Source organism: Streptococcus oralis (assembly GCF_021497945.1).
Lineage (GTDB): Bacteria > Bacillota > Bacilli > Lactobacillales > Streptococcaceae > Streptococcus > Streptococcus oralis_BR.
Window position 1 is genome coordinate 1,503,261 of record NZ_CP046524.1, and the last position, 56,720, is coordinate 1,559,980.

The 56,720-nt window shown below is 42.9% G+C and carries 62 protein-coding genes, 2 pseudogenes and 1 riboswitch (2 of these 65 cut by a window edge); of the genes and pseudogenes, 17 read left to right on the plus strand and 47 right to left on the minus strand.

The annotated features are described in order from the left end of the window. The 22 genes from GOM47_RS07610 to GOM47_RS07715 all read right to left on the minus strand — a co-directional run. Positions 1-360: the beginning of a threonine/serine exporter family protein gene (locus GOM47_RS07610; protein WP_000344542.1), read on the minus strand. It extends 399 nt beyond the left edge of the window; 360 of the gene's 759 nt are visible here — the first part of the coding sequence; its start codon is at positions 358-360; its stop codon lies off the left edge, out of view. Positions 361-447: 87 nt separating this feature from the next. Then, positions 448-2,331: a Stk1 family PASTA domain-containing Ser/Thr kinase gene (pknB, locus tag GOM47_RS07615; RefSeq protein ID WP_235080409.1), complete on the minus strand. Its 1,884-nt coding sequence runs from the start codon at positions 2,329-2,331 to the stop codon at positions 448-450. Further along, the gene (locus GOM47_RS07620) at positions 2,328-3,068 is read right to left on the minus strand and encodes a Stp1/IreP family PP2C-type Ser/Thr phosphatase (protein WP_235080410.1); all 741 of its coding nucleotides are present in this window, start codon (positions 3,066-3,068) and stop codon (positions 2,328-2,330) included. The genes pknB and GOM47_RS07620 overlap by 4 nt, the downstream gene beginning before the upstream one ends. A gap of 15 nt (positions 3,069-3,083) precedes the next feature. Continuing rightward, entirely contained in the window at positions 3,084-4,397 is a 1,314-nt protein-coding gene (gene rsmB, locus GOM47_RS07625; RefSeq protein WP_235080411.1) for a 16S rRNA (cytosine(967)-C(5))-methyltransferase RsmB, read from the minus strand. After that, positions 4,390-5,325, minus strand: a complete 936-nt coding sequence (gene fmt / locus GOM47_RS07630) for a methionyl-tRNA formyltransferase (RefSeq protein ID WP_000163667.1) — start codon at positions 5,323-5,325, stop codon at positions 4,390-4,392. Before fmt ends, rsmB begins: the two co-directional genes overlap by 8 nt. Before the next feature lie 12 nt (positions 5,326-5,337). Next, on the minus strand, positions 5,338-7,734 hold the full coding sequence (locus GOM47_RS07635) for a primosomal protein N' (protein ID WP_235080412.1): 2,397 nt from the start codon (positions 7,732-7,734) through the stop codon (positions 5,338-5,340). Positions 7,735-7,799: 65 nt separating this feature from the next. Then, positions 7,800-8,114 carry a DNA-directed RNA polymerase subunit omega gene (rpoZ, locus tag GOM47_RS07640; RefSeq protein WP_002874282.1) on the minus strand — a complete coding sequence of 105 codons (315 nt, stop codon included), beginning with the start codon at positions 8,112-8,114 and terminating at the stop codon, positions 7,800-7,802. 24 nt (positions 8,115-8,138) lie between these two features. Further along, positions 8,139-8,765: a guanylate kinase gene (gmk, locus tag GOM47_RS07645; RefSeq protein ID WP_000775041.1), complete on the minus strand. Its 627-nt coding sequence runs from the start codon at positions 8,763-8,765 to the stop codon at positions 8,139-8,141. Between the two features lie 134 nt (positions 8,766-8,899). Beyond that, the gene (locus GOM47_RS07650) at positions 8,900-10,513 is read right to left on the minus strand and encodes a ribonuclease Y (protein ID WP_235080413.1); all 1,614 of its coding nucleotides are present in this window, start codon (positions 10,511-10,513) and stop codon (positions 8,900-8,902) included. Between the two features lie 126 nt (positions 10,514-10,639). Beyond that, the gene (locus GOM47_RS07655; protein ID WP_235080414.1) at positions 10,640-12,307 is read right to left on the minus strand and encodes a P-loop NTPase fold protein; all 1,668 of its coding nucleotides are present in this window, start codon (positions 12,305-12,307) and stop codon (positions 10,640-10,642) included. A gap of 201 nt (positions 12,308-12,508) precedes the next feature. Next, positions 12,509-12,763 carry a Txe/YoeB family addiction module toxin gene (locus GOM47_RS07660; RefSeq protein WP_070535801.1) on the minus strand — a complete coding sequence of 85 codons (255 nt, stop codon included), beginning with the start codon at positions 12,761-12,763 and terminating at the stop codon, positions 12,509-12,511. A 3-nt stretch (positions 12,764-12,766) separates the two neighbouring features. Beyond that, complete coding sequence (locus tag GOM47_RS07665) at positions 12,767-13,021, minus strand: type II toxin-antitoxin system Phd/YefM family antitoxin (RefSeq protein ID WP_193432073.1); 255 nt, start codon at positions 13,019-13,021, stop codon at positions 12,767-12,769. 131 nt (positions 13,022-13,152) lie between these two features. After that, entirely contained in the window at positions 13,153-14,250 is a 1,098-nt protein-coding gene (locus GOM47_RS07670) for a nucleotidyltransferase (RefSeq protein ID WP_235080415.1), read from the minus strand. Between the two features lie 9 nt (positions 14,251-14,259). Next, positions 14,260-15,000, minus strand: a complete 741-nt coding sequence (locus GOM47_RS07675; protein WP_282185391.1) for a class I SAM-dependent DNA methyltransferase — start codon at positions 14,998-15,000, stop codon at positions 14,260-14,262. Positions 15,001-15,321: 321 nt separating this feature from the next. Continuing rightward, a complete protein-coding gene (gene rsfS / locus GOM47_RS07680; RefSeq protein WP_049479124.1) occupies positions 15,322-15,675 on the minus strand; it encodes a ribosome silencing factor in 354 nt (117 codons plus the stop codon). Beyond that, the gene (gene yqeK / locus GOM47_RS07685) at positions 15,676-16,269 is read right to left on the minus strand and encodes a bis(5'-nucleosyl)-tetraphosphatase (symmetrical) YqeK (RefSeq protein ID WP_000331220.1); all 594 of its coding nucleotides are present in this window, start codon (positions 16,267-16,269) and stop codon (positions 15,676-15,678) included. After that, on the minus strand, positions 16,269-16,898 hold the full coding sequence (locus tag GOM47_RS07690) for a nicotinate-nucleotide adenylyltransferase (RefSeq protein WP_000963714.1): 630 nt from the start codon (positions 16,896-16,898) through the stop codon (positions 16,269-16,271). The genes yqeK and GOM47_RS07690 overlap by 1 nt, the downstream gene beginning before the upstream one ends. 51 nt (positions 16,899-16,949) lie before the next feature. Further along, positions 16,950-17,261 (minus strand): ribosome assembly RNA-binding protein YhbY, encoded by a 312-nt coding sequence (yhbY, locus tag GOM47_RS07695; RefSeq protein WP_049519347.1) that lies wholly within the window; start codon positions 17,259-17,261, stop codon positions 16,950-16,952. A 213-nt stretch (positions 17,262-17,474) separates the two neighbouring features. After that, positions 17,475-18,581, minus strand: coding sequence for a ribosome biogenesis GTPase YqeH (gene yqeH / locus GOM47_RS07700; protein ID WP_235080416.1), 1,107 nt, complete (start codon positions 18,579-18,581; stop codon positions 17,475-17,477). A gap of 2 nt (positions 18,582-18,583) precedes the next feature. After that, positions 18,584-19,111, minus strand: a complete 528-nt coding sequence (locus GOM47_RS07705; RefSeq protein WP_000963744.1) for a YqeG family HAD IIIA-type phosphatase — start codon at positions 19,109-19,111, stop codon at positions 18,584-18,586. 17 nt (positions 19,112-19,128) lie between these two features. Then, on the minus strand, positions 19,129-20,037 hold the full coding sequence (locus tag GOM47_RS07710; RefSeq protein WP_235080417.1) for a magnesium transporter CorA family protein: 909 nt from the start codon (positions 20,035-20,037) through the stop codon (positions 19,129-19,131). Between the two features lie 57 nt (positions 20,038-20,094). Next, on the minus strand, positions 20,095-20,655 hold the full coding sequence (locus GOM47_RS07715; RefSeq protein WP_235080418.1) for a mechanosensitive ion channel family protein: 561 nt from the start codon (positions 20,653-20,655) through the stop codon (positions 20,095-20,097). A gap of 149 nt (positions 20,656-20,804) precedes the next feature. Between GOM47_RS07715 and sstT the strand changes: the two genes are divergently transcribed. Together sstT and GOM47_RS07725 are read left to right on the plus strand one after the other, a co-directional pair. Continuing rightward, positions 20,805-22,016, plus strand: coding sequence for a serine/threonine transporter SstT (gene sstT / locus GOM47_RS07720; RefSeq protein ID WP_235080419.1), 1,212 nt, complete (start codon positions 20,805-20,807; stop codon positions 22,014-22,016). 49 nt (positions 22,017-22,065) lie between these two features. Then, positions 22,066-23,019, plus strand: a complete 954-nt coding sequence (locus GOM47_RS07725) for an aromatic acid exporter family protein (protein ID WP_125440863.1) — start codon at positions 22,066-22,068, stop codon at positions 23,017-23,019. A 324-nt stretch (positions 23,020-23,343) separates the two neighbouring features. Here the strand turns inward: GOM47_RS07725 and GOM47_RS07730 are convergent, their stop codons facing one another. After that, positions 23,344-24,888 carry a peptide chain release factor 3 gene (locus GOM47_RS07730; protein WP_235080420.1) on the minus strand — a complete coding sequence of 515 codons (1,545 nt, stop codon included), beginning with the start codon at positions 24,886-24,888 and terminating at the stop codon, positions 23,344-23,346. A 145-nt stretch (positions 24,889-25,033) separates the two neighbouring features. Then, positions 25,034-25,720 (minus strand): TIGR02206 family membrane protein, encoded by a 687-nt coding sequence (locus tag GOM47_RS07735; protein WP_235080421.1) that lies wholly within the window; start codon positions 25,718-25,720, stop codon positions 25,034-25,036. A 165-nt stretch (positions 25,721-25,885) separates the two neighbouring features. On the opposite strand from GOM47_RS07735, the gene gatC reads away from it, so the two are divergent. The 9 genes and pseudogenes from gatC to nusB all read left to right on the plus strand — a co-directional run bounded on the left by gatC (position 25,886) and on the right by nusB (position 31,342). Continuing rightward, positions 25,886-26,188: an Asp-tRNA(Asn)/Glu-tRNA(Gln) amidotransferase subunit GatC gene (gene gatC / locus GOM47_RS07740; protein WP_000705420.1), complete on the plus strand. Its 303-nt coding sequence runs from the start codon at positions 25,886-25,888 to the stop codon at positions 26,186-26,188. Continuing rightward, positions 26,188-27,654, plus strand: coding sequence for an Asp-tRNA(Asn)/Glu-tRNA(Gln) amidotransferase subunit GatA (gene gatA, locus GOM47_RS07745; protein WP_235080422.1), 1,467 nt, complete (start codon positions 26,188-26,190; stop codon positions 27,652-27,654). The genes gatC and gatA overlap by 1 nt, the downstream gene beginning before the upstream one ends. Then, positions 27,654-29,099, plus strand: a complete 1,446-nt coding sequence (gene gatB, locus GOM47_RS07750; RefSeq protein WP_001008649.1) for an Asp-tRNA(Asn)/Glu-tRNA(Gln) amidotransferase subunit GatB — start codon at positions 27,654-27,656, stop codon at positions 29,097-29,099. Before gatA ends, gatB begins: the two co-directional genes overlap by 1 nt. 57 nt (positions 29,100-29,156) lie before the next feature. Further along, positions 29,157-29,555 carry a hypothetical protein gene (locus GOM47_RS07755; protein ID WP_235080423.1) on the plus strand — a complete coding sequence of 133 codons (399 nt, stop codon included), beginning with the start codon at positions 29,157-29,159 and terminating at the stop codon, positions 29,553-29,555. A gap of 64 nt (positions 29,556-29,619) precedes the next feature. Beyond that, a pseudogene (locus tag GOM47_RS09690) lies at positions 29,620-29,751 on the plus strand (SPFH domain-containing protein); the annotation flags it as partial. Beyond that, a pseudogene (locus tag GOM47_RS07760) lies at positions 29,726-29,809 on the plus strand (glutamyl-tRNA amidotransferase); the annotation flags it as partial. The pseudogenes GOM47_RS09690 and GOM47_RS07760, both read left to right, overlap by 26 nt. Positions 29,810-29,955: 146 nt before the next feature. Next, entirely contained in the window at positions 29,956-30,516 is a 561-nt protein-coding gene (gene efp, locus GOM47_RS07765; protein ID WP_000568640.1) for an elongation factor P, read from the plus strand. A gap of 21 nt (positions 30,517-30,537) precedes the next feature. Then, positions 30,538-30,927, plus strand: a complete 390-nt coding sequence (locus GOM47_RS07770) for an Asp23/Gls24 family envelope stress response protein (RefSeq protein ID WP_235080424.1) — start codon at positions 30,538-30,540, stop codon at positions 30,925-30,927. Then, positions 30,920-31,342, plus strand: a complete 423-nt coding sequence (nusB, locus tag GOM47_RS07775) for a transcription antitermination factor NusB (RefSeq protein ID WP_235080425.1) — start codon at positions 30,920-30,922, stop codon at positions 31,340-31,342. Before GOM47_RS07770 ends, nusB begins: the two co-directional genes overlap by 8 nt. Before the next feature lie 49 nt (positions 31,343-31,391). Here nusB and GOM47_RS07780 read toward each other — a convergent pair whose 3' ends face one another. The 17 genes from GOM47_RS07780 to GOM47_RS07860 form a co-directional block, all read right to left on the minus strand. Further along, a complete protein-coding gene (locus tag GOM47_RS07780; RefSeq protein ID WP_235080426.1) occupies positions 31,392-32,114 on the minus strand; it encodes a CPBP family intramembrane glutamic endopeptidase in 723 nt (240 codons plus the stop codon). Between the two features lie 18 nt (positions 32,115-32,132). Beyond that, on the minus strand, positions 32,133-32,318 hold the full coding sequence (gene briC / locus GOM47_RS07785) for a biofilm-regulating peptide BriC (RefSeq protein ID WP_235080427.1): 186 nt from the start codon (positions 32,316-32,318) through the stop codon (positions 32,133-32,135). A gap of 218 nt (positions 32,319-32,536) precedes the next feature. Next, a complete protein-coding gene (locus GOM47_RS07790) occupies positions 32,537-33,262 on the minus strand; it encodes a CPBP family intramembrane glutamic endopeptidase (RefSeq protein WP_235080428.1) in 726 nt (241 codons plus the stop codon). An 18-nt stretch (positions 33,263-33,280) separates the two neighbouring features. Further along, the gene (locus GOM47_RS07795; protein ID WP_049536703.1) at positions 33,281-33,463 is read right to left on the minus strand and encodes a hypothetical protein; all 183 of its coding nucleotides are present in this window, start codon (positions 33,461-33,463) and stop codon (positions 33,281-33,283) included. 155 nt (positions 33,464-33,618) lie between these two features. After that, entirely contained in the window at positions 33,619-34,386 is a 768-nt protein-coding gene (locus GOM47_RS07800; protein WP_235080429.1) for an acetyl-CoA carboxylase carboxyl transferase subunit alpha, read from the minus strand. Continuing rightward, the gene (accD, locus tag GOM47_RS07805) at positions 34,383-35,249 is read right to left on the minus strand and encodes an acetyl-CoA carboxylase, carboxyltransferase subunit beta (protein ID WP_235080430.1); all 867 of its coding nucleotides are present in this window, start codon (positions 35,247-35,249) and stop codon (positions 34,383-34,385) included. Before accD ends, GOM47_RS07800 begins: the two co-directional genes overlap by 4 nt. 35 nt (positions 35,250-35,284) lie before the next feature. Next, entirely contained in the window at positions 35,285-36,652 is a 1,368-nt protein-coding gene (gene accC / locus GOM47_RS07810) for an acetyl-CoA carboxylase biotin carboxylase subunit (protein WP_235080431.1), read from the minus strand. An 11-nt stretch (positions 36,653-36,663) separates the two neighbouring features. Further along, entirely contained in the window at positions 36,664-37,086 is a 423-nt protein-coding gene (gene fabZ, locus GOM47_RS07815) for a 3-hydroxyacyl-ACP dehydratase FabZ (RefSeq protein ID WP_000565515.1), read from the minus strand. Beyond that, positions 37,083-37,571: an acetyl-CoA carboxylase biotin carboxyl carrier protein gene (accB, locus tag GOM47_RS07820; protein WP_235080432.1), complete on the minus strand. Its 489-nt coding sequence runs from the start codon at positions 37,569-37,571 to the stop codon at positions 37,083-37,085. The genes fabZ and accB overlap by 4 nt, the downstream gene beginning before the upstream one ends. A 2-nt stretch (positions 37,572-37,573) precedes the next feature. Next, complete coding sequence (gene fabF / locus GOM47_RS07825) at positions 37,574-38,809, minus strand: beta-ketoacyl-ACP synthase II (RefSeq protein ID WP_235080433.1); 1,236 nt, start codon at positions 38,807-38,809, stop codon at positions 37,574-37,576. Positions 38,810-38,837: 28 nt separating this feature from the next. Next, entirely contained in the window at positions 38,838-39,569 is a 732-nt protein-coding gene (fabG, locus tag GOM47_RS07830) for a 3-oxoacyl-[acyl-carrier-protein] reductase (RefSeq protein WP_235080434.1), read from the minus strand. A gap of 45 nt (positions 39,570-39,614) precedes the next feature. After that, the gene (gene fabD / locus GOM47_RS07835; RefSeq protein ID WP_235080435.1) at positions 39,615-40,535 is read right to left on the minus strand and encodes an ACP S-malonyltransferase; all 921 of its coding nucleotides are present in this window, start codon (positions 40,533-40,535) and stop codon (positions 39,615-39,617) included. Continuing rightward, the gene (gene fabK / locus GOM47_RS07840; RefSeq protein ID WP_000857452.1) at positions 40,528-41,502 is read right to left on the minus strand and encodes an enoyl-[acyl-carrier-protein] reductase FabK; all 975 of its coding nucleotides are present in this window, start codon (positions 41,500-41,502) and stop codon (positions 40,528-40,530) included. The genes fabD and fabK overlap by 8 nt, the downstream gene beginning before the upstream one ends. Positions 41,503-41,619: 117 nt before the next feature. Continuing rightward, positions 41,620-41,844: an acyl carrier protein gene (locus tag GOM47_RS07845; RefSeq protein ID WP_000257840.1), complete on the minus strand. Its 225-nt coding sequence runs from the start codon at positions 41,842-41,844 to the stop codon at positions 41,620-41,622. Positions 41,845-41,901: 57 nt separating this feature from the next. Beyond that, the gene (locus tag GOM47_RS07850) at positions 41,902-42,876 is read right to left on the minus strand and encodes a beta-ketoacyl-ACP synthase III (RefSeq protein ID WP_235080436.1); all 975 of its coding nucleotides are present in this window, start codon (positions 42,874-42,876) and stop codon (positions 41,902-41,904) included. Further along, positions 42,876-43,310: a MarR family winged helix-turn-helix transcriptional regulator gene (locus GOM47_RS07855; RefSeq protein ID WP_235080437.1), complete on the minus strand. Its 435-nt coding sequence runs from the start codon at positions 43,308-43,310 to the stop codon at positions 42,876-42,878. The genes GOM47_RS07850 and GOM47_RS07855 overlap by 1 nt, the downstream gene beginning before the upstream one ends. A gap of 90 nt (positions 43,311-43,400) precedes the next feature. Further along, positions 43,401-44,186, minus strand: coding sequence for an enoyl-CoA hydratase (locus GOM47_RS07860; protein ID WP_084872548.1), 786 nt, complete (start codon positions 44,184-44,186; stop codon positions 43,401-43,403). Positions 44,187-44,468: 282 nt separating this feature from the next. Between GOM47_RS07860 and GOM47_RS07865 the strand changes: the two genes are divergently transcribed. The 3 genes from GOM47_RS07865 (at position 44,469) to serS (ending at position 47,695) form a co-directional block, all read left to right on the plus strand. After that, positions 44,469-45,833: an aspartate kinase gene (locus tag GOM47_RS07865; RefSeq protein WP_235080438.1), complete on the plus strand. Its 1,365-nt coding sequence runs from the start codon at positions 44,469-44,471 to the stop codon at positions 45,831-45,833. Positions 45,834-45,835: 2 nt separating this feature from the next. After that, positions 45,836-46,207: a DUF956 family protein gene (locus tag GOM47_RS07870; RefSeq protein WP_000079371.1), complete on the plus strand. Its 372-nt coding sequence runs from the start codon at positions 45,836-45,838 to the stop codon at positions 46,205-46,207. Positions 46,208-46,420: 213 nt separating this feature from the next. Then, complete coding sequence (gene serS / locus GOM47_RS07875) at positions 46,421-47,695, plus strand: serine--tRNA ligase (protein ID WP_235080439.1); 1,275 nt, start codon at positions 46,421-46,423, stop codon at positions 47,693-47,695. Positions 47,696-47,720: 25 nt separating this feature from the next. On the opposite strand, the gene GOM47_RS07880 is transcribed toward serS, so the two are convergent. The 6 genes from GOM47_RS07880 to zapA form a co-directional block, all read right to left on the minus strand. Further along, positions 47,721-48,620, minus strand: coding sequence for a TDT family transporter (locus GOM47_RS07880; protein ID WP_235080440.1), 900 nt, complete (start codon positions 48,618-48,620; stop codon positions 47,721-47,723). Positions 48,621-48,731: 111 nt separating this feature from the next. Next, the gene (locus tag GOM47_RS07885; protein ID WP_000206774.1) at positions 48,732-49,280 is read right to left on the minus strand and encodes a carboxymuconolactone decarboxylase family protein; all 549 of its coding nucleotides are present in this window, start codon (positions 49,278-49,280) and stop codon (positions 48,732-48,734) included. Positions 49,281-49,411: 131 nt separating this feature from the next. After that, positions 49,412-50,734, minus strand: a complete 1,323-nt coding sequence (locus GOM47_RS07890) for an alanine/glycine:cation symporter family protein (RefSeq protein ID WP_235080441.1) — start codon at positions 50,732-50,734, stop codon at positions 49,412-49,414. Between the two features lie 89 nt (positions 50,735-50,823). Beyond that, positions 50,824-50,912, minus strand: a riboswitch (glycine riboswitch). A 168-nt stretch (positions 50,913-51,080) separates the two neighbouring features. Further along, positions 51,081-53,417, minus strand: coding sequence for an endonuclease MutS2 (locus GOM47_RS07895; protein ID WP_235080442.1), 2,337 nt, complete (start codon positions 53,415-53,417; stop codon positions 51,081-51,083). Positions 53,418-53,517: 100 nt separating this feature from the next. Continuing rightward, on the minus strand, positions 53,518-54,066 hold the full coding sequence (locus GOM47_RS07900) for a CvpA family protein (RefSeq protein ID WP_235080443.1): 549 nt from the start codon (positions 54,064-54,066) through the stop codon (positions 53,518-53,520). Beyond that, a complete protein-coding gene (gene zapA, locus GOM47_RS07905; protein ID WP_000002028.1) occupies positions 54,063-54,365 on the minus strand; it encodes a cell division protein ZapA in 303 nt (100 codons plus the stop codon). The genes GOM47_RS07900 and zapA overlap by 4 nt, the downstream gene beginning before the upstream one ends. 86 nt (positions 54,366-54,451) lie before the next feature. Here zapA and rnhC point away from each other — a divergent pair, with 86 nt between their 5' ends. From rnhC to GOM47_RS07920, 3 genes are all read left to right on the plus strand, one after another. Beyond that, the gene (gene rnhC / locus GOM47_RS07910; protein WP_235080444.1) at positions 54,452-55,333 is read left to right on the plus strand and encodes a ribonuclease HIII; all 882 of its coding nucleotides are present in this window, start codon (positions 54,452-54,454) and stop codon (positions 55,331-55,333) included. Positions 55,334-55,336: 3 nt separating this feature from the next. Continuing rightward, positions 55,337-55,951, plus strand: a complete 615-nt coding sequence (gene lepB / locus GOM47_RS07915) for a signal peptidase I (protein ID WP_235080445.1) — start codon at positions 55,337-55,339, stop codon at positions 55,949-55,951. Positions 55,952-56,079: 128 nt separating this feature from the next. Beyond that, a protein-coding gene (locus GOM47_RS07920) for an ATP-dependent RecD-like DNA helicase (RefSeq protein ID WP_235080446.1) crosses the window boundary here: on the plus strand, positions 56,080-56,720 show its start. Its footprint extends 1,729 nt past the window's final position; only the first 641 of its 2,370 coding nucleotides appear in the window; its start codon is at positions 56,080-56,082; its stop codon lies off the right edge, out of view.

Here is a 56,720-nt window from a genome sequence, read left to right on the forward strand (position 1 = left end):
CACTTGGAACTTGGTATAAGGAAGGGCTTGATTGCCAATTTCTTTCAGCTTTTTAAAGGCTGTCGAGAGATCAATCTGCCCTCCGACAAGCTCCCGTGATACTTGGTTGACATCGCAAACTTTTTCAATGTTATAAGAGGATGAGGTCACTCGTTTCATCCGAGAAATATTGGTGTTTTCAATAGAAAAGAAAATAGCTGCGGGCATGGCAAGAACATTGCAATCCATTATTCCTTGCGAATGGGCAATACGGATCATAGTATCCTCAACCCGATGAATCTCTGAGCCACTTTTCAGGAGAATGGTTCCTGCTAGCATAATCACATCAATGACGGCATTCAACTCTCTCGATTCGTCCATTTTCTCCTCCTTTTTTCTACTCCCTATATTTTATCACAAAATCTTGTGAAAAAAAATCTTTGTCATGAAATCATGACAAAGATTGGGTTAATTTCGTTCATTGCTTGACGTTCTACTGCCATCTGAAGAATCCGTTGTAGGGTTGCTACCTTGATTGTTACTCTGTGAAGGCGTCGTGTCTGTTCCTGAATTTCCGTGTTGAGACGAACTTGATGAAGAAGGAAGTGGTTTTGGTTTATAAATAGAAATCTTAACACGTGTTTTATTGAGATCTACCTTTTCTCCAGCTTTTGGTGTTTGATCTACAACCGTGCCCTCTGCTGTTCCTTCAGGAGCTGTCGATACTTCAACAACCTCAATATTAGCCTCTTTTACACCAACAATCTGAGTCAAGTTATTCTTTGTAAACTCGAGACTTGAACCAATGTAACTTGGCATCGAAACGCTGGTCACCTTCTTAGCAACTGTCAATACAATACTTGTTGCCTTTGTTAGGTCGTAAGTACTTCCTGCAGCTGGGGTTTGCCTAATGACTGTTCCTGGATCGCTTTCGCTAGATTCCTCTTCCTCGATCTTGATAAGATTTTCTGGAACCTTTTTCTCTTTGAGCTCTGCGACAACATCCGAGGACTTACGTCCTACATAGTTACTTAGTTGGAAGGATTGCTTACCTGATGAAACGATTAGATTTACTTTGCTTCCTTCTTTTCGACTGCTTCCAGCTTCTGGGTCTGTTCGAATAATGCGACCTTCAGCTACTGTGTCGCTGGCCTCTGTCTTTTCTTCACCTACTTCAAAATTGGCTTTTTTAAGGGCTTCTTTAGCTTCAGCAACTGTCTGTCCCGATACATTTGGAATAGCAATATTCGCTGGAGTTCGGGAGAAGATCCAAATCAAAGAGGCTGCAACTAGCAAGGCACTGGCCAGTAAAATCATGTAGCGAGCTTTAAACTTCCGTTTTTTCGCTGGTTTTGGTACTGGTGCTTCATCTACCACCTGCTGAGTCTGCTGTTTTGATTGAGGTCGCTCTAATTGTGGCTTAGCCTTCGGAATAGAGGTTAGAGTGCTTTGTGGAACTTTAGGCAAGGTCTTGGTATCAACCTTGCTTGCCTCATCAAAGACTAGCTTTGGTTCTCTCCTACGATTGTGAGACAAACAACTTGACAAGTCCACATACATTTCTGATACAGACTGATAGCGATCTGTCAATTTCTTGGCCGTTGCCTTGATAACGACATTTTCCAAAGCTTGTGGTACTGCTGGATTCTCAGCAATAACAGATGGAAGTGGTTTTTGGAAATGCTGGAGGGCAATAGTCACTGCACTATCCCCATCATAAGGGATATGTCCAGTCAACATTTCATAGAAAATAATCCCCATAGCATAGATGTCACTCTGCACAGTTGCCTTGGAACCACGGGCCTGCTCAGGTGAGAGATAGTGGACTGAACCGAGCATGGAGTTGGTCTGTGTCAGACTGGTCTCTGCAAAAGCCACGGCAATCCCAAAGTCTGTAACTTTGGCAGTTCCATCTGGTGTCAATAGGATATTTTGAGGTTTCAAATCTCGGTGGATAATCCCTCTCGTATGCGCCAGACGCATCGCCAAGAGAATCTGTCCCATAATACGGACGGCTTCTTCATTTGAGAGAGGGGAGTGTTCTTTGATATAACGTTTGAGGTCAAGCCCTGCCACATACTCCATAGCTAGATACTGCTGACCGTCTTCCTCACCGATATCTGTTATCCGAACGATATGGGGATGATCCAGATCCGCCATGGCTCTCGCTTCACGTTGAAAACGTGCCACAGCAATCGGATCTGTCTGATAGTTAGTCCTCAGAACCTTAACCGCCACTTCTTCCCCGTCTAGGATCAAATCCTTGGCCAAGTAAACATCCGCCATGCCTCCTCGACCAATCTGTTTGACAATCCGATATCGTCCGGCAAAAATCTTGCCGATCTGGATCATTCTTCTTCCTCCTCATTCATGTGAACAAGGGCAACCGTGATATTGTCTAAACCACCTGCATTGTTGGCAAAACGAATCAAAGTTGCCGCCTTGTCTGCCAAGGAAATATCACTTGTTACAATATCGTAGATATCGCTTCCTGAGATCATATTGGTCAAGCCGTCACTGTTGAGCAAGAGGTAATCTCCTGACTCTAGGCTAACCATGCCAAAATCTGGTTGAATTTCATCTTTTTGCCCAATGGATTGGGTAATGATATTTTTCTGCGGATGAATTTCTGCCTCCTCTGGAGTTAGCTGGCCAGCCTTTAGCAGAGCATTAACCAAAGAATGATCACTTGTGAGCTGGCGATAATCTTCACCACGGATCAAACCAATACGAGAATCACCAATATGGGCATAAATAGCTTGATTTCCAATAATGGCTACTGCTTCAAGTGTTGTTCCCATCCCCTTATAGGCTTCGTCTTTCCCCATCTGATGAATTTTTTGATTTTCAAGTTCCAGATAGTGGGCAAACCATTCACGGACCTCATTGACGGTGTCGATTTGGGTATCAACCCAAGCCACGCCCAGGTCTGTTACCGCCATCTCACTAGCGATATTGCCTGCACGGTGTCCTCCCATCCCATCAGCCAAGAGGATCATGGTGCGCCCTGCTCGGTTGACAAAGTGATTGACATAGTCTTGGTTATTTGTTCGTTTCTGACCAACATCTGTTAATAATGCTATTTCCATTGTGTCAGTTCCTTCCTAATCAGACATCTTGCGGAATTGGCTTATAAAGAATCCGTCACTTCCGTACAATTCAGGAGTGATCAAGATACAGCCGTCCTTCAAAATATCCTTGCATTCGTGTTCTAGTTTAACCTGCTCAAACTCGGGGTGACTTTCTAAAAATGCCTCAACGACGTGAAAGTTCTCCTCTGAGACGATAGTGCAGGTACTATACGTTATTATACCACCTTTTCGTAAGGTTTGACAAACACTACCTAGTATTTCCAGCTGAATTTGCTGTAATGATGCGAAATCCGCCGTTTCTTTATTGTATTTGATATCTGGTTTGCGGCGCAAAAGACCAATTCCAGAACAAGGAGCATCTACTAAAATCTTATCAAACGAATCCTTCCCAAAAAACTCATGTACTTTTCTGGCATCCAATTTTTGTGTTTGAACCCGATCTGCCACACCCAGACGCTGGGCATTTTCTTGGATTAAGTCCAACTTATGGTCATACAAGTCCAAAGCTGTCACCTTACCAGATGTGAGGTAAGAGGCCATATGGGCTGTTTTACCGCCCGGAGCCGCACAGGCATCCAGGACCTGTTCATCACCTTGTAAATCAAGAGTCGGAGCAACCAATTGACTGGACTCGTCTTGGATGGTTATAGCCCCTTCTGTAAACAAATCATGTCCTACAAAGTAGCCTTGCTCCTTGACCAGACCAGTGGCCGTCAAAGGGGAATCAGCCGCCTCTAACAAAGCTTTGATTTCCTCTTTTCGGCTCAAGTCGGTCACCCGAATACTGGCCTTGTTTCGCACCAAGAGACTTTCAAAGATGGCTTGTGCTCGCTCTTCACCGTATTCTTCCTTGAGCTTAGACACTAGCCAAACTGGGAGAGAATAGGCAATGGAATCACGCTTATTTTTGCGTTTGATGCTGTCAACATCCGGCCAACCTTCTCGCAAAATACGACGAAGGACTGCGTTGACCAATTTTTCACTGCCTTTTTTACGCGCTTTGGCTAGTTCTACCGCTTCATTGACTACAGCGTGATTAGGAATCTTATCCAGATACCGAAGTTGGTAGGCGCTAAGAAGGAGCAGGATATAGAGCCAGTTATCTAGCTTATCCCGGTCTTCGATAAAGTGGGACAGGTACCATCCCAGAGTCAGTTTACGGGCTACCGTTCCATAGACAATCTCTGTCACCAAGCCCTTGTCTGCTGCTGAGAGTTGACTCCCCTTGAGGTGTTTGTTTAAAGCAATATTGGAATATGCTTGGTTCATCAAAACATCCTCTAGCACTGCTAGAGCTAGACTTCTAGCCGATTCTACTTTAGTCACCAAATCGTTCTCCTACAGTCAAAGTACGACCAACTCCGTTGAGGAAGGAAGCGATGTCCATCTTAGGCTTGCCTGCTGGCTGCACTTGTTTGAGAGATAGAGCTCCTTCAGCCGTTGCGACGATCAATTCCTTTTTACCAATTGAGAGGATCTCACCTGGAGCTCCCTGACCTTTTACTGGCAGGGCTTCATAAATCTTAAAGCGGTCGCCCTTAAGGAAAGTATGAGCAACAGGCCACGGATTCATCCCACGGATTTGGTTGAAAAGTTGGCGATTGGTTTTAGTCCAATCCAGTTTCTCTTCTTCTGGCTTGATATTTGGCGAGAAAGTGACTTGACTAGGATCCTGTGGTTCAGGTTGGATTTCTCCTGTTAGGTAGCCAGGTAGCGTATCCAAAAGCAAATCACGACCAACAATCGCCAATTTTTCAAACAAGGTACCAACATTGTCCTCATCTGTGATGGGAATACTGCGACGGGAAATCATATCTCCTGCATCCATTTCTTTAACCATTTCCATAATGGTCACACCAGCTTCCTCATCTCCTTGAATCAAGGCATAATGAATGGGAGCGCCACCACGGTGTTTGGGAAGAAGGGAAGCGTGAACGTTAACCGCAAAGTCCATGCTATCAAGAAGTTTACTTGGGAGAAACTGCCCAAAAGCAGCGGTCACAATCCCATCTGCTCCTAAATTCATAATAGCTTCCAGCTCTGGGCTTCCAGATAATTTTTCTGGTTGGTAGATAGGAAGGCCTGCTTCTTTAGCAGCCTGCTTGACTGGGGTTTCTTGGACCACTTTTTTACGGCCGACAGCGCGGTCTGGCTGGGTCACAACAGCTAGAATCTCGTAACGATCATCTGATAACAAACCCTTCAAAACTGTCGCTGAAAAATCAGGTGTTCCCATAAAGATTAGTTTTGTCATTTCTTCTCCTTCTTATAAAAACTGCTGCGGTTCGTGGTCAATGCTGAGACGAAGCTCGCTATTTTCACGTTCTTGAGTCAAGGCCAAGACCTGATTGAGGGTTGGACCCAGCTCATCTTCTAAACGGTATTTAATCAAAATCTGGTAATGATAAAGGTTGTGGGTACGGGCAATGGGTTTTGGTGTCGGTCCAAGGATTTTACTAGTTTCCGATAAACCTGATCGCAAAATTCCCATAACTTCATAGGCACGTTTGACAACCTCTTCTTCTTTCTTGTGAGAGAGGGTAATCCCAATAGTGAAATAATAAGGCGGATAGCCGAGTTGGCGCCTAATACTCATTTCATAGGCATAAAAACCTTCGTAATCCTGATCTTTTGCAAAACGAATGGCATAGTGTTCTGGATTGTAAGACTGGATCAAGACCTGCCCAGCCTTTTCCGCTCGACCTGCACGACCAGCCACCTGGGTCAAGAGTTGGAAGGTTCTCTCAGAAGAACGGAAATCAGGCAGATTCAAGGCCGTATCCGCATTGAGCACTCCGACCAAGGTCACATTTGGAAAATCCAAGCCCTTGGCAATCATCTGAGTTCCCAACAAGATATCTGCTTCCCCTCGGCCAAACTGGTCAAGAAGAGCTTGGTGACTGCCTTTCTTACGGGTCGTATCCACATCCATCCGCAGAATGCGTGCCTGAGGAAAGAGCTCTGCTAGCTCATCATAGGCTTTCTGAGTCCCCGTCCCGTAGTAACGAATACTGCGACTCTGACAGTTGGGACAGGCATGAGGAATTCCCTTAGAAAAGCCACAGTAATGGCAGTTCATAGTCTTGGTATCCATATGCAGGGTGAGAGAAATGTCACAGTTGGGACAAGTATCCACCGTCCCACAATCCCTACACATAACAAAGCTAGAATAACCCCGACGATTGAGCATGAGGACTACCTGCTCTTTTTTATCTAGGCGATCTTGAATGGCCTCTAGCAAAGGGGGCGTAAAGTTTGATGTCTCATTCTGCCCGATATAGTCCCGAAAGTCAATCACTTGAACCTCAGGAATAGTGGCTAAAGGATTGGCCCGTTGGGTTAGATGTAAGTGGTGATAGACACCTTTTCCAGCCCTCGCACGGCTTTCTAAGCTCGGTGTCGCCGAACCAAGGACCAGAGCCGCTTGATTGTACTGGGCCCGTAAAATGGCGACCTCTCTAGCATGGTAACGTGGATTGCTGTCTTGCTTGTAGCTGGCTTCATGCTCTTCATCGATAATGATAACACCTAGATTTTTTATAGGTGCAAAGATGGCCGATCTGGCTCCAACCACAACTTGAGCATCTCCACGCTCGACCTTGCGCCATTCATCGTACTTTTCACCATTAGACAGGCCTGAGTGAAGAATAGCTACTTTCTCGCCGAAACGAGCAATGAAACGCTCCGTCACTTGTGGCGTCAGAGAAATCTCAGGTACCAGCAAAATGGCCGTCTTACCATTATCCAAGGCCCCTTGTATAATCTGTAAGTAAACCTCTGTTTTCCCACTTCCTGTAATCCCTTGAAGGAGGAAAGGAGGCTGTTGACTGCCAATAGCACTGATAACAGCATCGCGAGCTTGTCTTTGCTCTGGGTTCAGCTCCAAAGGTCTACTTACTTCAATGCCTTCGAAATAAGCAGCTGAACGTTGCACTTCCTTTTGTACTAGGGTTAGAGCTCCTTGCTCCACAAAAAAGTTGACTTGCTCGCGTGAGTAGGATTCTAACAAGCTAGCCAGAGGAGCACTTCCAGGATGAGATAGCAAATAGTCTCTCAGCTCTGCCTTTTTCTTAGCACGCGCAGAAATCTCAATCTGCTCTAGTCGAGTAGCATCAACCTCATACCAAGACTGGGTCTTGACCTTCTTCTGATCGACAGCCTGGTACTCTAAGCGGAGCAGACCTTTTCTGGTCAAGCGCATCATTTCTGCCTGCTTGGCCAAATCTAGAGAAGAAAAGGCTAGCGAATCTTCTGAACCAAACAAGCGCTCTTTGTCTGCCTGACTTAGGCCTTCTAGAGGATAGAGAATTTTATCATAACTGGAGTTTAAAAATCCTGGTAACATGGCTTTTAGAATGGAGATTTTGTAAGAAAAGACGGACTTGCGTAGCTCCTCAGCTAGCCAGAGTTGCTCCTGAGTCAAGACTGGAGAAAAGTCCAGCACTTCTGCAATCTCTTTCAAGTCCTGATTTGCCACTTCTTCATCCGACTGGGACTCCAAGCCCAACACAATTCCTTGGATCAAACGATTGCCCTTGCCGAAGGGGACATGGACCCGCATACCGGCTTCCAGCATCTCTACAAATTCCTCAGGGACCTTGTAGCTGTAGGGCTGGTCCGTCTGCATCAGGGGAACATCCACGATAATCTTTGCGATAGCCATCTTCTCACCTCCTTCTTGTTAGCAAATTCTTGCAATAGAAAAAATAAGATTGAGTCCCCCCAACCTTAAATTTTTTCACCATCTTCTTTTTCTTTAGCGATTTGCTCTTTGATTTTCTTTTCTTCTTCTTCTTTGCGGCGTTTTTCTTCTTCGATACGGAGACGAACCGCTTCACGTTTTCCTTCTGGATCTGGGTGAATGGTTACATTTCCTGACTCGATTTCTTCCAAAGCACGAAGAGTTGATTTTTCAGACTTAAACTCTTGAGTTGCTGGCGCGCCTGCTTCTAGTTCGTGGGCACGCTTTGCTTCCAAGATTACGAGTGAATATTTTGATGGTACCTTGTCAAGTAAGGTATCAATAGAGGGTTTTAACATCATTTGCTTGTACCTGTTTCCTATAGTTTATCGAGTAGTTGGAGATTTTGGTAACATCTCCTGGTAGTGACCAATAACACGGTCCACACGGAAGTGTTCTGCTTCGATCACACGCTTGACACGTTCAGCAGCGAGGGGCACCTGATCGTTGACAATGGCATAATCATACTCACGCATGAGGGCAATTTCTTCCTTGGCTTTTTCGATTCGTTGGGCAATCACTTCAGCGCTATCTGTTCCACGACCTACCAAACGATCTTGCAATTCATCCAAATCTGGTGGCGTTAAAAAGATAAAAACAGCATCTGGAACCTTTTTCTTAACCTGAAGAGCTCCTTGGACTTCAATCTCAAGAAAGACATCGATTCCCTTATCTAGGGTTTCGTTGACATAGGTCAGAGGAGTTCCATAGTAGTTACCGACATATTCTGCATATTCCAACATCTGACCTTGACGGATTAGCTCTTCAAACTCTTCACGAGTACGGAAGAAATAGTCCACTCCGTCCACTTCACCAGGACGTTGCGCACGCGTCGTCATCGATACAGAGTATTGAAATTGATTCTCAGAACTCTCAAAAATCTCTCTTCTAACCGTTCCTTTCCCAACTCCTGAAGGACCAGAAAAAACGATTAGCAAGCCTCGGTCTGCCATTATGTCTCCTTTAGTTAGTCTGTGAAATAAAGTAAAATTTCTCTCGGATACTGATGATAGCGTCAGTTATCCTTCTACAGTCTTTCTATCTAGTGTAACAAAAAAGCAGTAATATTTCAACTGCTCTTTCTTATTTATTTAGCATAATCTACTGCACGAAGTTCGCGGATCACGGTTACCTTGATATTTCCTGGGTAATCGAGATTGTTTTCAATTTTCTCACGAACTTTGTGAGCCAAGATTGTGACTTTGTCGTCTTTGATTTGTCCTGGATTAACCATGATACGGATTTCACGTCCTGCTTGAAGAGCAAAGCTATTTTGCACTCCTTCAAAGCCATTTGCGATTTCTTCCAAATCATGGAGACGCTTGATGTAGCTTTCAAGAGATTCACTACGAGCACCTGGACGCGCTGCACTCAAGGCATCTGCTGCAGCAACGATCACCGCAATGACGCTTTCGGCTTCGACATCACCGTGGTGGCTAGCAATAGTATTCACTACAACTGGGTGTTCCTTGTACTTACGAGCCAACTCCGTACCAATCTCAACGTGGCTACCTTCAACCTCGCGATCAATAGCTTTCCCGATGTCATGAAGGAACCCAGCACGACGGGCAAGAGCTGCATTTTCACCAAGTTCACTGGCGATGATACCAGACAACTTAGCGACTTCAATCGAATGACGCAAGACATTTTGTCCATAAGAAGTACGGAACTGCAAGCGTCCCACAATCTTCATCAAGTCTGGATGAAGGTTTGGCGCACCAATCTCATAGGCAGCAGCCTCACCGTATTCACGGATCTTATTGTCAATCTCTTGACGGTTTTTCTCCACCAACTCCTCGATACGAGCTGGGTGGATGCGGCCATCCTTGAGCAACATTTCCATAGTCATACGAGCAATCTCACGTCGAATCGGATCAAATCCTGACAAGGTTACCACTTCTGGCGTGTCGTCGATGATGACATCTACCCCTGTCAAACTTTCAAAGGTACGAATATTGCGACCTTCACGACCGATAATGCGCCCCTTCATGGTATCATCTGGTAGGTGAACTGTCGAGTTTGTTGACTCTGCTACATAGTCACCAGCGATACGCTGCATAGCCTGAACCAAGATATCTTTGGCAATCTTGTCTGAACGTTCCTTCACCTCTTGCTCAGCCTCACGAATGCGACTAGCAATTTCCTTGGTCAAGTTTTCCTCTGTTTGAGCCAAGATAATATCTCGAGCCTCAGTTTGGGAAAGGGAACTGATACGTTCAAGTTCAGCTTCTTTTTGTCTTTCGACTTCCTCTAATTGCTCTTCACGTGCATCAAGGTTTTTTGCTCTATCAGAAATACTTTGTTCTTTTTGTTCAAGTGTTTTTTCTTTGTTCGTCAAATTGTCGTCTTTGCGGTCAAGGCTCGCAGCTCTCTCCGTCAAACGACTTTCAATTTGCTTGAGCTCCTGACGTTCTGACTTAAATTCAGCGTCCACTTCTTCACGGTATTTTCTGGCTTCCTCTTTGGCCTCCAATAGTGCTTCTTTTTTAAGAGACTTGCTTTCGCTCTTGGCTTCATTTAGCAATAAATCCGCTTCGCGCTCAGCTTGTCCTCGTAAATTAGTTGCTTCTTGTTCAGCATTTAGAAGCATCAACTCTGCAGCCTCTTGAGATGATTTCATCTTAGCTGAGATGCTGACATATCCAATGACTAAACCAATGATGACGGCAAAAACAGCAATCGCAAGTGTCATGATTTCCATGTTTTTACCTCATTAAATTTGTTTATCGAATGACATACATTCTTTAATATTCTATCATAAAAAAACAATTTTCACAAACCCAAATTGAAGAGTTTTTTGTGAATTTTAGAAGAGAAGATTTCTAGTTCAGCTATCACTTAATACTAATTTATCTATTGGAATTTGATTAATTGTAATTTGCCCTTTTGATTCCAAAGGTAGATATTTTTTTATAAAGTTCTGATATTCTGGATCTTCTAATCTCTCTATGTTATTAATTCGATAATCATCTTTTATATTCTTGTCTAAAACATCATAGTATATTTCAACTAGACGCTCCTCTATTTCATAACTAGAATGATTATAGTTACTATAAAATACCTTCTTAGTTTTTTTTGATAAAAATAAATTTCTTAGCCCTATCTTCCATAAACACGATAAAAGTTGAGAAAGATAGGCCTTTTTCTTATTACATAATTTTCCATCTACGTTCGAAAAACCATATGAAATTGCTATTAGATCCTCAATATTAAAATCTACAATCTTTGCTAACATTTCAAAATGAAAATATCCGTCAAACTCAAATAACTTGTCATACTTATCTATCCCATTAAGATACATATAACATTCAAAAAAGAATACTAGAATACTATCAGTTTCTTCCCAACCATTCATCCAATTGATAATGTAGTCTGCTTTCTTCTTATTATCAGTTATATTTGAAAGTTCTTCTAATGACTTCTGGAACTCTCTTAAACTTGGTTTTTTTATTCCTGAATTATTATTTTTATCTTGTACAACTCTTTCATCTATATCTACATAATAAATTTTAAAAATGAATGATAGAATAAGCCCGAGGTAATCATTCTTCAACTTACTTTTTTCCAAAATGTTATTTATGACCACTTCTGTAGATACCATTTGATATTGATTTAGCTTAAATTTATTATCAATTAGATTTTTCTTTGTTGATTTTATTTCCTCACTATTTAAAATTACAATAATTTTAAATCTTTTATTCTCAGAAAGATAGTCAATATAACCCAATAAATCATTATAATCTGAAGGGTTATCTGATGTTTCTGCATACGAAACCCGTTCAAAATCATCAAAAATAATGATAGAATCTCGCTTCATCAAATCCGTTCCAACTGTTTTAAAGAACCATTTAAAAACTCCTCCAACAAGTGGAATAAAGTCCAAATTTCCAAGTATGGATTGTTTTTCTATTTCATTGATCAATATTTTCTCGGCTTGCTCTCTTGTTTTTATCCCAAAGCAGGAAATATAGTAGATTTCTTTCTTCTTGTAAATTTGATTTTCAAAAAACGTCTTTATAAAAAATGTCTTCCCACTTCCCCAAGAACCATCCAACCAGAAGACATTATGAATAGAATCAGGACTATTTAAAAACTCCACCAGATGAGTTTGAAAAGGATGGTCATCCAAGTCATATTCTGGAAATAACTCTGGGTCTAGTTTCTTATAATTAACTTTTTTTAAAATTATGTCTAAAAACCAGAATAGTATTGTTGGTATAGTCAGTGCTAACAATATTATTACACGATTCACATACAAAATTGAAATAATATCTTTTAAAAAATTATAATTAGATACAAATTTATAAATAGGTAAAGCAAAGCGTTTAAATTGTTCAATCTCAAGTGCAAGATATAGTACCCATATACTGGCTATAAATATTTTGTACCACTCAACAATTCTAACATTACTACTCCATGATGGCCTTTTCAATAAATATTTCAATGGTTTGAAATTCAGAAAAAAATTAAGAATCCTCGTCATTATATTTTTCATATATACCCCTTTTAATCTATATTATCATGATTATACCACAAAATAAGAGTTATAAAGCGGATTCAAGGGACAAGAATCTAATTATTATACTAATTATTTTTCACTGATTTCTTAACTTAGGAAATCTATCATTTTCCAAAAACTTTATCTTCAATTGACTATCTAAAATTTCTAAAATAAAAAGCCTACCTTTCAGTAGACTTAGTAGTGATCTTTGAAGGACAAGAAAGCGATGCTATCTCCATCCATCATATAAATCAAGCGATTTTCTGCATCAATGCGTCGTGACCAAGCTCCTTGATAATCATACTTGAGCGGTTCTGGTTTCCCCATTCCTACAAAAGGATCGCGTTGAATATCCTTGATTAATTTATTGATTCTTTTTAATGTCTTCTTATCTTGGTTTTGCCAATAGCAATAATCCGCCCAGGCATCTTCTGTAAACTTGAGCAGCATTCCTCACTCCTCAATCATATGTACCTGAGTGCTTCCAGCACGAACTTGAGCCATTCCTCGCAAGACCTTGTCAGAAAGCTCCTTGTTCTGAACGATTCTCAGGGTTTCCTGAATACTGTCCCACTCGCTCTTTGAAAGGACTACGATATCCTCATCTGGATTTTTATTGACCACCGTTAAAGGCTCAAATTCATCGTTTACCTTTTTCATGTAGTCTTTTAAATGATTTCGGAATGTTGAATAAAGAACTGCTTCCATAACCATACCTCGTTTTACCTCTTTTCCACTATTATACACAAAAAGAAAGAAATTGTCAGGAACTTGTACAAGATTTTTCTTTTCTATCTATTTATTCGAAAAAATCTCAAAAAGCCTACTTTTCAGTAGACTTAGTTTGTTTCTATTCTAATCGGCGCTCTTCCGAAATTCTGCTCTACGATGCTTGGGTGTCCTAGTTGGTAAATCTGGTCTGCCTTTTGAGTCATAGCATCCCAAGGTTCTTTCCCAATTCGGCTGACTAGATGGACCTGCTCTTTCAGAGACTTGAGATGTTGTCTGCCTTTTTCGGTAAAGCCAAGGACATGGATGGCTTCTGGCAAGTCGCTTTCTCTGGCCTGCACCAAAATATAGGTCAAGAGGCGTCTGACACGCGCCTTGGTATAACGCTTGGTCGCAACCGCCTCGACCAATTCTTCCACAGACTGGGCTGTTTTGATAGCTTCCTTGATGCGCACCGCCATTTCTTGATTGACCTGATAGATGGTCGTTAGGTCTGGATTTGACAAAATTTGATAGCGGAGAAATGGAAAATAGTCATCCCAGCTTACCTTACTGGCCTGCTCAAAGAGGGCAAGAGAAGGCATAAAGCATTCTAAGAAATCTTGGTCTGATTGATGCTGACGGAGGGCTGTTGCCGAGGCAAAGTCCACATCCTTGTCCACAGAATGATAACCAGCCCCCTGACGCTGAATCGGATGGAGTTTGATTCTACGTCCCGCAACCGCCTTGGCATAGGCCAAAGCTAGAACATGATTAGGGGTATTGCCTGAAAAATCAAGACCAGCAAATTCCTTCCACATGGCTTGGGTTTTCTGGGGATAAGAGAGGGAATCAGGCAGATTATCTACAAATTTCTGCATGTCAGCACCTTGCTCGGTGTATAGGTCAGATATTTTTTGGTAATCCAGAACTTCCTCCGTCCCAAAAGCGAGGCTATCAATGCCCAAGCGAGCCAAGATATCCACAGCTCCTTGACCGAAGAAATCAGCTGCCTGAACACTGACTAAAAAGGGCAATTCCACGACCAAGTCTGCGCCATTTTCCAGCGCCATCTGGGTCCGTGTCCACTTGTCCACGATAGCCGGCTCTCCTCGTTGCATGAAATTTCCAGACATGGCAACGATTTTCAGTCCCTCCGCCTGCTCCAGCAGGTATTTATGCCCATTATGAAAAGGATTAAACTCCGCGATAATACCTGTGATGGTCATAATGTTCTCCTACTTCTGCGCGACAAAAAACCAACGGGTGCTGGTTTCTGTCGGCTCCTTGTCCTCAAAGTCCGCATAGAGTTTGAAAGACTTGAAACCAGCCTGTTCCAGCAAAATATCATAGGTCAAAACCTCATAAGTCCGCTCCTCATGCACTTCATCGTGGCGACTAAAGGAACCGTCAGCCTCCTTGACAAAGAAGGTCAACTCATGCACGATGGAGTGAGGAGCTTCGTCCTCATAGGTGTCCCAAAGCATGGCAAAATCTTCCGCATTTTCATGGTAGGAATAGCCTGGAAAAACCTCATCCGTCTGGTAGGTCGAATGCACGTCAAAGATGAATACTCCGTCTTCGTTGAGGACATTATACACTTCCTTAAAAACGTCTCCTACCTCGACCTCATCCTGCATGTAGCAGATAGAGTCAGAGTAACACGTGACAAAATCATATTGACCTGCCTTGGACAAATCCAGCATATTGCCTTCAATAAAATCAATCTTTTGCTTGGCTAAAGTAGCTCTCTTCTCCGCAATCTTCAACATATCCGCGCTCAAGTCAAGTCCTGTCACATCAAAGCCAGCCTGAGAAAAGCGGACAGACTGGATACCTGTCCCACAAGCCAATTCCAAGAGTTTCTTTCTCTCCTTGGTCTTAGGCAAATGACGCAGAGAAAAATCCGTCCATTTATCATATAAACTATCATCCATCACAGCATCGTAAACAGCCGCAAAGGTTTCATAAGTTGCCATAATCATGATACCAAGTCCGCCCGTAATCGGAATGAAAATTAGGAGCTTGACGATGGAGCCGAGCTCCAAGGAAGGCTATCTATTTTCCGAGAATTACAGGACGGGTTCAAATCCTTTCTAAGATACAAAGAGCGTTAAAAGCAAGGAGAAAATAGGAAACTTTCTGCTGTATCATCAGATACAAAGGAAGTTACTCTTTTTCTAGCAGCTTTTAGCTCGTGTTCAGTTTCGAGATGAACAAAACACGACGCCCTCACCTTTCTATCCATTTTTTCTAAAATAAGCAAATAAAACCCAGTTGACTACAACTGAGTTCATCTACTAGGCCAAGGCTTCTGAAATATCTACAGACTCTGCCTCATGCCATAGCTTCTCTAAGTTATAGTGGGCACGCATTTCTTCTGAGAAGATGTGCACAACGACACCGCCGAGGTCCAGCAAAACCCAGCCTCCAGCTGCATCACCTTCGACATGACTGCCTTTAAAGCCTGCTTGAGCCACTTTTTCACGGATATTGTCAGCGATAGCGTCCAACTGACGGCTATTCATCGAGCTAGTGATAACAAAGTAGTCTGTCACGCTGGTCAAATTCTGTACATCAAGTGCAAGGATATCCTCCGCACGTTTTTCATCAGCCGCTTTCACGACTAGTTCTAGTAATTCTTTTTCGTTCATTTAGTCCTCTTTCAAATAGTGCACAAAGGCGTTATAGGTTTCCAGGGTTTGGGGATAGATGGGGAATCCCTGATGAGCTAGATGCTCCACGGTACGAGCTGTTTCGTAGGCCACTGCCTTATTGAGCGATAGCACAGCAATCTCACGTGCCTCGTCCACTCCAGGAAAGGCACGATTGTGCTCGATATAATCTGCGACGTAGATGACTTTGTCTAGATCGGTCATCTGACCAGCTCCGACTGTATGGATTTCAATAGCTCGCAGGATTTCTGGATCATGCAAATCCAAATCTTCCTGAATCTTGTAGATGCCAACCATGCCATGCCAGACATTATTACCCCAATTTTTGAGGTCAGGATCTAGCCGGTAACGGTCAATCAAGTCTAGAAATTCCTGATCTGACAGCTTTTTAGCATAATCATGAAGAAGGCCTGCTAGACCCGCTTTCTCGGTATCGACTCCAAATCTCTCCGCTAACTCTATGGCTGCACGCTCCACCCCCAAACAATGGGTTAACCGTTTTTCAGGTAGAAGCTCTGCCATTTTTTCCAACAAAGCCTCTCGGGAGCAGTTGATATAGTCTTGGTAGGCCATCAGTAGAGCCCCTCCTTCTCGATGTAGTCTAACACTGGCTGAGGTAGGAGAAAGTTAGGTTTCCGACCTTGGGCAAGGAAATCACGCACCATGCTGGACGAGATGTCCATGAGAGGCACATCCACCCAGATAACTGGATAGGAAGTCCCTGCCTTGTAGCGTGGGCGCTGAACTCCAACAAACTGAACCATGTCGACCAGCTCATCAATTCGGTACCATTTAGGCAGATAGTCCACCATATCAGCCCCGATAATGAAGTAATAATCCGTATCTGGATGTTGCTCTGTCAAAATCTTCATAGTGTCGTAGGTGTAAGAAATGCCCTTGCGCTCCAGCTCAATAGTTTCAATGGCTAAGCCTTCAATCCCCTCAATCGCCAATTCAAGCATCTTGAGCCGATGGTGCTCGGGGATGGTTTCCTTTTTATCCACATGAGGTGGTTGGTATTCGGGCATAAGCAGGACCTGGTCCAGTCCTAACTGTTGTCGTACTTGGTCCGCCACAACAAGATGGGCATTGTGAACAGGGTTAAAATTCCCCCCTAAAATCCCGACTTGTTTGCGTTTTTTCTCCTTGATTTCTGGCTCCAACTCTACCTTGGTAAAGGGAGTCAATAATTCGATTGCCATAGGCTCGTCTTCCTTTAATTCTCTGTAAAAACAGTTGTTTGGAGTAGGTGTTTAGATTTCTCTGACTTTTTTGGAAATCTTGCGATTTTCTTTCTTGCTGGATTGTTTATACAAAATCAAGATGCGTCCGATTTTTTGGACCGTATCCACACCGATTTCTTCTTCCAAGATTTCAGCTACTTCGTGGATGTTTTCATCTGTGTTTTGCAAGAGCGTAACTTTAATCAATTCGCGGGCGTCAAGGGCTTGACGGACGCTGGTTTTGATTTGGTCGTTGAGTCCATTTTTCCCGATTTGGATGATGGGTTTGAGGGTATGTGCCTGGCTGTTGAGGAAGGCACGTTGTTTTGATGTTAATGACATAATTTCTTTAAAAGAGTTTCTTTTTATACTTTTCTGAAGTGGTTACGGACGTCAGCAAAGTCCTTCGGACTTTCATGACTAAAATTTGAGCCTAAGGTCTCAAATTTTCCGCAGTTGGTACAATCACTTGTACCAACTGACACCACGGAGAAAAGTATACGTTATGGACTCGCCATGCTCGCCTTTATAAAGACAACCCTTTCCTTTCTGTATTTAAATAATGGCTTTTCGTGTGACAACTGCGACGCCTTCTGGTCCCCAGACGGCGACTTTGGCGGTGCCCGTTACACGGATCCAGCCTAGTCCTGAAATGACTAGGTCAGTCTTATCCTTGATGGTAAAGACATGCTGGACCAATTTTGGAAAATCTTCTTTTTCCTTACTATTTGGTGGTGTGAGGAGAGTTCCCAGGTGCTTGTCGTAGAAAGCACTAGCTCCTTCAAGCTTGGTACGATGGAGGTTGAGTTCATTGTCAAAGAAAGCTGTGAAGCCTTGTTTTTCTCCTGAAATGAAGTCAAATCGTCCCAAACCACCTAAAAATAGAGTTTGCTCAGGGTTTAGCTGATAGGTTTTAGGCTTGATTTCCTTTTTAGGGCTGACATACTTGAGGTTTTTAGCCGTCAAGTAGTGGGCCATCTGGTGGCGGTGGATAATCCCTGGTGTATCGTAAATATAAGATCCGTCGTCAAGCGGAATCTCAATCTTGTCCAAGGTTGTCCCTGGAAAGCGTGAAGTCGTGATGACATCTTGGTCACCCGTAATTTCTTGGATAATAGCGTTGATAAGGGTTGACTTTCCAACGTTGGTCACCCCAACTACGTAGACATCACGGCCCTTGCGGTAGTGTTCAATCTTATCAATGACTTCCTTGATGGCATGCTTGTTTTGGGCTGAAGTCAGGACGACATCAACAGGACGAAGCCCTTCTTCGTGGGCACGCTCCATGAGCCACTGGCTAATCTTCCCAGCCTTTACGGACTTAGGTAGAATATCCTTTTTATTTCCAACCAAGAGGACATCGTTACCCGATACGAAACGTGGCAATCCTGGGATAACAGAGCCATTAAAGTCAAAGATATCAATGATATTAACCACCAAGGCATCACTGTCTCCCACCTCGTGCAAGAGCTTGAGGAAATCATCGTCCGTCAACTGGACATCCGTGATTTCATTGTAATGACGGAGACGGAAACAGCGTTGGCAATAGACCTCGCCAGTCTCCAAACCTTTTTCAAGTGCCGACTGGGGAGTAAAACCAAGACCAGTCTTGTCTGTCGTCTGAATGGTTGCTCCACAACCAATACAGAGAATTTCTTCCATAGTTAAATTCCTTTTTTATATGTAATTGGTCCGTACTTTTCTGTGATTTTTCGCATGACACGGCGCTCACGAGCCCGGTTAATCTGCGTTTTGATCGAGTCATGTTGGACCAAGGGTTTGACCAAGATTGAGCGAATACCCGCACGATGGGCTGCGCGAATATCCGTCATGAGTTGGTCGCCGACCATGACCACTTCATTTTTCTCGTAGTGAAATTCCTTCATGGCACGATCAATCCCAAAAGTGAAAGGCTTCAAGGCCCAATAAACGTAATCAATCCCAAATTTCTCAACTGCGCGTTGGACCCGTTTTTTGGTGTTATTTGAGACCACGATGATGCGAATGCCCGCGTCACGGAGATCATGTAGCCATTGCTTCATCTCTGGCGTTCCATCAGGGTTGTTCCAAGCAATGAGGGTATTATCCAGATCGACCAAAACAGCCTTGATCCCCTGCGCCTGCAGGCTTGGGACTGTCAGATCATAAACTGCTTCCACAGCAAAATCTGGCATATAGTTTTCAATTGCCATTCTGGCTCCTTTTCTTTTTAATTTCTAGCAATTTTCTTTAAACATTGGGCTAAGACTGCCCATAAAATTAGACTAGCTAATAAAATATAAATCCAAGCATTTGGTTCATCTGCAAACGGTAAAGGAACATTCATTCCGAAGAATCCTGTAATAACCGCAAGGATAGCTAGCAAGACTGAGATAATTGTCAAAGTTGTCAAATTATCATTCAGATTATTATTTAGGATGTTGTTGTAAGAGGCTGAGAGTTGTTGCAAGACTTGAGATATTAAGTCTGTCATTGAAACCAACTGATGGGCTTCAATCATAGCATCGTCAAACTGCTCTCTTTCTACCTCATTAAGATTGCGATAAAGAGCATGCCCTTGAATGTGTTCCAAGAGGAGACGATTTTGTTTAGCAGCAGCTGTCAGGTAAACCATACCAGTTTCCAAGTCAGAGAGGGCAAAAAGATTCTTTTTAGTTGTTTTTTGACGAAGAAGTGCACTGATTTCATCCTTACTTTTATCCATCTCTTCAATCACTGGATAGTAAGCATTGCTAATAATCTCTAAACTGGCAAAAAGAAATTTGTAGATTGAAATAATTTCATGGCTTTCAAGGTAGGTCGCCATGCGTTTAATCACATAAGTATTCTTGTGATTGCTGATAGTGATTAATCGTTGTTTTTCAACGATAAAGGTCATCGGAATCGCTTCATAATATTCTTTGTCTTTTTCTAAATCAAGAACATTATAAATGAAGGTTACCGTCCCCGTTTCACGGTTATAATCCATGTGGGCTCGTTCATTTCTATCTAGAGCATACTCGATGGTTTCCTTGTCCAATCCATAGACATCCGAAAGGTCTTCCATGTTTTTAATCTTGTCCACATCAAGGTCTATCCATGTACAATCGTGACCTAATTTTTTCTCTACAAATAGCATACTCTCTCCTTTACCAAACTCCTTCTATTGTACCACAAATCTGCTAAAATAGCCGGCCTATTCAGTACGAGATAGATTGCTGACGACGGTGATATTACGATTGGGAACAAAGTGAAGGGCTTGATCGTCACCTCGCAGTTGCGTTGTACGGATCCCTACGCTAACGACCTTTCCAGAAACGGTAATCGGTCCATTTGTGAGAACCACTTCATCACCCACATCAAGCTGGCGTTCAAAAAGAATGAAGAAGCCATTGATGACATCGGACAGAAAACCTTGTGCACCCATCCCAATGGCAACCCCAGCAATTCCTGCCCCAGCAAGGAGGCTAGAAACTGGCAAGCCCAAAATAGACAAGATACAGTAAATCAAAAAGAAATAAAGTGTGTAGTTAAAGATATTCTCAAGCAAACGTGAGATAGTCTTTTGTCTACCTGCATCCCGATTTGAAAATTTAAGCGAGGGCTTGACAATCTTTCGTACAGTCGCATGAAGCATCTTTTTAGCTATATAAAATAGCAGAAACAAAATCAAAAGAGAAATCACCTTGGTCAAGAGATTCTCTAACATGGTTGTTAAGTCAAGTCTATCAAAATAGCGTTGAAAAAAATCTTGCATATAAAACTCCTTTTCCCTATTATACCATAAAATCGTCCTTCTCTTTTCTTTCATAATTATTCAATTATCGTTCCTGTTTTCAAAATATCACTTGCCTCTATAGCATATTTATACTATAATTATAAACAATACATTTGAAGGAGACTGCTATGAAACGAATCATTAGAGCCTGGACCAAGGCAAGCCTCATCAAACGAATCCTTATTGGAATGATCTTGGGAGCGATATTAGGGATACTCTTCCCAAACTTTACAGAAATTGGCCTGCTTGGAGACCTCTTTGTAGGCGGACTGAAAGCCATCGCTCCTATCTTGGTCTTCACCCTCGTCGCAAATGCCCTCTCACAACATCAAAAAGGGCAAGATACCAATATGAAGACCGTTATTTTTCTCTATCTACTCGGTACCTTTGCAGCTGCCTTGATTGCTGTACTGGCTAGTTTTCTCTTCCCAGTCCAGATTACTCTCAGCAGTGCGAGCACAGAGATTGCCCCACCAGACGGCATCGGTCAAGTTCTCAGCAACCTCCTGCTGAATCTCGTGGACAATCCCCTCAACGCCGTCGTCAAAGCCAACTATATTGGAATTCTATCATGGGCTGTTGTCTTTGGACTTGCTATGAGAGAAGCTAGCAAAAACAGCAAGGAATTGCTCAAAACCATGGCTGGAGTAACTTCCAAGATTGTGGAGTGGATTATCAATTTGGCACCTTTCGGAATTATGGGCTTGGTCTTCAAGATCATCTCTGATAAAGGAATTACCAGCCTTGCTAACTACGGAATTTTGCTAGGACTCTTGATTGCAACTATGGCTTTTGTGGCCCTTGTCATCAATCCCCTCATTGCCTTTCTCTTTATGAGAAAAAATCCCTATCCCCTTGTTTTGAAATGTCTACGTGTCAGTGGTATTACAGCCTTTTTCACTCGTAGCTCTGCTGCCAATATCCCTGTCAATATGAAACTCTGTCAAGACTTGGGACTGAATCCTGACACCTACTCTGTCTCCATCCCGCTTGGTTCGACCATCAACATGGCTGGCGCTGCTGTTACCATTAACATCCTGACCCTAGCTGCCGTCAACACACTCGGAATCTCGGTAGACTTTGGGACAGCATTTGTACTCAGTATAGTGGCTGCCATTTCTGCCTGCGGAGCTTCCGGGATTGCTGGGGGATCCCTTCTCCTCATTCCTGTCGCTTGTAGCCTCTTTGGGATTTCCAACGACTTGGCTATGCAGGTTGTCGGAGTCGGTTTTGTGATTGGAGTCGTGCAAGACTCCTGCGAAACAGCCCTGAACTCTTCAACAGATGTCCTCTTTACAGCGGTTGCCGAGTATGCTACAAACCGAAAACTTCGCCCCTAGTCTCTGACTCCTCGTTAAACACTTGACTCTATTAGTTTAGGAAATTTTCATGTCCCTCACTCAACGTACGACAAAACTGATCTTAGCGACTTGTCTCGCTTGTTTTCTCGCTTATTTTTTAGATTTGTCATCAGCAGTTTCAGCTGGAATTATCGCTCTCTTAAGCCTCTCCGACACGCGCAGAAGCACGCTGAAATTAGCACGTAACCGCCTCTTTTCCATGCTCCTAGCGCTCGCTATCGGTGTTCTAGCCTTTCAGCTGACGGGCTTTCACATCTGGAGTCTGGGCCTCTATCTAGCTCTCTATGTCCCTTTAGCCTATAAAATGGGTTGGGAAATCGGCATCACCCCTAGCAGTGTCTTGGTCAGTCATCTCTTGGTACAGGAGTCTACTTCCCCAGAGCTCTTGCTTAATGAAGTACTCCTCTTTCTCATCGGGACAAGCTTTGCTCTATTGGTCAACCTTTATATGCCCTCTCGTGAGAAAGCCATCCAAAGCTACCACCTTCAGGTCGAAGAAAAGTTAAAAGACATCCTGCTTCGCTTTAAATACTATCTATCAAGAGGAGACGGACGCAATCAAGCCCAACTCGTTGACCAATTAGACAACCTCCTCGATGAAGCTCTCAAACTGGTCTACCTGGATCACTCGGACCACCTCTTTCACCAGACAGACTACCACATCCACTACTTTGAGATGAGACAGCGACAAAGTCGCATCCTGCGAAATATGGCCCAGCAGATTAATACCTGTCACCTGGCCGCCAGTGAGAGTTTGATTTTGGCCCAGCTCTTTTCTAAGATTGCTGCCCAGCTAAGTCAGACCAATCCTGCTCATGACCTACTTGATGACATCGAACGCTATCTGCAAGTCTTCCGCAATCGGAGTCTCCCTAAAACACGTGAGGAGTTTGAAACCCGTGCCACCCTCCTGCAGCTACTACGCGAAGCCGAAACCTTTATCCAGGTTAAGGTCGATTTTTATCAGAAATATGGAAACTAGAAAAACCTCAGAAGAATTCACGTACCATGATTTCTCTGGGGTTTTTAATTTACCTTTGACTTCAATTACCTTTACTATATGAAAAAATCCACGAATCGATATTATTCGTGGATTTTTCCTAGTGAAGCGCCTAGCCAAGTTCCATAGAAACTTGGCGTTAGTTACTTAGATTGTTACACAAACAAATAAATTTCCTGAACTACGACACTGAGTTTTACAAATCGATTTCATTTGTAAAACTTAGTTAGTGAGGCAGTTAGGTAAGTCAAATAGGACTTGCCGTAGTCTACTTAGATTGCTATGCAATCAAGTAGACTTACTGAATCACATCTTCTCTTCCAACTCAACATCCGGATACTTGTCCGCAAACCAGCGGAGGGCAAAGTCATTTTCAAAGAGGAAGACTGGTTGGTTGAAACGGTCCTTGGCCAAGATATTGCGGCTTGAGGACATCCGTTCATCCAAGTCCTCAGGCTTGATCCAACGAACGGTCTTTTTACCCATCGGAGTCATGACAACTTCAGCGTTGTACTCACCTTCCATGCGGTGTTTAAAGACTTCAAACTGGAGTTGTCCCACAGCGCCTAGCATATACTCACCTGTTTGGTAATTCTTATAAAGCTGGATGGCTCCTTCTTGTACCAACTGCTCCATTCCCTTGTGGAAGGATTTTTGCTTCATGACGTTTTTAGGCGAAACCTTCATGAAAATCTCTGGAGTAAAGGTTGGCAGTGGTTCAAATTCAAACTTGTTTTTTCCAACCGTCAAAGTGTCTCCAACCTGATAAGTACCGGTATCGTAAACCCCGATGATATCTCCTGCTACGGCGTTGGTCACATTCTCACGACTTTCCGCCATAAACTGGGTGACATTAGAAAGCTTGGCAGTCTTACCGGTACGAGGCAAATTGACACTCATCCCACGCTCAAATTCACCCGATACGATACGCACAAATGCAATACGGTCACGGTGACGAGGGTCCATGTTGGCTTGGATTTTAAAGACGAATCCTGAGAAATCCTTGTCGTAAGGATCCACAATTTCCCCGTCTGTTTTCTTGTGTCCATGAGGTTCTGGAGCAAACTTGAGGAAAGTTTCAAGGAAGGTCTGCACCCCAAAGTTAGTCAGGGCTGAACCGAAGAAGACAGGCGTCAATTCTCCAGCAAGAATGGCTTCCTCTGAAAACTCATTCCCTGCTTCATTCAGGAGTTCGATATCCTCTTTCACTTGTTCGTAGAAGGGGTTGCTGGCAAAGAGCTTGTCCCCGTCTTCTAGGCTTGCAAAGCGTTCATCCCCTTTATAAAGTTCTAAACGTTGATTATAGAGGTCATACAAGCCTTCGAAGGCTTTCCCCATCCCGATTGGCCAGTTCATTGGATAACTCGCAATACCAAGGACTTCTTCCAATTCTTGCAAAAGATCCAAAGGCTCACGACCGTCACGGTCCAGCTTGTTCATAAAGGTAAAGACGGGAATACCACGGTGTTTCACAACCTCAAACAATTTCTTGGTTTGAGCCTCGATACCTTTTGCAGAGTCCACGACCATGACCGCAGCATCCACTGCCATCAAGGTCCGATAGGTATCTTCTGAAAAGTCCTCGTGCCCTGGTGTGTCTAGGATATTGACACGTTTCCCATCATAGTCAAACTGCATGACAGATGAAGTGACCGAAATCCCACGTTGTTTCTCGATATCCATCCAGTCAGACTTAGCAAAAGTTCCTGTTTTCTTCCCTTTTACAGTACCAGCCTCACGAATCTCTCCCCCGAAATAGAGCAATTGCTCTGTAATAGTCGTTTTACCCGCGTCCGGGTGGGAAATAATGGCAAAGGTACGGCGTTTCTTGATTTCTTCTTGAATAGTCATAAGTTCTCTTTCTTTTCTTTTTGGATAATAGTGAATGCTAGTATTTATTTTTGAATTTTTACATCGGAATATTCCAATCCTTTCAACTCTCCATTATATCGAATTTGGGGGATTTTTTCAATCATCCATCAGACCAAAAACGAGGCTAGACTTTGACATCCTTTCTCTTTTTCCACCGTTTTTTGAACAAGATATCAAAGAGAAGCAAAGCTAGAGAAAGAATAACCGACACAAGGAGGTACCTTATCCATAGAGGAGCATTCGAGATAAATGGTGTATCCCTTAAGAGGCCATAATTTCCACCAGTCACCTGATTAACCCCAACTAGAAAGAGATTGAGAACGAAAGTATAGACTACGATCATATATTTCTTGAGCAAACTCTTGTCATAGTGATTCATCAAGTAGACCAAGGAATTCACCAAAAGGGCATAGTGCCCAATCAAAAATGAAAAACTGGTGATATGGGGAAAGTCATAGGGGTCAAAAACGGGGTAAACCAAGGCAAAGACCGCTCCACTAGCCCCTAAAAGAGCAAAATACTGCTTGCTCTGCCATTTATCGGGCAAGAAAACCACCGCAAACATAGCCAAACGGCAATGATAAAAAGGGAGACTATTAGAAAACGGAATCCCAAAACCAACATACCAACTATAAAGAGCTAGTAACTGGAGGATCTGAATCCCCTTAAACAAGTAGACAAAACGTGGATTCTTGTGATAAGCAAGTGCCCCATAAATACAAAGCACTAAGACAAGCATCATAACCCCATACCAAAAAAGTGAAATGGGAGGAGGGTCTGTCTGAGTTCTGGTGATAAATTGATGGAACATGTTTCTATCCTAACTCTTATTTTTTCTTTTTTCTAGTTTAACCATTATAGCGAATTAAAAACGATTTTTCAATTTCTATTTCTTTTCAGTTTGGCTCCCTTATTTATAGGAAAATATGGTAAAATAGAACAGACTAAAAATCATCATTTCACGAAAGGATGTAAGATGAAAATTACGCAAGAAGAGGTAACGCACGTTGCCAATCTTTCAAAATTAAGATTCTCTGAAGAAGAAACTGCCGCCTTTGCGACCACCTTATCTAAAATTGTTGACATGGTTGAATTGCTGGGCGAAGTCGACACAACTGGTGTCGCACCTACTACGACCATGGCAGACCGCAAGACCGTACTCCGCCCGGATGTGGCTGAAGAAGGAACAGACCGTGACCGCTTGTTTAAAAACGTACCTGAAAAAGAAAACTACTATATCAAGGTACCAGCTATCCTAGATGATGGAGGAGATGCCTAATGACTTTTAATAACAAAACGATTGAAGACTTGCACAACCTCCTTGTCTCTAAGGAAATTTCTGCAACTGAATTGACCCAAGCAACTCTTGAAGATATCCAGTCTCGCGAGAAAGCTATCAACGCTTTTGTAACCATCGCTGAGGAGCAAGCCCTTGCACAAGCTAAGGCTATTGATGAAGCTGGAATTGACGCGGACAATGTCCTTTCAGGAATTCCATTGGCTGTTAAGGATAATATCTCTACAGACGGTATCCTCACAACTGCAGCCTCAAAAATGCTCTACAACTACGAGCCTATCTTTGATGCGACAGCCGTTGCCAATGCCAAAGCCAAGGGCATGATTGTCGTTGGGAAAACCAACATGGACGAGTTTGCCATGGGTGGTTCAGGTGAGACTTCTCACTACGGTGCGACTAAAAATGCTTGGGACCACAGCAAGGTTCCTGGTGGATCATCAAGTGGTTCTGCTGCTTCTGTAGCTTCAGGCCAAGTTCGCTTGTCACTTGGTTCTGATACTGGTGGTTCCATCCGCCAACCTGCTGCCTTTAACGGGATCGTTGGTCTCAAACCAACCTACGGAACGATTTCACGTTTCGGTCTCATTGCTTTCGGTAGCTCACTAGATCAAATCGGACCTTTCGCACCAACTGTTACAGAAAATGCCCTCTTGCTCAATGCGATTGCCAGCGAAGATGCCAAAGACTCGACTTCTGCTCCTGTCCGCATTGCCGACTTTACTTCAAAAATCGGGCATGATATCAAGGGCATGAAAATCGCTTTGCCTAAGGAATACCTCGGTGAAGGAATTGACCCAGAAGTTAAAGAAACCATCATCAACGCAGCCAAACACTTTGAGAAACTTGGGGCTATCGTTGAAGAAGTGAGTCTTCCTCACTCTAAATACGGTGTTGCCGTTTACTACATCATTGCTTCATCAGAAGCATCCTCAAACCTGCAACGCTTTGACGGTATCCGTTACGGCTACCGCGCAGAAGATGCAAGCAACCTTGATGACATCTATGTAAATAGCCGTAGTCAAGGTTTCGGTGAAGAAGTGAAACGCCGTATCATGCTAGGTACTTTCAGTCTATCATCAGGTTACTACGATGCCTACTACAAGAAAGCTGGACAAGTCCGTACCCTCATCATTCAAGATTTCGAAAAAGTCTTTGCGGATTACGACTTGATTTTGGGACCAACTGCTCCTAGTGTTGCCTACGACCTGGATTCACTAAACCACGACCCAGTTGCTATGTACTTGGCTGACCTTTTGACCATCCCTGTCAACTTGGCAGGTCTTCCAGGGATTTCTATTCCTGCTGGATTTGCTCAAGGTCTACCTGTTGGCCTCCAATTGATCGGTCCTAAATACTCAGAAGAAACCATTTACCAAGCTGCTGCTGCCTTTGAAGCAACAACAGACTACCACAAACAACAACCCGTGATTTTTGGAGGTGACAACTAATGAACTTTGAAACAGTCATTGGACTTGAAGTCCACGTTGAGCTCAACACCAATTCAAAAATCTTCTCACCTACATCTGCCCACTTCGGAAATGACCAAAACGCCAACACTAACGTAATTGACTGGTCTTTCCCAGGAGTACTACCAGTTCTCAACAAGGGTGTCGTAGATGCCGGTATCAAGGCAGCTCTTGCCCTCAACATGGACATCCACAAAAAGATGCACTTTGACCGCAAGAACTACTTCTACCCTGATAATCCAAAAGCCTATCAAATTTCTCAGTTTGATGAGCCAATCGGTTATAACGGCTGGATTGAAGTAGAACTAGAAGACGGTACGACTAAGAAAATCGGTATCGAACGTGCTCACCTAGAAGAAGATGCTGGTAAGAACACCCACGGTACAGATGGCTACTCTTATGTTGACCTCAATCGTCAAGGGGTGCCATTGATTGAGATTGTATCTGAAGCGGACATGCGTTCCCCAGAAGAAGCCTATGCTTATCTAACTGCTCTCAAGGAAGTTATCCAGTACGCTGGTATTTCTGACGTTAAGATGGAAGAAGGTTCCATGCGTGTGGATGCCAACATTTCTCTTCGCCCTTATGGTCAAGAGAAATTCGGTACCAAGACTGAGTTGAAAAACCTCAACTCCTTCTCTAACGTCCGTAAGGGGCTTGAATACGAAGTCCAACGACAAGCTGAAATCCTTCGCTCAGGTGGTCAAATTCGCCAAGAAACACGCCGTTACGATGAAGCCAACAAAGCAACCATCCTCATGCGTGTCAAAGAAGGTGCTGCAGACTACCGCTACTTCCCAGAACCAGACCTACCACTCTTTGAAATCTCAGATGAGTGGATTGAGGAAATGCGCACAGAATTGCCAGAGTTTCCAAAAGAACGCCGTGCGCGCTACGTATCTGATCTTGGCTTGTCAGACTACGATGCTAGCCAGTTGACTGCAAACAAAGTCACTTCTGACTTCTTTGAAAAAGCTGTTGCCCTCGGTGGCGATGCCAAACAAGTTTCTAACTGGCTCCAAGGTGAAGTCGCTCAATTCTTGAACGCCGAAGGTAAAACACTAGAACAAATCGAATTAACACCAGAAAACTTGGTAGAAATGATTGCCATCATCGAAGACGGCACAATCTCTTCTAAGATTGCCAAGAAAGTCTTTGTCCACCTAGCTAAAAATGGTGGTGGCGCGCGTGAATACGTGGAAAAAGCAGGCTTGGTGCAAATCTCTGATCCAGATGTTCTGATTCCAATCATCCACCAAGTCTTTGCGGATAACGAAGCTGCCGTTGCCGACTTCAAGTCAGGTAAACGCAACGCAGACAAGGCCTTCACAGGATTCCTTATGAAGGCAACCAAAGGCCAAGCCAACCCACAAGTTGCCCTTAAACTCCTTGCACAGGAATTGGCGAAGTTGAAAGAAAGTGAGTAATTTACTCTTTATACACTTTTTTCTACTTTTAAGACGAGAATGAGACAAGGAGAATAAATGAACAAATTTTTACGATTGCTATTTGTCTTAGTCATCATCGCTATGTTAGGCGCTTCTATACTACAAATTTTCTTTCCATCGTACATGGGAAGCCACTCCGGGTACGGAATATCTGCTGGTTGGCAACGAGAAATTGGAATATGGAATTTAGCTGTATTGATTATTATTCTCGCTGTCAATATTAAATACGATTGGTTTTATCTACGAATCGTACTTTTTGCTCTCATTCTTGGCGGGATTGGAATAGGAACAAATCACTTACTCAATTATATGGAGTATCACTCTCCTGTAAATGCTATCGGTGCTTTTGAGAATTACTTGCTAGCGATGGGGTGGATTATAGGGTGGCTCATCGAACGCCATTTCATAAAGAAGCTAAATGCTAGTAAATCTTAGATGATTTTTAAAGGTTATCAAATAATTTAATAATTATTCGAGTTATGAAATCAACCTTTTCAATAGTCTCAATGCCAATCAAAAACCCTTCAACGAACTCGCTAAACAAAAGGTCAACAAGGTTGGGACAGGCCTCTACGAGATTGAAGCAACCAGTATCTTGCTTGAAGACCTCAGCTATGACCAAGAAAGTCTTTGTCCATCTGGCTAAAAATGGCGGTGGCGCGCGTGAATACGTGGAAAAAGCAGGCTTAAAGTTGAAAGAAAACTAGACAGGACAAAACCAGCCCTAAGGTTGGTTTTTTCTTCTCTACCAACTCCCAATAACTATTTTGGCTTTATTTCCAGAGTATTTTATGGTAGAATGAAGAGTAATAATATTTATTAAAGAGGTAAAAACATGATTGAAGCAAGTAAATTAAAAGCTGGTATGACCTTTGAAACAGCTGACGGCAAATTGATTCGCGTTTTGGAAGCTAGTCACCACAAACCAGGTAAAGGAAACACGATCATGCGTATGAAATTGCGTGATGTCCGTACTGGTTCTACATTTGACACAAGCTACCGTCCAGAGGAAAAATTTGAACAAGCTATTATCGAGACTGTCCCAGCTCAATACTTGTACAAAATGGATGACACAGCCTACTTCATGAATACAGAAACTTACGACCAGTACGAAATCCCTGTAGTCAATGTTGAAAACGAATTGCTTTACATCCTTGAAAACTCTGATGTGAAGATCCAATTCTACGGAACTGAAGTGATTGGTGTCACCGTTCCTACTACTGTTGAATTGACAGTTGCAGAAACTCAACCATCTATCAAAGGTGCTACTGTTACAGGTTCTGGTAAACCAGCAACGATGGAAACTGGACTTGTCGTAAACGTTCCAGACTTCATCGAAGCAGGACAAAAACTCGTTATCAACACTGCAGAAGGAACTTACGTTTCTCGTGCCTAATCTCTAGAAAGAGGTCATTCTATGGGAATTGAAGAACAACTTGGCGAAATCGTTATCGCCCCACGTGTACTTGAAAAAATCATTGCCATCGCAACTGCTAAAGTTGAAGGTGTCCACTCTTTTTCAAACAAATCAGTATCTGACACCCTTTCAAAACTTTCTCTTGGTCGAGGCGTTTATCTAAAAGAAGCTGATGAAGAACTTACAGCTGATATCTACCTCTACCTTGAGTACGGTGTCAAAGTACCAAAAGTCGCTATGGCAATCCAAAAAGCTGTCAAAGATGCTGTCCGCAACATGGCTGACGTAGAACTTTCTGCTGTGAATATCCACGTTGCTGGTATCGTTCCAGATAAAACACCAAAACCTGAATTAAAAGACTTGTTTGATGAGGATTTCCTCAATGACTAGTCCACTATTAGAATCTAGGCGTGAGCTCCGTAAGTGTGCCTTTCAAGCTCTTATGAGTCTTGAGTTTAGTACAGACACCGAAACTGCTTGTCGTTTCGCCTATACACACGATCGTGAAGATACTGATGTGCAACTTCCAACCTTTTTGACAGAGCTCGTTTCTGGTGTTCAAGCTAAAAAGGAAGAACTAGATAAGCAAATCACACAGCATTTAAAAGCAGGTTGGACCATCGAGCGTTTAACACTCGTGGAGAGAAACCTCCTTCGTTTGGGAGTCTTTGAAATCACTTCATTTGACACCCCTCAGTTGGTTGCTGTTAATGAAGCTATCGAACTTGCAAAGGACTTCTCAGATCAAAAATCTGCTCGTTTTATCAATGGACTGCTCAGCCAGTTTGTAACAGAAGAACAGTAAAAAGAAAAGAGTGTTTGACAAATATCAAACACTCTTTTCTTTGCCTCCACTATCTAAAAAAATGATAATAGATATAATTGTAAACAAAAATCCAGATAGGTTTTGCATGATTGAGAAAGTTAAAAAAACTATGGCAGAGAATCGTTAATCTCAGATTGTCGGTAGAACGATAAACAAGGGCGAAAAAGAGACCAATAAGACTATAATATAATAAACTAATTGGGTCTCTGTGAGATAGTATCAAATGACTAAGCCCAAAGATAAGGCCTGATAAGATGACATCTAAATAGTACTTTGACTTAGGAAAGAAGGTATTCATAAAATACCCTCTATCAAGAGTCTCCTCAAAAACAGGGCCGATGATTACAGGCAGGACAAAAGATAAGATAGTCGATAAAAAAGTTGGTTGTCCATTTGAAAGAACCACGGTAAAATACTCATCATGAATATTCCTATGATTAATCAAATGAGCATAGCGTGCCCAAAAATTACCGAGAATCTGATAAACCACATAAGTTGCAAATAAGTAGAAGACAAATGACCAGTTCCAGCTCTTTTTCTCAAAGATAAAGAGCATCTTTTGCTTTTTTAACCACCAAATTAATAGAAGGCAAATTCCTACTAATCCTATTGTTAAAATAAGGGAATAGACATCAGCACCTAACCCTAAAATGATTGCCACATACAATCCAATTGTTTGTGGTAAATAGGTAGATAGTAAAATAATAAGCAAAAATATTCCAAATTGTCTTAGTTTCTTTGTGTTTCTCATCGTACTTTTCTTGAAAGATTATCCTGCTCGGAAGCCGTACTTCCAAGCATCTCTATAAGAATTAAGTGCCCCTTGCCCCATATAGGGAGCAAATTCTCTATAATATAACCATCTACCATATCCATCTTCCCAAACAGCAAGACCACCTGAGATTTGGTCTAAGTCTTCTGACGAAAGAACTGTGAATGTTTCTGTACCTGTCATATCAAGTACCTCCTTAAAAATATATTGTTGTAAGCTTACATCTACAGTATACTTCTTTTTTATCTATTTTATTAGTCTTCTCCTCAACTATCAATTTTTCAACCTGAATGGTAGCTTTACTCATTGAAAAACAAGAGATTGTTAAAAAAGATTTCTCTACCTTCCTCTCAAATTAGAAAAAGTGTTTGACAAATATCAAACACTTTTTTTGCTACCCACTATCTAAAAAAATGATAATAGATATAATTGTAAACAAAAATCCAGATTGGTTTTGCATAAATGAGAAAGTTGAAAAAACTATGGCACAGGATGGTAATTTTTAAGTTCTTTGTCCAACGGTAGACAAGGGCATAGAAGAAACCGCCTAAACTATAAATAATCAAACTGATAGGATCTCGGTGAGTTAGGATCAAATGACTAAGTCCAAAGATAAGAGCAGATAGGATAACATCCAGATAGTACTTGGACTGGGGGAAAAAGGTATTCATAAAATACCCTCTATGAATCAGTTCCTCTAATATAGGTGCGACGACTACTGTTAAACTAAAACTGAGAACAGTTGATAGAAAAGTTGGTTGCCCATTGGAGTATAGAATCGAAAGAAGGTCTTGAAAGATATACTTGTTATCAATTAAGTGATGAAACTGTAATTGAAAAGCATCCACCAATTGACGATCAAAATAAGTAGCCACTAGACCAACTACAAGGTAAAAGAATCTTGACTTCTTTGAACCCTTTTTTTCAAAAATATAGAGCATCTCTTTCTTTTTGAGCCAGTAGATAAATAATAGCAAAAGAGCTATTACTTCAACTGTTAAAAAGATAGAATAGCCATCTATCCCCCATCCTAAAAACTTAGTTAGATGCATAATCCCTAACTCTGGTAGATAAACCGATAAAAATACCAGTAAGATAAAGACTCCCAAATGCCCTAGTTTTTTCATACTTATCCCTTTAATTTATCAATAGGCAATACCATAAGCACGTCTAGTCGCATGATTCAGTATTGTACTCCACTCTGTCGCTAAACTATATGTATATGGCGAATCCCAATGTCTATCATCAACCAACCAAATCATGCCACCACCTGAAACTTGATCTAAGTCTTCAGATGGAAGAACTGTAAATGTTTCTGTACCTGTCATTGCAAGAACCTTCTTAAAATATTGTTGTAGGCTCACATCTACAGTATACTTCTTTTTTATCTATTTTATAGTCCATCTCCTCAACTGTCAATTTTTCAACCTGAATGGTATTTTCTATAAAAAAATGAGACCTTCCTAGTCTCATTTAGTCATTCTTAGTATTTTCTAAACCGTTGGTAACGTTCTTCGAGGAGCTGTTCCAAGGCTAAGCCTTGCAAGCGTTCAAGCTCTGCACGCAATTCATTTTTAACGCATCCTAGCAGTTCTTTACTTGACAGCCCTGCCTCTGAGATTACCTTGTCTACAATTCCCATTTCTAGAAGTTCATGTGAAGTGATTTTCATCAATTCCGCTGCTTCCATAGCACGACTTCCATCCTTCCAAAGGATAGAGGCAAAGCCTTCTGGACTGAGCACGGCATAGATTGAATTTTCCAGCATCCAGACACGGTCAGCCACGGCTAATGCTAATGCACCTCCAGACCCTCCTTCACCGATAATAATGGCGATGATTGGAACCTTAAGGTCACTCATTTCCATCAGGTTTCGGGCGATTGCTTCACCTTGTCCACGTTCCTCGGCACCAACACCTGGGTAAGCACCCGCCGTATTGATAAAGGTCACAACTGGACGGCCAAACTTTTCTGCCTGTTTCATCAGGCGCAAGGCCTTACGATAGCCTTCTGGATGTGGTTGCCCGAAATTCCGTTTGAGGTTATCATGAAGACTTTTTCCCTTTTGGATACCAACGACAGTTACTGCCTGTTCACCTAACCAGCCAATTCCACCGATGACCGCACCATCATCGCGGAAAGAGCGATCTCCATGCAATTCGATAAACTCGTCAAAGATTCCATTGGCAAAATCAAGTGCAGTCAAGCGACTCTGCTCGCGTGCCTCTCTGACTATTTTTGCAATATTCATCCGCGACTTCCTCCATGCAATCTCACTAATTTAGCAATTGTTTCAGGCAATTCTCTCCGTTTGACAATTGCATCCACAAATCCATGTTCAAGCAGGAACTCTGCCTTTTGGAAGTCATCCGGCAAGGTCTCACGAACTGTATTTTCGATAACACGACGCCCTGCAAAACCAACCAAACTCTGGGGTTCTGCTAGGATAATGTCACCCTCCATGGCAAAGGAAGCAGTTACTCCACCTGTTGTCGGATCCGTCAAAATAGTTAGGTAAAAAAGGCCTGCCTTGGAATGACGTTGAACTGCCGCAGAAATCTTAGCCATCTGCATCAAGCTCATAATCCCTTCTTGCATACGGGCACCGCCAGAAGCTGTAAAAAGTACAACTGGCAACTTTTCAACTGTCGCATATTCAAACAAGCGCGTGATTTTTTCACCCACAACGGTTCCCATCGACGCCATGATAAAGTTGGAATCCATGATCCCAAGAGCAACTTTTTGCCCCTTAATGCTAGCTGTACCAGTCAGGACAGCTTCATCCAGTCCTGTTTTTTCACGCATGCTAGCCAGTTTTTTCTGGTAACCAGGAAAGTTCAAGGGATCTTGAGTTTCAATTCCTGTAAACATCTCCACAAAGCTATCAGAATCAACTGTTAGAGCCAAGCGCTCTTGGGCTGAAATACGGAAAGTATAGCTACAATGGGGACAAATGCGCTCACTCCCAAGGTCCTTTTGATAAATGGTGTGTTTACATCCAGGACACTTGGAGAAGAGTTCATCAGGCACCTCCGGCTTGGCTTGTGGTGCCTGCCTTACGGATCGATTAGGATTGATCCGAATATACTTATCCTTTTTACTAAATAGAGCCATAACTCCCCCTTTTAGTTCTCATACTCTTTGAAAGTCTATTCTTTTTCTTGGTATTTTGGCAAGAAAGTTTCCATCAAGAAGGAAGTATCGTAGTCACCAGCGATAACTCGGCGGTCTGAAATCAGATCCAACTGGAAGTCTGCATTGGTTTGCACTCCTTCAATATCAAGTTCATAAAGTGCCCGTTGCATCTTCATCAAGGCATCAAAACGATTCTCCCCATGAACAATGATTTTGGCAATCATACTATCATAGTAAGGGGGAATGGTATAACCTGGATAAACTGCTGAGTCCACGCGCAAGCCAACTCCACCACTTGGTAGATAGAGATTGGTAATTTTCCCTGGACTTGGAGCAAAGTTAAATGCTGGATTTTCTGCATTGATCCGGCACTCGATAGCATGACCTCGTAGGACGATATCTTCTTGTTTGAAAGGTAAAGGTTGCCCGGCCGCAATGCGAATCTGTTCCTTCACAATATCAACACCTGAAACAAACTCTGTGACTGGGTGTTCAACTTGCACACGAGTATTCATTTCCATGAAGTAGAAATTGCCACTCGCTTCATCGAGAAGAAATTCAATCGTACCTGCATTTTCATAGCCTACAGACTCTGCTGCACGAACGGCTGCAGCACCAATTTCATTACGAAGGGTTTTGCCAATCGCAATGGATGGGCTTTCTTCTAAGACCTTTTGGTTATTTCGTTGAAGAGAACAGTCCCGTTCTCCTAGATGGACAACATGACCCTCTTGGTCAGCAAGGATTTGGACCTCGATATGACGAGCTGGATAAATCACACGCTCAAGATACATAGCGCCATTCCCAAAATTGGCCTTGGCTTCACTGGATGCTGTCTCAAAGGCTGCGACCAAGTCTTCTGCCTTTTCAACCTTACGAATCCCTTTTCCACCACCACCTGCCGATGCCTTAAGCATGACTGGATAGCCAATTTTTTCTGCAATCGCAAGGGACTCTTCAGCTGTATGAACTTCACCATCAGATCCTGGGATAACTGGAACTCCAGCCTTGATCATTTGCTCACGCGCATTGATCTTATCTCCCATGGTATCCATTACAGCCCCAGAAGGACCGATGAACTTAATCCCCACTTCATCACACATCGTGGCAAACTTGGAATTTTCGCTAAGAAAACCAAAACCTGGGTGGATGGCTTCTGCTTCTGTCAAAACTGCAGCAGATAAAATCGCATTGATATTGAGATAAGATTCTGTCGCCTTACCAGGTCCGATACAGATAGCTTCATCCGCTAGGAGTGTGTGAATGGCTTCCTTATCAGCAGTTGAATAAACTGCTACGGTTGCAATGCCCAACTCACGCGCAGCTCGAATAATGCGAACCGCAATCTCACCACGGTTGGCAATTAAAATTTTACGAAACATGGAGAACCTCCTTAGTTTCCAATTGCAAAAGTAAGAGTACCACTCGCTGCAAGCTTGCCATCCACTTCAGCCTTTGCTTCAACCACGGCAATGGTACCACGACGTTTGACAAAAGTAGCCGTCATGACTAATTGATCACCTGGTACAACTTGCTTCTTAAACTTGACCTTGTCCATGCCAGCGTAAAAGACCAGCTTTCCTTTGTTTTCAGGCTTAGACAATTCCAAGACACCCGCAGTCTGTGCCAAAGCTTCCATGATAAGAACACCTGGCATAACTGGGTATTGTGGAAAATGACCATTGAAGAAAGGTTCGTTTATCGTGACATTTTTAATGGCAACAATAGTATCTTCGCTCACTTCCAAGACACGGTCCACTAGAAGCATAGGGTAGCGATGGGGTAGAGCTTCTTTAATTCCTTGAATATCGATCATTTGATACGTACCAATCCTTTACCAAACTCAACCATTTCTTCATTTGAAACGAGAATTTCTGTCACCACACCATCCTTAGGCGCTGGGATTTCATTCATGACTTTCATGGCTTCGATGATCACCAAAGTCTGACCTTTTTTAACACTGTCTCCGACTGTGACGAAGGCAGGTTTATCTGGTCCAGCGGCCAAGTAAGCTACCCCTACAAGAGGACTCTCAACGATATCACCCTCTGGAGCAACCGTCGTTTCAGCTGGTGCTGGTGCTTCTTCCACAGATCTCTCTACTGGAGTTGAAGTGTCAGAAACTACTGGACTTGCAGCTACTGGAGTTGGCACTGGAGCAACTTGAGCTGGTGCTTCAGAAGCCATTCTTGCTTCATTCTTACTAAACTGCAATTCGTCCGTTCCATTTTTATAAGAAAATTCTCTCAAACTTGATTGGTCAAATTGAGCCATCAAGTCCTTGATTTCATTTAAATTCATAATTATTTATTCTCCCAACGTTTGAAAGCAAGAACCGCATTGTGTCCACCAAAACCAAAAGTGTTTGAAATAGCATAAGGGATTTCTTGCTCCAAGCCTTGTCCATAAACGACATTCGCTTCGATATAGTCTGACAACTCGCTTGTTCCAGCTGTCATTGGTACATAGTTATGACGCATGGCTTCGATGGTAGCGATGGCTTCTACTGCCCCTGCAGCACCAAGCAAGTGTCCTGTGAAGGACTTAGTTGAAGATACAGGTACTTCTTTACCAAGAACAGCTACAATTGCACCACTTTCTCCTTTTTCATTAGCAGGAGTTGAAGTTCCGTGGGCGTTGACGTAAGCCACTTGCTCTGGAGAAATTTCTGCTTCTTCCAAAGCCAACTTCATAGCCTTGATTGCACCTTGACCTTCTGGATGAGGTGAAGTCATATGGTAAGCATCACAGGTATTTCCATAACCAACTACTTCAGCCAAGATGGTCGCCCCACGTTTTTCAGCGTGTTCAAGACTTTCAAGAACCAGCATTCCTGAACCTTCTCCCATCACAAATCCGTTACGATCTTTGTCAAATGGGATAGAAGCACGAGTTGGATCCTCTGTAGTTGATAGAGCTGTCAACGCTTGGAAACCAGCGATGGCAAAAGGAGTGATAGATGATTCTGATCCACCAACTAACATGACATCTTGGAAACCAAACTTGATAGAACGGAAGGCATCTCCGATAGCATCATTTGATGAGGCACAGGCTGTATTGATTGATTTACAGATACCGTTTGCTCCGAAACGCATGGCAACATTTCCTGAAGCCATATTTGGCAAGGCTTTTGGAAGTGTCATTGGTTTAACACGTTTTGGGCCTTTGTCATGAAGACGGATAACCTGATCTTCGATTTCTTTGATACCTCCGATACCGGAAGCAACGATGACACCAAAGCGATCTTTATCTACCGTTTCTACATCAAGGTTGGCATGTGTCACTGCCTCTTGCGCTGCATACAAGGCATACAAAGAATAATCATCAAAACGGTTGGTATCTTTTTTGACAAAGTATTTATCAAATGGAAAATCTTGAATTTCAGCCGCATTGTGTACAGCAAATTCGCTGTGGTCAAACTTAGTGATTTCTCCAATCCCGATTTTCCCAGTTTGCAAACTGTTCCAAAATTCTTCTGGAGTATTTCCGATAGGAGAGGTCAATCCGTAACCTGTTACTACAACTCGATTTAGTTTCATCTGTCTTACCTATATCTTTCCTTATTTTTTACATGCTAAGTCCGCCATCAACAGCGAGAACTTGTCCAGTCAAATAATCCTGTCCAGCCAGGAACACTGTAGCATCTGCGATATGTTCTGCTTGACCAAAATGTTTCATTGGGATTTGGGCCAATGTCGCTTCCTTGACCTTATCAGACAAAACAGCAGTCATATCTGACTCGATCATTCCTGGTGCAAGAGCATTTACGCGTACGTTGCGATTGGCAACTTCACGTGCAACTGACTTGGTAAAACCAATCAAACCTGCTTTAGAAGCTGCATAGTTGGCTTGTCCGATATTTCCCATCAAACCGACCACACTCGACATATTGATAATCGCACCTTCACGCGCCTTGATCATCTGTTTCAAGACTGCTTGCGTCATGTTGAAGGCACCTGTCAAGTTGATCTTAATCACTTTTTCAAAGTCTTCTTCGGTCATCTTGAGCATGAGCGTATCTTGAGTAATCCCAGCATTGTTAACCAAGACATCGACAGAACCGAGTTCTGCAATCGCTTGATCTACCATACGCTTGGCATCTGCAAAGTCTGAAACATCACCTGAGATCGGGACTACTTTGACACCATAGTTTGAAAACTCATCCAGTAATTCTTCTGAGATTGCTCCTCGACTATTCAAAACTACATTAGCGCCTAGTTGGGCAAATTTGTGAGCAATGGCAAGTCCGATACCACGACTTGAACCTGTTACAAAGACATTTTTGTTTGTAAGTTGCATTCTATTTCTCCTGTTTCCTGTTGTATTTTGTGGGAGAAGGGATCATTAGTTTCCTAACAAAGCATCCAAGCTTGCTTGGTCTTCAACGTTAGCTAGCTTAGCTGATTTATCAATCTTTTTGACAAATCCTGATAGGACTTTCCCTGGACCAATTTCAATAAAATTGGTCACACCAGCATCCTGCATCACAGCAATACTTTCATAAAAACGAACAGGTTCTTTCACCTGACGCGTCAAGAGCTCTTGGATTCGATCTTTTTCCATAACAGTAGCTTCCGTATTGCCGACTAGAGGGCAAGTAAAATCAGAGAAACTCACTCCCTCAAGAGCTCCAGCTAGTTGCTGACTGGCTGGCTCAAGAAGGGCTGTATGGAAAGGACCAGATACATTTAAAGAAATCAATCGTTTTGCTCCTGCTTCCTGCAAGAGTTCAACTGCGCGGTCAACCGCAGCCACCTCACCACCGATAACGATTTGGCTTGGGGTGTTGTAGTTAGCTGGAGTCACTACTCCAACTTTAGAGGCTGTTTCACAAGCTTCCTCAATCACTTCAACTGGAGTATTAAGAACGGCAACCATCTTTCCAGAACCTGCAGGTGCAGCCTCTTCCATATAAGCACCACGCTTAGCAACCAATGCAACTGCCTCTTCAAAGTCCAAGGCGCCACTTGCTACAAGAGCAGAATATTCCCCAAGGGATAATCCTGCTACCATATCCGGCTGGTAACCCTTTTCTTTCAATAGTCGGTAAATAGCAACAGAAGTTGCTAAAATAGCTGGTTGCGTATAGCGAGTCTGGTTTAACTTGGTTTCTTCCTTATCAATCAAGTCACGAAGGTCATAACCCAAAACCTGACTGGCTTGGTCAATTGTTTCCTTGACAATAGGATAGCGATCATAGAGATCACGCCCCATCCCTAGATACTGAGCACCTTGACCTGCAAATAGAAAGGCTGTTTTAGTCATTTCTTACAACTCCTGCCCAACGAGAGGCTTCTTCTTGAATTTTTTTAGCTGCGCCATAGTATAAATCTTTTAGGATTTCTTCAACAGTTTCCTCTTTAGAAACCAAACCAGCGATCTGACCTGCCATGACAGATCCACCTTCTACATCTCCATGAACAACGGCTTTAGCAAGAGCACCAGCTCCCATTTGTTCAAAGATTTCTAAATCTGGATTTTCTTGTTTAAAGGCATCTTTTTCAGCCTGCTCAAAGTCACGTGTCAACTGATTTTTAATGGCACGAACAGCATGTCCAAAGTGTTGAGCTGAAATAGTCGTATCGATATCACGCGCTTTTAAGATTTTTTCCTTGTATTTTGGATGGGCGTTAGATTCCTTAGCTACTACGAAACGCGTACCGACTTGAACGGCCTCAGCACCAAGCATAAAGCCTGCAGCGACACCTTCACCGTCCGCAATTCCTCCAGCTGCGATAACTGGAATCGAAACAGCTGCAGCAACCTGACGAACCAAGGTCATCGTTGTTAGTTTCCCAATATGTCCACCAGCTTCCATTCCCTCTGCAATAACCGCATCTGCACCAATTTTTTCCATGCGTTTTGCCAAAGCAACACTAGGAACAACAGGAATAACTGTAATGCCTGCATCATGGAAACGAGTCATGTATTTACTTGGATTTCCTGCACCAGTTGTAACCACCTTGACCCCTTCTTCGATCACGAGATCAACGATGTCTTCTACAAATGGAGACAGGAGCATAATGTTAACACCAAAAGGTTTATCCGTAAGTGATTTGATTTTATCGATATTAGCCTTTACGACCTCTTTAGGTGCATTTCCACCACCGATGATCCCTAGACCACCAGCTTTTGATACCGCACCAGCCAAGTCACCATCCGCAACCCAGGCCATGCCTCCTTGAAAAATAGGATAATCAATGTTCAATAATTCTGTAATACGTGTTTTCATAGTGCCTCCATCATTCCTTGCTTACGTAATAGTTCGATGAGTTTATCATTTGAGTCTCAAACTATTACCTAAACAAGAGGGAGCGGGTCTCCCCTACTCCTTCTAGTAATATGTTAATTATTTTGTTTGCTCTTCAACGTAGGCAACCAAGTCACCAACTGTCTTCAAGTTATCTTCTGCTTCGATTTGGATATCAAAAGCATCTTCAATTTCAGAGATTACTTGGAACAAGTCCAATGAATCTGCATCCAAATCATCAAAAGTAGATTCAAGTGTTACTTCTGATGCGTCTTTCCCAAGTTCTTCAACGATAATTTCTTGTACTTTTTCAAATACTGCCATGATAGGACTCCTTTAAAATATAAAAAATTTATAACTATGTGTTTACCACATGATTACCTAGATTGTAAGAATGAGTGTGCCCCATGTCAAACCTCCACCGAAGCCTGATAGGAGAATCGTCTGGCTACCATCTAAACGAATCAAGCCATTCTCCACACACTCTGAGAGCAAAATCGGGATACTTGCTGCACTGGTATTTCCATACTCCATCATATTGGCAGGAAGCTTGTCTCGGTCTACACCGATTTTCTTAGCCATCTTATCCAAAATGCGGATATTTGCCTGATGAAGCAAGAGATAATCCAATTCCGATGCTACGATTGGACCATTTTCAATGGTTTCTTTGATTGATCTAGCAACATCACGATTTGCAAAATCAAAAACTGCTCGTCCATCCATTTTCAAAAAAGCAGGAACTGCTTCTTGATCTGAGAAGGGCGAAGCCAAAGCCGTTTGACCATAGGTCAAACACTCGCTCCGAGAGCCATCTGTATAGAGACTTTCCACGAGGAAGTGTCGTGTATCACCCGCTTCTAAGAGAACTCCACCAGCACCATCCCCAAAGAGAACGGCTGTCGAACGATCAGACCAATCAACTGCCTTGGATAAGGTCTCAGCCCCGATAACAATCCCTTTTTTGAACTGTCCAGAACTTAAAAATTTTTCAGCAGTTGAGAGAGCGAATACAAAGCCACTGCAAGCTGCTGTAAGATCAAAGGCAAAAGCTCTATGCGCTCCGATATTTGCCTGAACCCGAGCTGCCGTAGAAGGCATCATCGAATCTGGAGTAATCGTCGCTACAATGATAAAATCAATCTGGTCCGCTGTTAAGCTCCCTTTATCCAGTAAGCTCTTAGCAACTTCTGTCGCCAAGTCACTTGTAGACTCCGTTTTTGAGATATGTCTCTGTTTAATTCCTGTCCGACTTGAAATCCACTCATCGCTTGTATCCATGATTTGAGCCAAGTCATGATTAGTGACCACTTGCTCTGGGACATAATGAGCAACTTGGCTTATTTTAGCAAAGGCCATTATTTCAAATCCTCCAAAAATTGATAAAGGTTCGTCAAGCCTCTGCCCATGACTTTCTTTTCCTCAGGACTCATGCCGTCAATAATTCTTTCGACCATAGCCTTGTGGAATCGTTTGTGAAGGCGGTGAAGCAAACGACCTTTCTTTGTCAAATGCAGATAGACCACACGACGGTCTTGGTCAGAACGAATACGCTCAATGTAACCCTTTCTTTCTAGGTTATTCAAGCTCGTCGTAACTGTTCCCAGGGTCACCATCAGTTCTTTGGAAACCTTACTAGGCGTCGCCTCAGGAAACTTCCCAATCACATCAATCGTGTGCATTTCTTTGATGGAGATGTCTTTGAATCGACTACCTCGTAAGCTAACCTCCTCAACCACAAGGACGTTATTGAAAATAGATGTTAAATAATCATTTACTTGTTGGTAGTCCAAACTTTTTCCCTCCTCCTCAAAAAACTTTCACAATCAAAACATTTGACAGAAAAAGTATAACAAACTTCAAAGATTTGTGCAAGTATTTTTTTATTTTCCTGAAAATTTTGGTCTTCTTCTTTCAGAATGTGCTCGAACCCCTTCTTTAAAATCTTCAGTTAAAGATAAAGATTCCTGCAGTTTCAATTCCAATTCGGCATAATCTTGCCAATCTTTAAATTGACTTTCCCAAACTAACTTTTTAATCGCTGCGTATGAGTTTGCTGAACCTCGTCTTAATTTTTTCAGAACTTGTTCTCTTGTTTTTTCTAATTTATCAGCTTCACAAACACGGTAAACCACGCCCCATTCTAGCGCTTTTTCCGCAGTTAAGGCTTCTCCTGTCATGGCAAGTTGTGCAGCCCGTGTTACCCCGATGCTACGACTCAAGAGATGAATCCCACCAGCATCTGGCGCCAAGCCAACTCCTACAAAGGCTTGGATGAATTTTGCCTTGTCAGTCGCCAAACAAAAATCAACTGCTACTGCCATATTTGCTGCAGCACCAGCAACCGCTCCATCTACCTCCATCAAGACAGGCTTAGGAATTTGCTTGATTTTAAAAGAAATTGTATTGACTAATTCTGCAATCTTATTCAAAGAAGGGATATCATCTTCGTCTACTGCTCGTTTCATCTCAACCAAGTCTCCCCCAACTGAAAAGACCTTCCCATTAGCATTAATCAAGATGAACTGCACAGCTTGATCCTGCTCTGCTAGAGTCAAAGCTTCTAAAATTTCCTCACACATTGGGATATGGAAACCATTTGCCACTTCGGGACGATTCAAAGTAATGATAGCAAGATCATCTACGATCTGATATAAGATATGATTCATAGCTTCTCCTTTTCTTTTATAAGGCAATAAAATTATTTTATCATCAAAGTATACCTTTTTTTGGATAAAGAGGCAAGGAAAAACTAAAGGAAAGTGTCTCAGCTGATTATTTCCCCACCGTTTATGAATGTAAATAAAATTTGACTCTCTTACTTTTAAACTGTTGTCGCTTTTCAGAATAAGTTAGCATTTACTTCTATTAAAATAGGGAGCTATTTTCTTCATTGAAAAAAGCCTCTCTTTCTGCTATAATCGTATAAAATACTTACTTGAGGAGTCCCTATGAAGGTTGTAAAATTTGGCGGAAGCTCTCTTGCCTCTGCTAGTCAGTTAGAAAAAGTTTTAAACATCGTTAAAAGCGATAAAGAGCGCCGTTTTGTGGTCGTTTCTGCACCGGGTAAACGCAACGCTGAAGATACTAAGGTTACCGACGCTTTGATCAAATACTATCGTGATTATGTAGCGGGAAATGATATCAGCAAGAGCCAAAACTGGATCATCGATCGCTATGCGGCTATGGTGAGCGAACTAGGCTTAAAACCATCAGTTCTAGAAAAAATTTCTAAAAGCATCCGTGCCTTAGCGACTCTTCCTATTGAGGAAAATGACTTTCTCTATGACACCTTCCTAGCGGCCGGAGAGAACAACAACGCCAAACTTATTGCAGCCTACTTTAACCAAAACGGAATCGATGCGCGCTATGTTCACCCTAGAGAAGCGGGAATTATCGTAACAAGCGAACCTGGAAATGCTCGCATCATTCCATCCAGTTATGACAAGATTGAAGGCTTGGCTGACAGCAACGAAGTCCTTGTTATTCCTGGTTTCTTTGGGGTCACTAAGGAAAATCAAATCTGTACCTTCTCCCGTGGTGGATCCGATATAACAGGTTCCATCATCGCTGCCGGTGTTAAGGCTGATCTCTATGAAAACTTTACTGACGTAGACGGTATCTTTGCTGCCCACCCTGGTATTATCCATCGACCACACTCCATTCCTGAATTAACCTACCGTGAAATGCGGGAATTGGCTTATGCAGGTTTCTCAGTCCTTCACGATGAAGCCCTACTCCCTGCCTACCGTGGAAAAATCCCTCTCGTTATCAAAAATACCAATAACCCTGACCATCCGGGTACTCGTATCGTTCTAAAGCATAGCAGTGATAAATTTCCAGTCGTTGGAATCGCTGGTGATTCTGGCTTTGTCAGCATCAACATGTCGAAATACCTTATGAACCGTGAAGTTGGATTTGGACGCAAGGTTCTGCAAATCCTTGAAGATCTTAACATCGGTTGGGAGCACATGCCAACTGGTATCGACGATCTTTCAATCATCCTTCGTTCCCGTGAATTGACTCCTATCAAGGAGGAAGAAATTCTGCGTCAGTTAGTTCAAAAAGCCGAAGTGGACCATGCTGAAATCGAACACGATCTTTCAATCATTATGATTGTCGGAGAAAAGATGAAGAGCCACATTGGTGTAACAGCTACTGCAACACGCGCTCTATCTGAAAACAAGATCAACATCCAGATGATGTCCCAAGGCTCAAGTGAAGTTTCCATCATGTTTGTTGTCAATAAAGAGCAAGAAAAGGCAGCTATCAAGGCTCTCTACCACGCCTTTTTCGATGAAAGTAAGGAAGATTAATCATGGCCCAATCACTAAATAAAGTCATTGACCTACAAACCACTGGAACATCCTATCTTTCCATCTCGGGAAAAGTCGGAAAATTTCTAGTTGGGGATCAAGCCTTAGAGTTTTATCCTGATGTCAATGTCGAACAATATATCCAAATCCCTTGGTCAAGTATTCAGCAAATTGGAGCCAACGTAACTGGTCGCAAAATCAGTCGCCACTTTGAAGTCTTCACTGATCAAGGAAAATTCCTCTTTGCTTCCAAAGACTCTGGAGCTATTCTCAAAATCGCTCGGGAAAAACTTGGCAATGACAAGGTTGTGAAACTTCCGACTCTGCTCCAGACCATTGGACAAAAATTTAAAAATCTATTTGCAAAAAAGTAGAAACTTTAGTATAATCATAGCAACGGATAAGTAAGTTATCTCCTTCTTTCAGAAAGTCTGCGGGTGCTGCGAGCAGATAGGAGGGATAGGTGAAATTCTACCGTTAGTAACAATTACATATACAATCAAGTGCACACCTGTGAAGTTGGATGGAACCGTGGCCCTGCCACTCCAACACTTTGTCAGGTGTGCTTTTTTCATAAAGGAGTTCTTATGTTAGATATCAAACGTATTCGTACAGACTTTGATGCTGTCGCAGAAAAATTGGCTACACGTGGTGTAGATCCTGCTGTCTTAAACGAGATGAAAGAAATCGATGCTAAACGTCGTGACATCTTGGTCAAGGTTGAAAACCTTAAGGCAGAACGCAACACGGTTTCTGCTGAGATTGCCCAATCTAAGCGCAATAAGGAAAATGCCGATGACAAGATTGCTGCAATGCAAACCCTATCTGCTGAAGTCAAAGTCTTGGATGCTGAATTGGCGGACATTGATGCGAAATTGACAGAATTTACCACTACTCTTCCAAACATCCCAGCTGACAGCGTTCCTGTTGGAGCTGATGAGGATGACAACGTTGAAGTTCGCCGTTGGGGAACTCCGCGCGAGTTTGACTTTGAACCAAAAGCTCACTGGGATCTGGGTGAAGACCTCGGTATCCTTGACTGGGAACGTGGTGGAAAAGTGACGGGTGCTCGTTTCCTTTTCTATAAAGGTCTTGGCGCTCGTTTGGAACGTGCCATCTATAACTTTATGTTGGATGAGCATGGCAAGGAAGGCTATACGGAAGTCATCACACCTTACATGGTTAACCACGATTCTATGTTTGGTACTGGTCAATATCCAAAATTCAAGGAAGATACTTTTGAATTGAAAGACACCAACTATGTCCTTATTCCAACGGCTGAGGTGCCCCTCACAAACTACTACCGTGATGAAATCCTTGACGGTAAAGACCTGCCAATCTACTTCACTGCTATGAGTCCATCTTTCCGTTCTGAGGCTGGTTCAGCTGGTCGTGATACACGTGGCTTGATCCGTTTGCACCAATTCCACAAGGTTGAAATGGTCAAATTTGCCAAACCAGAAGAATCTTACGAAGAATTGGAAAAAATGACAGCCAACGCTGAAAATATTCTTCAAAAACTCAACCTTCCATACCGTGTGGTCGCGCTCTCTACTGGGGACATGGGCTTCTCAGCTGCTAAGACTTACGACTTGGAAGTTTGGATTCCAGCCCAAAATACCTATCGTGAAATCTCAAGTTGTTCAAATACAGAAGATTTCCAAGCTCGTCGTGCTCAAATCCGTTACCGCGATGAAGCCGATGGCAAGGTGAAACTCCTTCACACCTTGAACGGTTCTGGACTTGCAGTTGGACGTACAGTGGCTGCAATTCTTGAAAACTACCAAAATGAAGATGGTTCTGTGACCATTCCTGAAGTTCTTCGTCCATACATGGGTGGTGCTGAAGTTATCAAACCATAAAAAATAAGGTTTAGCTAGATAATAGCTAGACCTTTTTTCGTAACCAAATCAGATAACCAACCAAGACAAAGAATAAAATAGTGAGGCATATAACAGTTTCAGCAAACACCAGATAATCCAGAAATGGAAGTCTCAAAATTCCCTGAGCCATCTTGAGCGAAGTAGCTGTGATAATGGTTGGAAAAGTGAGGGCTGAAAAGGCTGGTTGAAAGCCTTGTTTTAAAATATTAGGCAAGCGAGTCAAAACGAAGATGAAAAATGATTGAGAGACAAGCATCAACAGCAACAAGGCCCAGGTCGGAAGAGTGATTCCACCGATGCGCACCAGAGCTGCTAAGAGCAAAGAAAAAGGAGCGCAGTAGATTCCTTCTTGCCCTAGTAGGGCTGGAGTCAATGGTTTTTTCTTTAGATCACTGTAAATCAACGGATAGAGAAAACAAGTAGCTAGAAAGCCGAAAGTCACCGTTATGTAGGCAATCTGAATCAGGCCAACGACTGGATAGGTCAAGGCTGCCACTGCTATTCCCACATAAAGTACTGTCCAGCTTGGTGTTGCACTAGCTCTTTCCTCCACTCCAAGAAAGCGACAAGAAAAATAAGCAATCAAAGCAAAATCCAAGATAAAGGAAAACCACCACAAAAGCTGGGCTAGGATAGGCATAGACGGCACTAGTCGCAAGATATATGTTGAGAAAATCATCCCCGCCATGGGAAAGGTAGCCATCCCAGATAAGAGAGGAGCTTTGCTCAATTCTCGCTTGGTTTCAGACCAATTTCTTAGATGAAGAAGGAGAAAGAAAATCCATAAGACCAACCCAGTCAAACTAAATAAGTGCGAAAGAACAGGCCAAGTATCCGCAATCAGGTTTCCTGCACCTGCCAAACCTAACAAACAACCAGAAAATACCAAGGGGAGTTTTTTCATGGCAACCTCCGTTAATCATATTATTATCAGTATAGCATAAAAACCCTTAAAATAGCATAGAAAAATGAAGACTGGATTGCTCAGCCTTCATTTTTTTCTTTATGATTCGAACTAGGCATAGGGTTGCAATTCTGGGTTAATAGGCGTATTAGCCAGGTTGTTGGCATAGTTGCAGAGGCTAGCAAGACTAACACCGAGAACCACATCCAAGGCATTTTGTTGTGTGTAGCCAGCTTCCAAAAATTCAGCCAAGGCTTCATCTCCCACGCGCCCTTTGGTATTGATGACCGCCAAGGTAAACTTAGCTAGAGTATCTAGTTTTGGATCTGTTTCAATCGGAGTGCGGTTGCGAAGGGCTTGAAGAAGGTCATCATTCATCTGGATTTGTTTGATGGAAAAGGCTGTGTGACCTGCGACGCAGAAAGCACAACCATTGGTTACAGCAGCTGTGATTTGCACTACTTCGCGTTCCACTGGTGTTAAGCTATTTCGACGGTTGATGGCTCCGACAGTTCGGTAGGCTTCAAGCGCGGTAGGGGCATTGGCCAAGAGACCGATTAGGTTGGGAATATAGCCATTGTTGTCTTTTTGTACTGTTTCAAGAACTTCTTTCACTTCTGCTGGTGCTGATTCTACTGTGTGGATGGTAAATGTTGTCATAAGAAACCTCTTTTCATTTTATTGTCATTTAGTCTATCATAGAATTTCCCCCTTGGATAATATATATTTTCAATCGCCATGATAGGAATTGTCTATGAAATGAAAAAAATCACACTAAAAGTGTGATTGGGTTAGTTCTTAAAATACTTCTTAGTCTCAGCAACAACTACTGGGGACAAGACCAAAAGGGCAATCAAGTTAGGTAAGGCCATCAAGGCATTGACGATGTCTGCGATAATCCAAACCATATCCAACTCTATAAATCCTCCCAACAAGACCATGAGTACAAAAACCACACGGTAGAGCCAGATAAAACGAACACCAAAGAGAAACTCAAAACAGCGTTCCCCGTAGTAATTCCAGCCGAGAATTGTCGTAAAGGCAAAGAGAACCAAGAAGATTGTTAGGACAATTGAGCCAAAATCTGAAAAGACCATAGAAAATGCTGACTGGGTCAAGGCAACTCCATTCAATTCACCACTCCAAACCCCAGTTACCAAGATGGTTAAACCTGTCAGAGTACAGATAATCAACGTATCAATAAAGGTTCCTGTCATGGAAATCAAGCCTTGCTCGACAGGCTCATTTGTCTTAGCTGCAGCCGCTGCAATGGGAGCTGAACCAAGACCAGATTCGTTAGAGAAGACTCCCCGCGCCACACCATTTTGGATAGCCATCCGAATACTGGCACCTGCAAAACCACCTACCGCAGCAGCTGGACTAAAGGCTGAAGTAAAGATGAGGGCAAGTGTGGCTGGGATTTTCTCGATATTAAAGAGAATAACTGTAAGAGTTCCTAAAATATAGACAATAGCCATAAAAGGAACCACTGCTGTCGAAACTTTTGATATGGATTTAAGACCACCAAAGACAGCAATCCCTACAAAAATGGATAAAATCAGAGCCGTAATAGCTGGATCAACTTGGGCTGTATTTTGAATGGATTCTGTAATTGAATTGACTTGGGTAAAGGTACCAATACCTAAAAGGGCTACCAATACACCCGCTAGGGCAAAGAAGATAGCAAGTGGACGCCACTTTTCTCCCATCCCCAAAAGGATGTAATGCATGGGTCCTCCAGCTACAGCCCCATTTGCATCCTTGCTACGGTATTTGATTGCCAGCAAGCCTTCAGCGTACTTGGTTGCCATCCCAAAGAAAGCCGCCATCCACATCCAAAAGAGGGCCCCTGGCCCCCCAACCTTAATGGCTGTCGCGACCCCGATGATATTTCCCGTACCAACGGTGGCTGCTAGAGCCGTACAGAGAGCAGCAAAGCTCGACACATCGCCGTGCCCCTTATCCTTGGTAAAGATCAACTGAAAGGCCTTAGGGAGACGAGCAACCTGCAAAAGGCCTAGTCGGATGGTCAAATAAATACCCGTTCCGACCAATAAGATCAAGAGGGGAGGTCCCCAAACGAAAGCATCAAGCGCTTTTAGCAATTCTAACATATCCTACTCCTATCTTTCAACCCCAAAAGAAAGAGCACATGCAAGATACATGTACTCTGGAATGCTTAGATAAATGCCAAAAAGCGGTCTATCCTAGCTCTGTCCTTTTACCTGAGAGTTTGAGCAGTTACCTGCCTTGCCCCTTCGGTGCCTTTACGGTCTCTCCAGAGTTCCGTCCATTTACAGTCATGGAAAACAAACCTTTCTCCACTTCTATTAAACTTCATTCGGTGTTGGTATTTTATTTTTTATTATTTTACAAGAAAAGTTAGCCTTTGTCAATATATTCTATGAAAATTTTTGACCTTTCATTTCTTTTTTCAGAAAGGTTGACTCCTTCTTCTCTCTATCCTTTAAAGGTCACAATGGTGGCACCACTGCCTCCAGCATTTTGTGGAGCATAGCCAAAACTCTTGACATGCTTGTTTCTTTGCAGGTATTTGGTGACGCCCTCACGGATGACTCCTGTTCCGATACCATGGATAATATCTACCTGCGCCATGTTATTAAGCAGGGCTTGGTCGATAAAGGCGTCCAGCTCATTCATGGCCTCTTCGTACCGTTTGCCTCGGAGATCCAGTCTGGCTTGCGGACCACGATCAGAAGCACGTTTGACGACATTGACTTGTTTTTTCTTGACTGGGGCTTCTTGTTGGCTCTGAACAAGGTCAAATTCTTTCTCTTCCAAGGTCATCTTGATCAAGCCAACTTGGGCTTCCCAACGGCCGTCCTTAAGCTGATTGGTCAAGGTTCCACGTTGACCATAACTGAGGACCACAATATCATCTCCAACCTTTGGTGCTCGTTTTTTCTTGGCTTTTTGAAGGACCTTGTTTTTAGACAAGTAGACTTTTTCAGGAGCCAATTTTTTCAGTTCAGCCTTGGCTTCAATGATTTCGTGAGGTTTGAGTTGAGACTTACTGTGGAGGTTCTTAAGAATCTGGTCACTCTCACTTAGAGCGAGTTCCACAATCTCAGCAGCTTGTTCACGCGCCTTGTTAAGCTCTGTTTCCTTCTCGCGATTGAGTTCGTTGTAGAGTTTTTTGAGTGCTCGGTTCATCTTAAGATTTTCTTGCTCCACCTCACGAATATTGTCCAAGCGTTTGCGACTTTCAAGCGTTTGCTCTTCCAATTGTTCAATGATACGGTTGACATCATTATCTTGATTGACCTGCTGGCTGGCATCTCCTACGATGACATCTGACAAGCCCAGACGTTTGGCAATTTCAAAGGCATTGCTTCGACCAGGAACGCCCTGCATAAAGCGATAGGTCGGGCGAAGAGTCGCAGTATCAAACTCCATGCTGGCATTTTGCACAAAGGCTGTTTCGATACCGTAAGCCTTGAGCTCTGGATAGTGGGTCGTCGCCATAGTCTTGACCTGACGGAGACGAAGATCCTCCAAAATAGCCATAGCAAGTGCTGCTCCTTCCTGCGGATCGGTACCAGCCCCGAGCTCATCTAGTAATAAAAGCGAGTGTTGGTTGACCTTGCTAAGAATATCTACGATATTGGTCATGTGGCTGGAAAAGGTAGACAAGCTTTGCTCAATAGACTGTTCATCCCCAATATCTGCGAAGATTTCCTCGAAAACACCGACACGGCTCCCCTTATCAGCTAGAATGGGTAATCCAGATTGGGCCATGAGTTGAGTCAAGCCCAGGGTTTTGAGCATGATGGTCTTACCACCTGTATTGGGACCTGTAATGACAATGGCCGTTAATTCCTTACCAAAATGTACATCGTTTGCGACAGCATTTTTGACCAAAGGGTGACGAACATGAAGGAGTTGAATCTCTTGATTCTCTGAAAGTTGAGGAACAACCGCTTGCATTTCTTGAATAAAACGCACCTTTGCACGAATCAAGTCTAAATGGCCGATAATCCAAGCGTCATTAGCAATCTCATTAGCATGAGGACGAACCCGTTCTGAGAGTTCCTGCAGGATGCGAATCATCTCATAGCGTTCGTCAGCTCGTAGACTAGCAATTTCTTCGCTCAGCTTCACGACCTCACGCGGCTCGATGTAGACCGTGTTTCCACTGGCAGAGATGTCATGAACAACACCTGCGATCTTGTTGCGGTAGGTGTTCTTGACTGGTAAGACTTGACGCCCATTTCTACTAGCGATAATCCCTTCTGTCAACATCTGAGCTTTTTGCTTGAGCAGGTCGTGTAAGACATCTCGGACCTGACTCTCGCTATCATGGATTTTCCGACGGATGCGTGCCAGTTCTTCGCTGGCAAAATTCTCGATAAATCCTGCATCATTTAGGGCTTGAAGACTCCCTTGCAAGTGTGGAAAATCATGCAGTTTTTCAAACCATCTCGCCAACTGTGCCAAGCGTACGTTTTCTAGATTGGCATAAAAACTTTGCAACTCTCTGCTGGCAAGCAAGACCCGTTTGAGGAGTAGGAACTCCTCGATATTGAGGTCTGCCCCCATCTCCAAACGCCTGCAAACAGATGAGATCTCACGTGTCCCTAGGATGGAAAAGTGAGGTTGCTCCACAAATAGGGCTTGCATTTCCTCCATCTCTGTAAAGGCTTGTTTGATCTTATCCACCTTAGCAGTTGGAACCAAGCTTTTTAACTCCTCTAGTCCTTGTTCTGTCAAGAGATGAGGTTCAAATAAGGCTTTGATTTTATTAAATTCTAAGGTTTCTAGTATTTTTGTATTCATATTCTTTCCTTGTATATTTGTTTACAAGATTGTAGCAACTAGAGGTTGTGACCTAGTCCTCCAATCTGTAAACAAAGGGCTAGGAAAAATCCCGCCCTTTTTATCCGATTAAATTTGTCACCCAGAGTTGTTTGATAAGATTTGTCGTAAAAGGGACACTTTGGATGATGTTTTTGGCTACTATACTTTTTTCGAGTGAATTTTGAATGACTGCCAGAGGCACAGTTGCAAGAATGGTCAGAGCCATCTGCAAGACAAATAAGGTTACTAATAGAGACAAGACACCTGCTCCAATACGAAACCACTTGACATCGAGCTTTTTAGTCGGAATCAAGTGGAGGAACAAACCGATAAAACGTCCGATACTATAACAAATCCCGAAAACTAGAAGGTAGGCTAGACCCGCATAAAAGACCTTGTCTAGCTGAAAAAGCTGGTCTGAAGGGAAGAAAAAGGTGCCCTGTCCTTCCTGAGGATTGGCATAAGGGACAAGCAAGTGGAAGTGATCTCCCAGTGATTTATAAAACTGTCCCGCAACAAAGGCTGAAACCACTGCAACGAGGAAATAATAAACTTGCAACACCAAACCTCTACGGTAGCCAATGTAAAAGCCCCAAGCCAGAACCAATAAGAGTAGGATTGAAATCATAGGGAATCCTCAATCTTGCTCTGCTCTTGTTTGACAGCAATCAACTTGTGGCGAAGTTCTAACAACTCTTGCTCCTTATCATCAAATTCAATCTCACGATTGAGTTGTGTAGACAGGCAATTGACCGCCAAAAGAAGCGCAATGGTCTCATCATCCGCCCCAGGCATTTGTTCTTTAATTGCTTGGTATTTTTCAGTCGCAACCTTGGCAATTTCCTCCATAAAGAGGTTGTCATGCTCGGTTGTCAAGGTTAATGTCTTTTTCCCGAATGTAAACTTATATCGATTTAGATTTGCCATAAAATTCACCTCACGATATTATACCAAATTTCGCTAACTTTGTCAGTTTTTACCAATTCTCCTGCTTTTGTGGTACAATAGAGACTATGGCAAGTATCACACTCACACCAAGTGAACAGGAAATTCAGAGCTTTTTAAGTCAGTATCAGAAGGCTCTCAGTCCTAGTAAAAATCCCTATATCCGCTATTTTTTGCGCTTTCCTCAGGCGACTGTTTCCGTCTATACTTCTGGAAAAGTCCTCCTGCAAGGCGAAGCTGCTGAGCAGTACGCCAGTTTCTTTGGCCATGAGGTTCAACAAGAAAACAGTGGACAAGATTTTCCTATGATTGGGACCGATGAGGTGGGAAATGGTTCCTACTTTGGCGGACTAGCTGTCGTGGCTTCCTTCGTGACACCTGACCAGCACGACTTCTTGCGAAAACTCGGCGTGGGGGATTCTAAGACTCTGACAGACCAAAAGATTCGTCAGCTTGCCCCTATCCTCAAGGAAAAGATTCCACACCAAGCCCTCCTCCTTTCACCGAGCAAGTACAACGAAGTTATCGGAGAGCGTTACAATGCTGTTTCTGTAAAGGTTGCCCTTCACAACCAAGCTATCTTTCTCCTGCTTCAAAAAGGAGTCCAGCCAGAGAAAATCGTGATTGATGCTTTTACAAGTCCTAAAAACTATGACAAGTACTTGGCGCAAGAAGCCAACCGTTTTCCAAATAAGATCACTTTGGAAGAAAAAGCTGAGGGCAAATACTTGGCTGTTGCGGTTAGCTCTATCATCGCGCGGGATCTCTTCCTCGAAAACTTGGAAAATCTTGGACGAGAACTGGGCTATCAACTGCCAAGTGGCGCTGGAACTGCATCTGATAAGGTTGCTAGCAAAATCCTGCAAGCCTATGGTATGAAGGGACTTCATTTCTGCGCCAAACTGCATTTTAAAAACACTGAAAAAGCCAAAGCACTTCTAGAAAGGTGAGTTATGAATTCGTTTAAAACATTTCTAAAAGAATGGGGAGTTTTCTTCCTGATTATCGCGCTGGTCGGCCTTAGCCGTATCTTTCTTTGGAGCAATGTACGTGTGGAAGGACACTCGATGGACCCTACCCTAGCTGACGGAGAGGTTCTCTTCGTCGTCAAACACCTCCCAATTGACCGCTTCGACATCGTGGTTGCGCATGAAGAAGAAGGAAATAAAGACATTGTCAAAAGGGTCATCGGTATGCCAGGAGATACCATCCGCTACGAAAATGATAAACTTTTTATCAACGATAAGGAAACGGATGAACCTTATCTAGCTGAATACCTCAACTTGTTCAAAACAGAAAAGTTGCAAAACACCTATACTGGCAAAGGATTTGAAGGCAATAAGGGAGTTTACTTTAGAGAACTTGCTCAAAAAGCACAAGCCTTTACGGTCGATGTCAATTCCAACACCAGCTTCAGCTTTACTGTCCCTCAAGGTGAGTACCTTCTCCTTGGTGACGATCGTTTGGTCTCTAGCGACAGCCGCCATGTCGGTACTTTCAAGGCCAGCGATATCAAAGGCGAAGCAAAATTCCGTTTCTGGCCACTTAACCGTATCGGAACTTTTTAAGATAAGGAAGAGGCCGAGAATGCTAAGTCTCAGCCTCTTTTTCTATTGCGAGAAGAAGGCCTTTTCGTCATCTAGCTTTTCAAAGTGGCCAAGAGACCAATTCTCACGAACTCATGTAAAGGAAACCTATGGAAGTTTATTTTTCAGGCACCATTGAACGGATTATTTTTGAAAATGTCAGTAATTTTTATCGCATCCTCCTCCTAGATATCGAAGATACCAATGCGGAGGACTTTGACGATTTTGAAATCATCGTTACAGGAACCATGGCAGACGTGATTGAGGGCGAAGACTACACTTTTTGGGGGCAAATCGTTCAGCACTCCAAGTATGGTGAACAGCTACAGATCAGCCGTTATGAGCGAGCAAAACCCACTAGTAAAGGCTTGGTCAAGTATTTCTCCAGCAGCCATTTTAAGGGGATTGGACTCAAAACAGCTCAGAAAATCGTGGATACCTATGGCGAAAATACTATTGACGAAATTCTGGAGCACCCTGAGAAGCTGGAAAGCATTGCTGGACTCTCTGCCAAAAACCGTGAGGCTTTTGTTTCCACCCTCCGTCTTAACTATGGGACAGAGATGGTTTTGGCTAAACTTGCCAACTACGGCATTCCCAATAAACTAGCCTTTCAGATTCAAGACTTTTACAAGGAGGAAACTCTTGATGTGGTTGAAAATTATCCCTACCAGCTGGTCGAGGATATCAAAGGCTTGGGTTTTACCATCGCCGACCAATTAGCTGCCGAACTAGGCATCGAAAGTCAAGC

Bases quoted from the DNA above. Each gene is read 5' to 3' on its own strand.
- pknB (WP_235080409.1), bottom strand. From the start codon at position 2,331: ATGATCCAGATCGGCAAGATTTTTGCCGGACGATATCGGATTGTCAAA.
- GOM47_RS07620 (WP_235080410.1), bottom strand. From the start codon at position 3,068: ATGGAAATAGCATTATTAACAGATGTTGGTCAGAAACGAACAAATAAC.
- fmt (WP_000163667.1), bottom strand. From the start codon at position 5,325: ATGACAAAACTAATCTTTATGGGAACACCTGATTTTTCAGCGACAGTT.
- GOM47_RS07635 (WP_235080412.1), bottom strand. From the start codon at position 7,734: ATGGCTATCGCAAAGATTATCGTGGATGTTCCCCTGATGCAGACGGAC.
- rpoZ (WP_002874282.1), bottom strand. From the start codon at position 8,114: ATGATGTTAAAACCCTCTATTGATACCTTACTTGACAAGGTACCATCA.
- gmk (WP_000775041.1), bottom strand. From the start codon at position 8,765: ATGGCAGACCGAGGCTTGCTAATCGTTTTTTCTGGTCCTTCAGGAGTT.
- GOM47_RS07650 (WP_235080413.1), bottom strand. From the start codon at position 10,513: ATGGAAATCATGACACTTGCGATTGCTGTTTTTGCCGTCATCATTGGT.
- GOM47_RS07655 (WP_235080414.1), bottom strand. From the start codon at position 12,307: ATGAAAAATATAATGACGAGGATTCTTAATTTTTTTCTGAATTTCAAA.
- GOM47_RS07660 (WP_070535801.1), bottom strand. From the start codon at position 12,763: ATGCTGCTCAAGTTTACAGAAGATGCCTGGGCGGATTATTGCTATTGG.
- GOM47_RS07665 (WP_193432073.1), bottom strand. From the start codon at position 13,021: ATGGAAGCAGTTCTTTATTCAACATTCCGAAATCATTTAAAAGACTAC.
- GOM47_RS07670 (WP_235080415.1), bottom strand. From the start codon at position 14,250: ATGACCATCACAGGTATTATCGCGGAGTTTAATCCTTTTCATAATGGG.
- GOM47_RS07675 (WP_282185391.1), bottom strand. From the start codon at position 15,000: ATGGCAACTTATGAAACCTTTGCGGCTGTTTACGATGCTGTGATGGAT.
- rsfS (WP_049479124.1), bottom strand. From the start codon at position 15,675: ATGAACGAAAAAGAATTACTAGAACTAGTCGTGAAAGCGGCTGATGAA.
- yqeK (WP_000331220.1), bottom strand. From the start codon at position 16,269: ATGGCCTACCAAGACTATATCAACTGCTCCCGAGAGGCTTTGTTGGAA.
- GOM47_RS07690 (WP_000963714.1), bottom strand. From the start codon at position 16,898: ATGGCAATCGAATTATTGACTCCCTTTACCAAGGTAGAGTTGGAGCCA.
- yhbY (WP_049519347.1), bottom strand. From the start codon at position 17,261: ATGTCATTAACATCAAAACAACGTGCCTTCCTCAACAGCCAGGCACAT.
- yqeH (WP_235080416.1), bottom strand. From the start codon at position 18,581: ATGGAAGAAATTCTCTGTATTGGTTGTGGAGCAACCATTCAGACGACA.
- GOM47_RS07705 (WP_000963744.1), bottom strand. From the start codon at position 19,111: ATGGCAATTGAAAACTATATGCCAGATTTTGCTGTGGAAGCAGTTTAT.
- GOM47_RS07710 (WP_235080417.1), bottom strand. From the start codon at position 20,037: ATGCTATTTGTAGAGAAAAAATTAGGTCACGATTGTACATGGATAGAC.
- GOM47_RS07715 (WP_235080418.1), bottom strand. From the start codon at position 20,655: ATGCAAGATTTTTTTCAACGCTATTTTGATAGACTTGACTTAACAACC.
- sstT (WP_235080419.1), top strand. From the start codon at position 20,805: ATGAAACGAATCATTAGAGCCTGGACCAAGGCAAGCCTCATCAAACGA.
- GOM47_RS07725 (WP_125440863.1), top strand. From the start codon at position 22,066: ATGTCCCTCACTCAACGTACGACAAAACTGATCTTAGCGACTTGTCTC.
- GOM47_RS07730 (WP_235080420.1), bottom strand. From the start codon at position 24,888: ATGACTATTCAAGAAGAAATCAAGAAACGCCGTACCTTTGCCATTATT.
- GOM47_RS07735 (WP_235080421.1), bottom strand. From the start codon at position 25,720: ATGTTCCATCAATTTATCACCAGAACTCAGACAGACCCTCCTCCCATT.
- gatC (WP_000705420.1), top strand. From the start codon at position 25,886: ATGAAAATTACGCAAGAAGAGGTAACGCACGTTGCCAATCTTTCAAAA.
- gatA (WP_235080422.1), top strand. From the start codon at position 26,188: ATGACTTTTAATAACAAAACGATTGAAGACTTGCACAACCTCCTTGTC.
- gatB (WP_001008649.1), top strand. From the start codon at position 27,654: ATGAACTTTGAAACAGTCATTGGACTTGAAGTCCACGTTGAGCTCAAC.
- GOM47_RS07755 (WP_235080423.1), top strand. From the start codon at position 29,157: ATGAACAAATTTTTACGATTGCTATTTGTCTTAGTCATCATCGCTATG.
- efp (WP_000568640.1), top strand. From the start codon at position 29,956: ATGATTGAAGCAAGTAAATTAAAAGCTGGTATGACCTTTGAAACAGCT.
- GOM47_RS07770 (WP_235080424.1), top strand. From the start codon at position 30,538: ATGGGAATTGAAGAACAACTTGGCGAAATCGTTATCGCCCCACGTGTA.
- nusB (WP_235080425.1), top strand. From the start codon at position 30,920: ATGACTAGTCCACTATTAGAATCTAGGCGTGAGCTCCGTAAGTGTGCC.
- GOM47_RS07780 (WP_235080426.1), bottom strand. From the start codon at position 32,114: ATGAGAAACACAAAGAAACTAAGACAATTTGGAATATTTTTGCTTATT.
- briC (WP_235080427.1), bottom strand. From the start codon at position 32,318: ATGACAGGTACAGAAACATTCACAGTTCTTTCGTCAGAAGACTTAGAC.
- GOM47_RS07790 (WP_235080428.1), bottom strand. From the start codon at position 33,262: ATGAAAAAACTAGGGCATTTGGGAGTCTTTATCTTACTGGTATTTTTA.
- GOM47_RS07795 (WP_049536703.1), bottom strand. From the start codon at position 33,463: ATGACAGGTACAGAAACATTTACAGTTCTTCCATCTGAAGACTTAGAT.
- GOM47_RS07800 (WP_235080429.1), bottom strand. From the start codon at position 34,386: ATGAATATTGCAAAAATAGTCAGAGAGGCACGCGAGCAGAGTCGCTTG.
- accD (WP_235080430.1), bottom strand. From the start codon at position 35,249: ATGGCTCTATTTAGTAAAAAGGATAAGTATATTCGGATCAATCCTAAT.
- accC (WP_235080431.1), bottom strand. From the start codon at position 36,652: ATGTTTCGTAAAATTTTAATTGCCAACCGTGGTGAGATTGCGGTTCGC.
- fabZ (WP_000565515.1), bottom strand. From the start codon at position 37,086: ATGATCGATATTCAAGGAATTAAAGAAGCTCTACCCCATCGCTACCCT.
- accB (WP_235080432.1), bottom strand. From the start codon at position 37,571: ATGAATTTAAATGAAATCAAGGACTTGATGGCTCAATTTGACCAATCA.
- fabF (WP_235080433.1), bottom strand. From the start codon at position 38,809: ATGAAACTAAATCGAGTTGTAGTAACAGGTTACGGATTGACCTCTCCT.
- fabG (WP_235080434.1), bottom strand. From the start codon at position 39,569: ATGCAACTTACAAACAAAAATGTCTTTGTAACAGGTTCAAGTCGTGGT.
- fabD (WP_235080435.1), bottom strand. From the start codon at position 40,535: ATGACTAAAACAGCCTTTCTATTTGCAGGTCAAGGTGCTCAGTATCTA.
- fabK (WP_000857452.1), bottom strand. From the start codon at position 41,502: ATGAAAACACGTATTACAGAATTATTGAACATTGATTATCCTATTTTT.
- GOM47_RS07845 (WP_000257840.1), bottom strand. From the start codon at position 41,844: ATGGCAGTATTTGAAAAAGTACAAGAAATTATCGTTGAAGAACTTGGG.
- GOM47_RS07850 (WP_235080436.1), bottom strand. From the start codon at position 42,876: ATGGCCTTTGCTAAAATAAGCCAAGTTGCTCATTATGTCCCAGAGCAA.
- GOM47_RS07860 (WP_084872548.1), bottom strand. From the start codon at position 44,186: ATGAATCATATCTTATATCAGATCGTAGATGATCTTGCTATCATTACT.
- GOM47_RS07865 (WP_235080438.1), top strand. From the start codon at position 44,469: ATGAAGGTTGTAAAATTTGGCGGAAGCTCTCTTGCCTCTGCTAGTCAG.
- GOM47_RS07870 (WP_000079371.1), top strand. From the start codon at position 45,836: ATGGCCCAATCACTAAATAAAGTCATTGACCTACAAACCACTGGAACA.
- serS (WP_235080439.1), top strand. From the start codon at position 46,421: ATGTTAGATATCAAACGTATTCGTACAGACTTTGATGCTGTCGCAGAA.
- GOM47_RS07880 (WP_235080440.1), bottom strand. From the start codon at position 48,620: ATGAAAAAACTCCCCTTGGTATTTTCTGGTTGTTTGTTAGGTTTGGCA.
- GOM47_RS07885 (WP_000206774.1), bottom strand. From the start codon at position 49,280: ATGACAACATTTACCATCCACACAGTAGAATCAGCACCAGCAGAAGTG.
- GOM47_RS07890 (WP_235080441.1), bottom strand. From the start codon at position 50,734: ATGTTAGAATTGCTAAAAGCGCTTGATGCTTTCGTTTGGGGACCTCCC.
- GOM47_RS07895 (WP_235080442.1), bottom strand. From the start codon at position 53,417: ATGAATACAAAAATACTAGAAACCTTAGAATTTAATAAAATCAAAGCC.
- GOM47_RS07900 (WP_235080443.1), bottom strand. From the start codon at position 54,066: ATGATTTCAATCCTACTCTTATTGGTTCTGGCTTGGGGCTTTTACATT.
- zapA (WP_000002028.1), bottom strand. From the start codon at position 54,365: ATGGCAAATCTAAATCGATATAAGTTTACATTCGGGAAAAAGACATTA.
- rnhC (WP_235080444.1), top strand. From the start codon at position 54,452: ATGGCAAGTATCACACTCACACCAAGTGAACAGGAAATTCAGAGCTTT.
- lepB (WP_235080445.1), top strand. From the start codon at position 55,337: ATGAATTCGTTTAAAACATTTCTAAAAGAATGGGGAGTTTTCTTCCTG.